This window comes from Janibacter anophelis NBRC 107843 (assembly GCF_001570945.1).
GTDB lineage: Bacteria > Actinomycetota > Actinomycetes > Actinomycetales > Dermatophilaceae > Janibacter > Janibacter anophelis.
Genome location: NZ_BCSQ01000009.1, coordinates 1 through 56,477, shown reverse-complemented (window position 1 = coordinate 56,477; position 56,477 = coordinate 1). Strand labels below are relative to the sequence as shown.

General features: G+C 71.6%; 55 protein-coding genes (1 of these 55 running past the window's edge). 16 read left to right on the top strand and 39 right to left on the bottom strand.

Features of this window, described 5'->3' with window-relative positions; translation table 11 throughout:
* The 4 genes in view from JAN01S_RS03835 to JAN01S_RS03820 are tightly spaced (at most 49 nt apart) and all read right to left on the bottom strand, a layout consistent with a single transcriptional unit that may run on beyond the window.
* A protein-coding gene (locus JAN01S_RS03835; RefSeq protein WP_068313934.1) for an ATP-binding protein crosses the window boundary here: on the bottom strand, positions 1-1,005 show its 5' portion. It extends 150 nt beyond the left edge of the window; 1,005 of the gene's 1,155 nt are visible here — the first part of the coding sequence; its start codon is at positions 1,003-1,005; its stop codon lies off the left edge, out of view.
* Between the two features lie 49 nt (positions 1,006-1,054).
* On the bottom strand, positions 1,055-1,660 hold the full coding sequence (locus JAN01S_RS03830) for an NADH-quinone oxidoreductase subunit C (protein ID WP_240312462.1): 606 nt from the start codon (positions 1,658-1,660) through the stop codon (positions 1,055-1,057).
* Between the two features lies 1 nt (position 1,661).
* The gene (locus tag JAN01S_RS03825; RefSeq protein ID WP_068313931.1) at positions 1,662-2,243 is read right to left on the bottom strand and encodes an NADH-quinone oxidoreductase subunit NuoB; all 582 of its coding nucleotides are present in this window, start codon (positions 2,241-2,243) and stop codon (positions 1,662-1,664) included.
* Between the two features lie 9 nt (positions 2,244-2,252).
* Positions 2,253-2,609, bottom strand: a complete 357-nt coding sequence (locus JAN01S_RS03820) for an NADH-quinone oxidoreductase subunit A (protein ID WP_068313928.1) — start codon at positions 2,607-2,609, stop codon at positions 2,253-2,255.
* Positions 2,610-2,739: 130 nt separating this feature from the next.
* Between JAN01S_RS03820 and JAN01S_RS03815 the strand changes: the two genes are divergently transcribed.
* The 5 genes from JAN01S_RS03815 (at position 2,740) to JAN01S_RS03795 (ending at position 8,430) form a co-directional block, all read left to right on the top strand.
* Positions 2,740-4,245 (top strand): M20/M25/M40 family metallo-hydrolase, encoded by a 1,506-nt coding sequence (locus tag JAN01S_RS03815; RefSeq protein WP_068313925.1) that lies wholly within the window; start codon positions 2,740-2,742, stop codon positions 4,243-4,245.
* 153 nt (positions 4,246-4,398) lie between these two features.
* Entirely contained in the window at positions 4,399-4,854 is a 456-nt protein-coding gene (locus tag JAN01S_RS03810) for a DUF4870 domain-containing protein (protein ID WP_084360013.1), read from the top strand.
* Positions 4,855-4,867: 13 nt separating this feature from the next.
* Positions 4,868-5,329 carry a hypothetical protein gene (locus JAN01S_RS03805; RefSeq protein WP_068313924.1) on the top strand — a complete coding sequence of 154 codons (462 nt, stop codon included), beginning with the start codon at positions 4,868-4,870 and terminating at the stop codon, positions 5,327-5,329.
* A gap of 123 nt (positions 5,330-5,452) precedes the next feature.
* Complete coding sequence (locus tag JAN01S_RS03800) at positions 5,453-7,330, top strand: 2-oxoacid:acceptor oxidoreductase subunit alpha (RefSeq protein WP_068313922.1); 1,878 nt, start codon at positions 5,453-5,455, stop codon at positions 7,328-7,330.
* Complete coding sequence (locus tag JAN01S_RS03795; protein ID WP_068313919.1) at positions 7,327-8,430, top strand: 2-oxoacid:ferredoxin oxidoreductase subunit beta; 1,104 nt, start codon at positions 7,327-7,329, stop codon at positions 8,428-8,430. Before JAN01S_RS03800 ends, JAN01S_RS03795 begins: the two co-directional genes overlap by 4 nt.
* Before the next feature lie 83 nt (positions 8,431-8,513).
* Here JAN01S_RS03795 and JAN01S_RS03790 read toward each other — a convergent pair whose 3' ends face one another.
* Together JAN01S_RS03790 and JAN01S_RS03785 are read right to left on the bottom strand one after the other, a co-directional pair.
* On the bottom strand, positions 8,514-9,803 hold the full coding sequence (locus JAN01S_RS03790; protein WP_068313916.1) for a D-arabinono-1,4-lactone oxidase: 1,290 nt from the start codon (positions 9,801-9,803) through the stop codon (positions 8,514-8,516).
* Between the two features lie 34 nt (positions 9,804-9,837).
* Positions 9,838-10,845 (bottom strand): type III PLP-dependent enzyme domain-containing protein, encoded by a 1,008-nt coding sequence (locus JAN01S_RS03785; RefSeq protein WP_306305637.1) that lies wholly within the window; start codon positions 10,843-10,845, stop codon positions 9,838-9,840.
* Between the two features lie 299 nt (positions 10,846-11,144).
* Here JAN01S_RS03785 and JAN01S_RS03780 point away from each other — a divergent pair, with 299 nt between their 5' ends.
* The 3 genes from JAN01S_RS03780 to rarD all read left to right on the top strand — a co-directional run bounded on the left by JAN01S_RS03780 (position 11,145) and on the right by rarD (position 15,184).
* On the top strand, positions 11,145-13,202 hold the full coding sequence (locus JAN01S_RS03780) for a PhoX family protein (RefSeq protein WP_068313913.1): 2,058 nt from the start codon (positions 11,145-11,147) through the stop codon (positions 13,200-13,202).
* A 74-nt stretch (positions 13,203-13,276) separates the two neighbouring features.
* Entirely contained in the window at positions 13,277-14,038 is a 762-nt protein-coding gene (locus tag JAN01S_RS16810) for a class F sortase (protein ID WP_157075582.1), read from the top strand.
* Between the two features lie 210 nt (positions 14,039-14,248).
* On the top strand, positions 14,249-15,184 hold the full coding sequence (rarD, locus tag JAN01S_RS03770) for an EamA family transporter RarD (RefSeq protein WP_084360009.1): 936 nt from the start codon (positions 14,249-14,251) through the stop codon (positions 15,182-15,184).
* Positions 15,185-15,413: 229 nt separating this feature from the next.
* Here rarD and JAN01S_RS03765 read toward each other — a convergent pair whose 3' ends face one another.
* The 17 genes from JAN01S_RS03765 to JAN01S_RS03685 form a co-directional block, all read right to left on the bottom strand.
* Positions 15,414-16,418: a polyprenyl synthetase family protein gene (locus tag JAN01S_RS03765; RefSeq protein ID WP_068313907.1), complete on the bottom strand. Its 1,005-nt coding sequence runs from the start codon at positions 16,416-16,418 to the stop codon at positions 15,414-15,416.
* Positions 16,419-16,422: 4 nt separating this feature from the next.
* Positions 16,423-17,988 (bottom strand): NADH-quinone oxidoreductase subunit NuoN, encoded by a 1,566-nt coding sequence (gene nuoN, locus JAN01S_RS03760; RefSeq protein WP_068313904.1) that lies wholly within the window; start codon positions 17,986-17,988, stop codon positions 16,423-16,425.
* A complete protein-coding gene (locus JAN01S_RS03755) occupies positions 17,988-19,628 on the bottom strand; it encodes an NADH-quinone oxidoreductase subunit M (RefSeq protein WP_068313901.1) in 1,641 nt (546 codons plus the stop codon). Before JAN01S_RS03755 ends, nuoN begins: the two co-directional genes overlap by 1 nt.
* Positions 19,628-21,511 (bottom strand): NADH-quinone oxidoreductase subunit L, encoded by a 1,884-nt coding sequence (gene nuoL, locus JAN01S_RS03750; protein ID WP_068313898.1) that lies wholly within the window; start codon positions 21,509-21,511, stop codon positions 19,628-19,630. The genes JAN01S_RS03755 and nuoL overlap by 1 nt, the downstream gene beginning before the upstream one ends.
* Before the next feature lie 9 nt (positions 21,512-21,520).
* Positions 21,521-21,820, bottom strand: coding sequence for an NADH-quinone oxidoreductase subunit NuoK (gene nuoK, locus JAN01S_RS03745; protein ID WP_068313895.1), 300 nt, complete (start codon positions 21,818-21,820; stop codon positions 21,521-21,523).
* Positions 21,817-22,584 (bottom strand): NADH-quinone oxidoreductase subunit J, encoded by a 768-nt coding sequence (locus JAN01S_RS03740; protein ID WP_068313891.1) that lies wholly within the window; start codon positions 22,582-22,584, stop codon positions 21,817-21,819. The genes nuoK and JAN01S_RS03740 overlap by 4 nt, the downstream gene beginning before the upstream one ends.
* A complete protein-coding gene (gene nuoI, locus JAN01S_RS03735; RefSeq protein ID WP_068313888.1) occupies positions 22,581-23,201 on the bottom strand; it encodes an NADH-quinone oxidoreductase subunit NuoI in 621 nt (206 codons plus the stop codon). Before nuoI ends, JAN01S_RS03740 begins: the two co-directional genes overlap by 4 nt.
* A complete protein-coding gene (gene nuoH / locus JAN01S_RS03730; protein WP_068313885.1) occupies positions 23,194-24,561 on the bottom strand; it encodes an NADH-quinone oxidoreductase subunit NuoH in 1,368 nt (455 codons plus the stop codon). The genes nuoI and nuoH overlap by 8 nt, the downstream gene beginning before the upstream one ends.
* Positions 24,558-26,939 carry an NADH-quinone oxidoreductase subunit G gene (locus JAN01S_RS03725; protein ID WP_068313883.1) on the bottom strand — a complete coding sequence of 794 codons (2,382 nt, stop codon included), beginning with the start codon at positions 26,937-26,939 and terminating at the stop codon, positions 24,558-24,560. The genes nuoH and JAN01S_RS03725 overlap by 4 nt, the downstream gene beginning before the upstream one ends.
* Positions 26,936-28,258 carry an NADH-quinone oxidoreductase subunit NuoF gene (gene nuoF, locus JAN01S_RS03720; RefSeq protein ID WP_068313881.1) on the bottom strand — a complete coding sequence of 441 codons (1,323 nt, stop codon included), beginning with the start codon at positions 28,256-28,258 and terminating at the stop codon, positions 26,936-26,938. The genes JAN01S_RS03725 and nuoF overlap by 4 nt, the downstream gene beginning before the upstream one ends.
* Complete coding sequence (nuoE, locus tag JAN01S_RS03715; protein ID WP_068313876.1) at positions 28,255-29,175, bottom strand: NADH-quinone oxidoreductase subunit NuoE; 921 nt, start codon at positions 29,173-29,175, stop codon at positions 28,255-28,257. The genes nuoF and nuoE overlap by 4 nt, the downstream gene beginning before the upstream one ends.
* The gene (locus JAN01S_RS03710; RefSeq protein WP_068313874.1) at positions 29,175-30,530 is read right to left on the bottom strand and encodes an NADH-quinone oxidoreductase subunit D; all 1,356 of its coding nucleotides are present in this window, start codon (positions 30,528-30,530) and stop codon (positions 29,175-29,177) included. Before JAN01S_RS03710 ends, nuoE begins: the two co-directional genes overlap by 1 nt.
* Positions 30,530-31,375 (bottom strand): NADH-quinone oxidoreductase subunit C, encoded by an 846-nt coding sequence (locus JAN01S_RS03705; RefSeq protein ID WP_084360008.1) that lies wholly within the window; start codon positions 31,373-31,375, stop codon positions 30,530-30,532. Before JAN01S_RS03705 ends, JAN01S_RS03710 begins: the two co-directional genes overlap by 1 nt.
* Positions 31,372-31,959 carry a NuoB/complex I 20 kDa subunit family protein gene (locus tag JAN01S_RS03700; RefSeq protein ID WP_068313870.1) on the bottom strand — a complete coding sequence of 196 codons (588 nt, stop codon included), beginning with the start codon at positions 31,957-31,959 and terminating at the stop codon, positions 31,372-31,374. The genes JAN01S_RS03705 and JAN01S_RS03700 overlap by 4 nt, the downstream gene beginning before the upstream one ends.
* Before the next feature lie 16 nt (positions 31,960-31,975).
* A complete protein-coding gene (locus JAN01S_RS03695) occupies positions 31,976-32,338 on the bottom strand; it encodes an NADH-quinone oxidoreductase subunit A (RefSeq protein ID WP_068313867.1) in 363 nt (120 codons plus the stop codon).
* A 78-nt stretch (positions 32,339-32,416) separates the two neighbouring features.
* The gene (locus JAN01S_RS03690; protein ID WP_068313864.1) at positions 32,417-33,727 is read right to left on the bottom strand and encodes a geranylgeranyl reductase family protein; all 1,311 of its coding nucleotides are present in this window, start codon (positions 33,725-33,727) and stop codon (positions 32,417-32,419) included.
* Between the two features lie 106 nt (positions 33,728-33,833).
* Positions 33,834-34,526 (bottom strand): demethylmenaquinone methyltransferase, encoded by a 693-nt coding sequence (locus tag JAN01S_RS03685; RefSeq protein ID WP_068313861.1) that lies wholly within the window; start codon positions 34,524-34,526, stop codon positions 33,834-33,836.
* Positions 34,527-34,567: 41 nt separating this feature from the next.
* Here JAN01S_RS03685 and JAN01S_RS03680 point away from each other — a divergent pair, with 41 nt between their 5' ends.
* Entirely contained in the window at positions 34,568-35,869 is a 1,302-nt protein-coding gene (locus JAN01S_RS03680) for an isochorismate synthase (RefSeq protein WP_068313859.1), read from the top strand.
* A gap of 203 nt (positions 35,870-36,072) precedes the next feature.
* Here JAN01S_RS03680 and menD read toward each other — a convergent pair whose 3' ends face one another.
* The 8 genes from menD to JAN01S_RS03640 all read right to left on the bottom strand — a co-directional run bounded on the left by menD (position 36,073) and on the right by JAN01S_RS03640 (position 44,036).
* Entirely contained in the window at positions 36,073-37,818 is a 1,746-nt protein-coding gene (menD, locus tag JAN01S_RS03675) for a 2-succinyl-5-enolpyruvyl-6-hydroxy-3-cyclohexene-1-carboxylic-acid synthase (RefSeq protein ID WP_068313856.1), read from the bottom strand.
* 41 nt (positions 37,819-37,859) lie between these two features.
* Entirely contained in the window at positions 37,860-39,308 is a 1,449-nt protein-coding gene (locus tag JAN01S_RS03670; RefSeq protein ID WP_068313853.1) for a hypothetical protein, read from the bottom strand.
* Complete coding sequence (locus tag JAN01S_RS03665; RefSeq protein ID WP_068313850.1) at positions 39,305-39,658, bottom strand: hypothetical protein; 354 nt, start codon at positions 39,656-39,658, stop codon at positions 39,305-39,307. Before JAN01S_RS03665 ends, JAN01S_RS03670 begins: the two co-directional genes overlap by 4 nt.
* A gap of 91 nt (positions 39,659-39,749) precedes the next feature.
* Positions 39,750-40,757 (bottom strand): o-succinylbenzoate synthase, encoded by a 1,008-nt coding sequence (locus tag JAN01S_RS03660; RefSeq protein ID WP_068313847.1) that lies wholly within the window; start codon positions 40,755-40,757, stop codon positions 39,750-39,752.
* Positions 40,758-40,764: 7 nt separating this feature from the next.
* On the bottom strand, positions 40,765-41,169 hold the full coding sequence (locus JAN01S_RS03655; RefSeq protein ID WP_068313844.1) for a VOC family protein: 405 nt from the start codon (positions 41,167-41,169) through the stop codon (positions 40,765-40,767).
* A gap of 9 nt (positions 41,170-41,178) precedes the next feature.
* Positions 41,179-42,171 (bottom strand): GTP pyrophosphokinase, encoded by a 993-nt coding sequence (locus JAN01S_RS03650; protein ID WP_068313842.1) that lies wholly within the window; start codon positions 42,169-42,171, stop codon positions 41,179-41,181.
* A 39-nt stretch (positions 42,172-42,210) separates the two neighbouring features.
* Positions 42,211-43,041, bottom strand: a complete 831-nt coding sequence (locus tag JAN01S_RS03645) for a hypothetical protein (protein WP_157075581.1) — start codon at positions 43,039-43,041, stop codon at positions 42,211-42,213.
* A 161-nt stretch (positions 43,042-43,202) separates the two neighbouring features.
* The gene (locus JAN01S_RS03640) at positions 43,203-44,036 is read right to left on the bottom strand and encodes an oxidoreductase (RefSeq protein ID WP_068313836.1); all 834 of its coding nucleotides are present in this window, start codon (positions 44,034-44,036) and stop codon (positions 43,203-43,205) included.
* A 92-nt stretch (positions 44,037-44,128) separates the two neighbouring features.
* On the opposite strand from JAN01S_RS03640, the gene JAN01S_RS03635 reads away from it, so the two are divergent.
* Entirely contained in the window at positions 44,129-45,553 is a 1,425-nt protein-coding gene (locus JAN01S_RS03635) for a GntP family permease (RefSeq protein ID WP_068313833.1), read from the top strand.
* Between the two features lie 58 nt (positions 45,554-45,611).
* Here JAN01S_RS03635 and JAN01S_RS03630 read toward each other — a convergent pair whose 3' ends face one another.
* Positions 45,612-46,037 (bottom strand): DoxX family protein, encoded by a 426-nt coding sequence (locus tag JAN01S_RS03630; protein WP_280513171.1) that lies wholly within the window; start codon positions 46,035-46,037, stop codon positions 45,612-45,614.
* 51 nt (positions 46,038-46,088) lie between these two features.
* Here JAN01S_RS03630 and JAN01S_RS03625 point away from each other — a divergent pair, with 51 nt between their 5' ends.
* From JAN01S_RS03625 to JAN01S_RS03605, 5 genes are all read left to right on the top strand, one after another.
* Positions 46,089-47,045 carry a 1,4-dihydroxy-2-naphthoyl-CoA synthase gene (locus tag JAN01S_RS03625; protein ID WP_068313972.1) on the top strand — a complete coding sequence of 319 codons (957 nt, stop codon included), beginning with the start codon at positions 46,089-46,091 and terminating at the stop codon, positions 47,043-47,045.
* Positions 47,046-47,117: 72 nt separating this feature from the next.
* A complete protein-coding gene (locus tag JAN01S_RS17490) occupies positions 47,118-47,360 on the top strand; it encodes an addiction module protein (RefSeq protein WP_068313830.1) in 243 nt (80 codons plus the stop codon).
* Positions 47,266-47,676, top strand: coding sequence for a type II toxin-antitoxin system RelE/ParE family toxin (locus JAN01S_RS17745; RefSeq protein WP_370670774.1), 411 nt, complete (start codon positions 47,266-47,268; stop codon positions 47,674-47,676). The genes JAN01S_RS17490 and JAN01S_RS17745 overlap by 95 nt, the downstream gene beginning before the upstream one ends.
* A gap of 5 nt (positions 47,677-47,681) precedes the next feature.
* Positions 47,682-48,830: an o-succinylbenzoate--CoA ligase gene (gene menE / locus JAN01S_RS03610; protein ID WP_068313824.1), complete on the top strand. Its 1,149-nt coding sequence runs from the start codon at positions 47,682-47,684 to the stop codon at positions 48,828-48,830.
* A gap of 22 nt (positions 48,831-48,852) precedes the next feature.
* Positions 48,853-49,743, top strand: a complete 891-nt coding sequence (locus JAN01S_RS03605) for a 1,4-dihydroxy-2-naphthoate polyprenyltransferase (protein WP_068313821.1) — start codon at positions 48,853-48,855, stop codon at positions 49,741-49,743.
* Between the two features lie 25 nt (positions 49,744-49,768).
* On the opposite strand, the gene JAN01S_RS03600 is transcribed toward JAN01S_RS03605, so the two are convergent.
* The 7 genes from JAN01S_RS03600 to rsmI are packed head-to-tail and all read right to left on the bottom strand — an operon-like array spanning position 49,769 to position 55,620.
* Complete coding sequence (locus tag JAN01S_RS03600; protein ID WP_068313818.1) at positions 49,769-50,074, bottom strand: DUF4229 domain-containing protein; 306 nt, start codon at positions 50,072-50,074, stop codon at positions 49,769-49,771.
* 10 nt (positions 50,075-50,084) lie between these two features.
* Entirely contained in the window at positions 50,085-51,044 is a 960-nt protein-coding gene (gene ccsB, locus JAN01S_RS03595; protein ID WP_068313815.1) for a c-type cytochrome biogenesis protein CcsB, read from the bottom strand.
* Positions 51,041-52,609, bottom strand: a complete 1,569-nt coding sequence (resB, locus tag JAN01S_RS03590; protein WP_068313812.1) for a cytochrome c biogenesis protein ResB — start codon at positions 52,607-52,609, stop codon at positions 51,041-51,043. The genes ccsB and resB overlap by 4 nt, the downstream gene beginning before the upstream one ends.
* On the bottom strand, positions 52,609-53,385 hold the full coding sequence (locus JAN01S_RS03585) for a cytochrome c biogenesis CcdA family protein (RefSeq protein WP_084360005.1): 777 nt from the start codon (positions 53,383-53,385) through the stop codon (positions 52,609-52,611). The genes resB and JAN01S_RS03585 overlap by 1 nt, the downstream gene beginning before the upstream one ends.
* A complete protein-coding gene (locus tag JAN01S_RS03580) occupies positions 53,385-53,978 on the bottom strand; it encodes a TlpA family protein disulfide reductase (protein WP_068313811.1) in 594 nt (197 codons plus the stop codon). Before JAN01S_RS03580 ends, JAN01S_RS03585 begins: the two co-directional genes overlap by 1 nt.
* A gap of 10 nt (positions 53,979-53,988) precedes the next feature.
* Positions 53,989-54,765: a histidine phosphatase family protein gene (locus tag JAN01S_RS03575; protein WP_084360003.1), complete on the bottom strand. Its 777-nt coding sequence runs from the start codon at positions 54,763-54,765 to the stop codon at positions 53,989-53,991.
* A gap of 18 nt (positions 54,766-54,783) precedes the next feature.
* Positions 54,784-55,620 (bottom strand): 16S rRNA (cytidine(1402)-2'-O)-methyltransferase, encoded by an 837-nt coding sequence (gene rsmI, locus JAN01S_RS03570; RefSeq protein WP_068313809.1) that lies wholly within the window; start codon positions 55,618-55,620, stop codon positions 54,784-54,786.
* Positions 55,621-55,679: 59 nt separating this feature from the next.
* Here rsmI and JAN01S_RS03565 point away from each other — a divergent pair.
* On the top strand, positions 55,680-56,477 hold a 798-nt coding region (locus JAN01S_RS03565), incomplete at its 3' end, for a dolichyl-phosphate-mannose--protein mannosyltransferase (protein WP_157075580.1).

The following is a 56,477-nucleotide window of genomic DNA, read 5'->3' as shown; positions in this document are numbered from 1 at the left end:
GAGCGCGTCGGCGATGTCGCCGCGCCGCACGGCCTCGTCGGCGCTGGCCGACATGGCGGCGAGGAAGCGCTGCTCCGACGGTGAGGCCTTGGCCCAGCGGCTGCGGTAGAGCGCCTCGAGGTCCTCGGCGACGCCCTCGCGGGCAGCGTCGACGTGGGCCCGGGTCAGGGTGCTGCCCGGGTCGGGGCGGTCGGCGGCACGCCAGACGCCGTCGCCGTGGACCTGGACGAAGTAGGGGTAGCCCTGGGTACGTCGCACGACCTCGGTGAGGGCCGCCGTCTCCCAGGTGACCCCGAGCGCGGTGGCGGGCGCCGAGAGCGCCTCGCGCGTCGCGGCCTCCTCGAGCGAGCCGACCTGCCGGTAGGCGAAGCGCTCGGCGAAGCTCGCCGCGTCGGTGACGACGTCCTCGGTGTGGCCCAGACCGGCACAGACGAGGGCGAGCGGCACACCGTCGGGGTCGGCCTGCAGGTGCTGCCAGACATAGGCCAGGGCCCGCAGCCCGTCGCGGTCGGCGGACTGCAGCTCGTCGACGAAGAGGACGGTGCCGGCCGCATCCTGCTCGGCGACTTCGCGGGCGGTCGTGCGCAGCAGGTCCTCGAGCCGGCGCACGACGGTCGGGTCGTCGCCGCCGCCGAAGGTCGCCTCGACCCGCGCGCCCGGCACCCCGACGCTGATCCCGAGCTCGCGCAGCCGTGCCCCGACGGACTGCGGCTGCCAGCGCAGCGGCCCCAGGCCGATGGCCTCGACGAGGGTGGTGACGAGGTCGCCGTGCCCGGCGGTGACGAAGACGGTCTGGTGGCCGGCGGCCTCGGCCTGCCGTTGGGCCTCGCGCAGCAGCGAGGTCTTGCCGACGCCCCGTGGGCCGACGAAGACGTGCACCCGGCCGGCCAGCCGTTGGCGGGCGGACATCGCGGCGAGCAGGTCGGCGACCCGGTCGAGGTGGTCAGCGCGTCCGGGCACCTCGTGGGCGATCTCGCCCGGGGTGTAGGGACTGGGCTGGCTCATGGCGGTGACTCTTACAGGTCTTTACAGTTGCGGCAACTGTAAAGGCCTGTCAGCTTCCTGTCCGGTCGGTCGGGTCGGGCCCCTCGACCCGGTCGGGCCCGCCGAGCCCGTCGGCGAGGTCGAGCTCCGGGTCGCGGGGACCCCACTCGGTCCCGGGCACGCCGGGCGCGGCGACCCGTCGCCGGCTGGGCGACTTGCTCGAGTGGCCCTCGCCGGGCTCCTTGCCCCCGGGCCAGGGCCGGGTGGCCCGCGCGGCCAGGACGAAGGACTTGCGCAGGGGCGTGCCCTCGAAGCCGTCGGGCAGCAGCAGCGGGCGCAGCCCGAGCCCGGTCCCGTCGACGAAGCCCTCGAAGTCCTGACCGAACATCTCGTGCGTCTCGCGCTCGTGCCAGGCCGCCCCGGCGAAGATCCCGGTGATGCTGTGCAGCCGCTCCCCGAGGGGCACGCGGGTGCGCAGCAGGAGGGTGCGCTGGTCGCGCTCGGGCGTCGGCCGGGGGTCGATGAGGTGGCAGAGCACGTCGAGGCCCGGGTCCTCGTCGCGGTCGGACTCGTCGACCGCGCTCAGCCAGTCGAAGAAGGTGTGGCCCCGGTCGCGGGCGTCGCGCACCGCTCGAAGCCATTCCGGCGGGGAGACGGTGAGGTCCTCCTGGGGCACGTCACGCCCCCTTCGTCGGACGTCGCAGCAGGCCGCGGCGCACCTCGCCGGCGCCCGCGCTGCGGTGGCCGGCGTACCGGGCCCGCAGGGTCGGGGTGGAGAGCGACTCGGCCGCGATGTGGTCCTGCAGGGTGAGGATGCCGTGGAGCAGCGCCTCGGGGCGCGGCGGGCAACCGGGGACGTAGACGTCGACGGGGACGAGCTGGTCGACCCCCTTGGTCACCGAGTAGCTGTCCCAGTAGGGCCCGCCGGAGTTGGAGCAGGCACCGAAGGAGATGACGTACTTCGGCTCGGGCATCTGGTCGTACAGGCGGCGGATCGCCGGCGCCATCTTGTCGGTCACGGTGCCGGAGACGACCATGAGGTCGGCCTGGCGCGGGCCGGGGGCGAAGGGGATGACGCCGAGCCGGATGAAGTCGTGCCGGGCCATCGACGCGGCGATGAACTCGATGGCGCAGCAGGCGAGGCCGAAGTTGAAGACCCACAGCGAGTAGCGCCGGCCCCAGTTGAGCACGACCTTCATCGGTCGTGGCGCGTGCGCGCCCACGGCGCCCACGCGCGGCATCGGCAGGTCGGTCGTCATGTCCTCACCTCAGGTCCACCGCAGCAGGCCGCGGCGGATGGCGTGGACGAGACCGAGCAGGACGACACCGATGAAGATCGCGACCTCGAGGAGGCTGACGAACCCCAGGTCGGTGCGCAGCACGAGCGCCCACGGGAAGAGGTAGACGGCATCGACCGCGAAGACGACGTAGAGGAAGGCGTAGGCGAGGTAACGCACCTGCGTCTGGGCCCAGTCGCGCCCGACGGGGTCGACCCCGGACTCGTAGGTGGTGAGCTTGGCCCGGGTCGGCGCGGCCGGCGCGAGCAGCCGACGGGCGGTGTGGGCGGCCACGACGAGCAGCACGCCCACGACGAGCGTGCCGGCGACGACGAGATAACCATCCACGTCCGCACCCTATCCGCGACCCGGCTGGCATTGAGGGAGGCGCTATCGCCGCATCCGGGTCCGCAGGCCACTACTCTCTCGCTCACCGGACGGGCAATGGGGCCCGCCCGGCCACCATGGAGGAGACACCGTGCGATCACGTACCGCAGCCGCTACCGCGGCCGCCGCGACCGCGGCCCTGGCACTCACCACACTCGCCAGCGGACCGGCCCAGGCAAAGAACCCGAACAACTCCAAGAAGATGACGCAGGCCGTCACCGTGGAGAACGTCCACGAGCACCTCGAGGCCTTCCAGCAGATCGCGGACGACAACGACGGCAACCGCGGCGCCGGGACCTCCGGGTACGAGGCGAGCGCCCAGTACGTCGAGGCGACCCTGCGGGAGGCCGGGTACACGACCGAGCGCCAGTACTTCGACTTCGTCTACGAGGAGATCCACGCGGCCAGCCTGACGACCGTCACGCCCGGTGCGCCCACGGTCGACGGCATCCCGATGTCGTACAGCCAGCCCACCCCCGCGGGCGGCGTGACCGCCGAGCTGGCCGCCCCGACCACCGCGACCGGGTGCACGGCCGGCGACTACGCCGGTGCCGACGTGGCGGGCAAGATCGCCCTCGTCAGCCGGGGCAACTGCACCTTCGCGGCGAAGGCGATCGCCGCCGGGGAGGCCGGAGCGGACGCCGTCATCATCTACAACAACACGACGGGCGCCCTCAACGGCACGCTCGGCGGCCTCGAGCCGGGCAGCGCCCCGGCCATGGGCATCACCCAGGCCGAGGGCCAGTCGCTGCTCGCGGCGATGGCCAACGGGCCGGTGACGATGACGATGGTCCTCGACAAGACCCTCGAGGAGCGCCAGACCTTCAACGTGCTCGCCGAGACCGAGACCGGCCGTGACGACAACGTCGTCATGCTCGGCGCCCACCTCGACGGCGTCCACGACGGCGCCGGCATCAACGACAACGGCTCCGGCTCCGCGGGCGTCCTCGAGACCGCCGTCCAGCTGGGCAAGGTCAACAAGCTCAACAACAAGGTGCGCTTCGCCTGGTGGGGCGCCGAGGAGCTCGGCCTCATCGGGTCCGACCACTACGTCGCCGACCTGCAGGCCAATGACCCGGAGGCGCTCGACGACATCGCCACGTACCTCAACTTCGACATGATCGCCTCGCCCAACTACATCATCGGCGTCTACGACGCGGACGAGTCGACCTACGAGGCCCCCGTCGAGGTTCCGGCAGGCTCGGCCGAGACCGAGGACGTCTTCACCGACTTCTTCGACGGCACCGGCCAGCCGTGGGTCGACACGGAGTTCTCCGGTCGCAGCGACTACTCGGCCTTCATCGCCGCGGGCGTTCCGGCCTCCGGCCTGTTCACCGGCGCCGACGGGACCAAGACCCCCGAGGAGGCCGCGACCTTCGGTGGCGAGGCCGGGGTCATCTACGACCCGAACTACCACACCCCCGCCGACGACATCACCAACGTCAACATGGAGGCCCTCGACATCATGAGCGACGCGATCGCCCACGCGACGATCACGCTCGCCCAGTCGACCCAGGCCATCAACGGCAAGTCCAGCCACGGCAAGTCCGGCAAGCCGGCGCCGACCGTCCTGCCCGAGGGCGTCGACGCGGCCTGACCAGCACGAGCACGCAGGGGCGTCCCGATCGGGGCGCCCCTGCGTCGTGCCCGGACGAAGGGGGGACAGCCCCCGCCCGGATCCGGCGGCACCCCGCATTGGCCCGGTCGCCCGGACAGGGCAGAGTCGTGGACGAGACCCCAGGAGGTTCCCATGAGCGAGCACCCACAGCTCCCCCCGCACGAGCCGCAGCCGCACCAGGCCCCGCCGACGCAGCAGCCGACGTCCGCACCGCTGCCACCGCAGTACGCGCCGCAACCGCTCTCCCCGACCGAGGAGCGCAACCTCGGCATGGTCGCGCACCTCGTGCCCGCCGTCCTGCTGCCGCTGAGCGCCGGCACGCTCGGTTTCGTCGGCTCCCTCGTCATCTACCTGATGTACCGCGACCGGGGCCCCTTCGTGCGTGCCCACGCGGCCAACAGCCTCAACGTGCAGATCATCACCGCGATCCTGCTCATCGTCTCGAGCGTGCTGATGATCGTGCTCATCGGCTTCCTCGCCTACCCGCTCGTCATCGTCGTCGCGACCGTCATCCACGTCATCGGTGCGGTCAAGGCCAACAACGGCGAGTGGTGGACCCCGCCGCTCACGCCCACGATGGTGCGATGACGCACCAGACCAGATGACGCACCAGGCCACAGGAGTGGTCGTCGCCGGCCACGGCGTCGCGTCCGGCCGAGCAGCCGACTCCCCCTTCGCCGCCGGGACGATCGAGCTCCAGGCGCCGCACTTCGCGGCCCTGGGGCTCGACCTGTCCCCCTTCGTCATGGCGACGGTCAACCTCGACCTCGCCCCGTTGCGGCTCGTCCTCGGACGGCCGCGGTGGACCTTCACCGACGTGGAGTGGACGCAGGTCCACCCGCCGGAGACCTTCTCCTTCGTCGAGTGCACCGTCGCCCGCGACGACGAGGAGGTCGCCGGGCTCGTCTACCTCCCGCACCCGGAGACCAAGCCGATGCACCACCAGCCCTCCACTGTCGTCGAGCTGCTGCTGCCGCGGCTGGTGGGGCTGGCGCCCGGCGACGTCCTGTCGCTGACCCTCGCCGACGACCAGGCGCGGGTCGCCCCCCTTCGTCATTCATAACGCGACGTTATCCATCTCATAACGTGACCAACTAAAAAGTCCGCGGAGGTCAGCCTTACCATGGAAGGACGTCCCGGGAGCTCCCGCGACACGACCGACTGGCAAGGGGCACGACCACCCACCATGAGCAGCACTGCGACGACCCAGGCCAAGGACCGCGTCATCATCCGGTTCGCCGGTGACTCCGGCGACGGCATGCAGCTGACGGGAGACCGGTTCACCGCCGACAGCGCGGCCCTGGGCAATGACCTCTCGACGCTGCCGAACTTCCCGGCCGAGATCCGCGCTCCCCAGGGCACGATCCCGGGTGTCAGCTCCTTCCAGCTGCACTTCGCCAGCTGGGACATCCTCACCCCGGGCGACGCGCCCGATGTCCTGGTCGCGATGAACCCCGCGGCCCTGAAGGCCAACCTCGCCGACGTGCCCCGCGGCGCGACGATCATCGTCAACACCGACGAGTTCTCCACCCGCAACCTCAAGAAGGTCGGCTGGGCCACCAGCCCGCTCGAGGACGACACCCTCGAGTCGTGGCACGTGCACGCCCTGCCGCTGACCTCGATCACCGTCGAGGCGCTCGCCGAGTTCGACTCCCTGACCCGCAAGGAGAAGGAGCGGGCGAAGAACATGTTCGCCCTCGGCCTGCTGTCGTGGATGTACTCGCGCCCGACGACCTCGACCGAGGAGTTCCTGGCGTCGAAGTTCGGCGCCAAGCCGGACATCCTCGCCGCCAACCTCGCCGCGCTGCGCGCGGGCTGGAACTACGGCGAGACCACCGAGGACTTCGCCGTCCCCTTCACCGTCGCCGCTGCCCCGACTCCCCCGGGCACCTACCGCAACATCACCGGCAACGCCGCGCTGGCCCTGGGGCTGGTCGCCGGAGCCCACCGCGCCGGCCGGCCGCTGGTGCTCGGCTCGTACCCGATCACCCCGGCCAGCGACATCCTGCACGCGCTGTCCAACTACAAGCGCCACGGCGTGACGACGGTGCAGGCCGAGGACGAGATCGCCGGGATCGGCGTCGCGCTCGGCGCGAGCTTCGGTGGTGCGGTCGGCGTGACGACGACCTCCGGCCCCGGTGTGGCGCTGAAGTCCGAGACGATCGGCCTGGCCGTGAGCCTCGAGCTGCCCCTGGTCATCGTCGACGTCCAGCGCGGCGGCCCGAGCACGGGTCTGCCGACCAAGACCGAGCAGTCCGACCTGCTGCAGGCGATGTTCGGCCGCAACGGCGAGTCGCCGGTGCCGATCGTCGCGCCGCAGACCTCCGCCGACTGCTTCGACGCGGCGCTGGAGGCCGTGCGCATCGCCACGGTGCACCGCACCCCGGTCTTCCTGCTCTCCGACGGCTACCTGGCCAACGGCTCCGAGCCGTGGCAGGTGCCCTCGGTCGAGGACCTGCCGAGCTTCCCCGCGCAGCTGGCCACCGAGCCCAATGCCACCGACGCCAAGGGCAACCCGACCTTCCACCCCTACGTGCGCGACGAGGAGACCCTCGCCCGCCCGTGGGCCGTGCCCGGCACGCCCGGCCTCGAGCACCGCATCGGCGGCATCGAGAAGGACTCGGTCACCGGCAACATCTCCTACGACCCCGACAACCACGACCTGATGGTGCGCACCCGCCAGGCCAAGGTCGACAAGGTCGCCGACGCCATCGGTGACCTGCAGGTCGACGACCCGAGCGGCGACGCCAAGGTCCTCGTCCTGGGGTGGGGCTCGACCTACGGCCCCAACCTCGCGGCCGTGCGCCGCCTGCGCGCCGCCGGCAAGTCCGTCGCGCACGCGCACCTGCGCCACCTCAACCCCTTCCCCGCCAACACCGGCGAGGTCCTGCGCGGCTACGACCGCGTCATCGTCCCCGAGATGAACCTCGGCCAGCTCGCCATGCTGCTGCGCGCGAAGTACCTCGTCGACGTCCGCTCCCACACCTCGGTCCGCGGCCTGCCCTTCAAGGTGGCCGACCTCGCCGAGGTCATCGACGCTGCCCTCCAGGAGGTCCAGGCATGAGCATCGATCTCGGCATCCCCACCGTCGCCTCCGGCACCGCCGGCGTCCCGACGCTGCCCGACGGCGACAAGCAGACCCGCAAGGACTTCGCCTCCGACCAGGAGGTGCGCTGGTGCCCCGGCTGCGGTGACTACGCCATCCTCGCCGCCGTGCAGGGCTTCCTGCCCGAGCTCGGCCTGCGCAAGGAGAACATCACCTTCATCTCCGGGATCGGCTGCTCCTCACGCTTCCCGTACTACCTCGACACCTACGGGATGCACTCGATCCACGGGCGCGCCCCGGCGATCGCGACCGGCCTGGCCACGAGCCGACCGGACCTGTCGGTGTGGGTCGTCACCGGCGACGGCGACGCCCTGTCCATCGGCGGCAACCACCTCATCCACGCGATGCGCCGCAACGTCAACATGACGATCCTGCTCTTCAACAACCGCATCTACGGCCTGACCAAGGGCCAGTACAGCCCGACCTCCCAGCCCGGACTGGTCACCAAGTCCTCCCCGATGGGCAGCGTCGACGCCCCCTTCAACCCGATCTCGCTGGCCCTGGGCGCCGAGGGCACCTTCGTCGCGCGCACCATGGACTCCGACCGCAAGCACCTGACCTCGGTGCTCAAGGCCGCCGCCGCCCACCGCGGCACCTCCGTGGTCGAGATCTACCAGAACTGCCCGATCTTCAACGACGGCGCCTTCGAGCTCATCAAGGACGTCGAGCAGCAGAAGGCACGCCTGGTCCACCTCGTCGACGGCGAGCCCGTGGCCATCGGCGAGGACGGCGAGCGCGAGCTCCTCGTCCGCGGCGAAGGGGGCTCGGTCCGCTTCGTGCCCGAGGGCGAGGTCTCCGCGCAGGGCCTGGCCGACCACGTCGTCGTCCACGACGTCACCCTGACCGACCCCAGCCAGGCCTTCTCCATCAGCCGCCTGGACTCCGAGTCGATGACGCACGTGCCCATGGGCATCTTCCGCGCCGTCGACCGGCCGACCTACGACGACCAGACCCGCGCGCAGGTCGAGTCCGCCGTCGAGCTCGCCGGAGGCCCGGCCACCGACGACGACCTCCAGACCCTGCTCTATGGCAAGGACACCTGGACCGTCGAGGGCTGATCCCCCCTTCGCCCTCCGTCCACCGAGTCGAGGTACCCGCGGACCGTCCGCTGGCACCTCGACCCATGTCCGGGTCCTGCGGGTCAGGCCCCCAGCACCCGGTCGAGGTAGGCATTGGTGAGGACCCGGTCGGGGTCCAGCCGGTCGCGCAGGGCGACGAAGTCACCGTGCCGCGGGTAGAGCACGGACAGCTCCGCCGCACCGAGCGCGTGCATCTTGCCCCAGTGCGGGCGGCCGGCGTGCGCGGCGACGATCTCCTCGAAGGCCGCGAAGTACGCCCGGTGGTCACCCCGGGTGAACTGGTGCACCGCGACGTAGGCATTGGCGCGCCCGTACCCCGTGGACAGCCACATGTCGTCCGGGGCGGCCACGCGAACCTCCACGGGGAAGGAGATCGGCTCGCGGCGGCGCTCGACCCACGCGGCCAGGTCGGTCAGCACGTCCGCGACCGCCTCGCGCGGTACCGCGTACTCCGACTCGACGAAGCGCACGCTCCGGGGCGTCACGAAGACCTCGTGGGAGGGCGCGGTGTACGTCCGTGCACTCAGCGCCCGTGCGGCCACCTCGTTGAAGGGCAGCACCGTGCGCGGCACCCGCGTGATCACCCGCTGGGCCGCACCGAAGAAGGTGTTGGAGAGGAACTCGTCGTCCAACCGCCGGCGCCACTCGGCGAGCGGCTCCTGCACGTCGTCGGCGACGAGGTCGTTGGCCTTGGTCTGCACCCGCCGCGTCCCGGGGAACCAGTACATCTCGAAGTGCCGGTGTGCGTCGAAGTGCTCCTGGATGCGCGGCAGCACGGCGTCGAGGGCGTCGGGGCGCTCGACCGCGCGGAGCCGGTAGGCCGGCAGGCAGGCGAGCTCGATCTCGGTGATGATGCCCAACGCCCCGAGACCGACCCGGGCGGCGGCGAAGAGGTCGGGCTCGCTCGCGTCGACCCACCGGGCGCTGCCGTCGGGGGTGACCAGGCGCAGCCCGGCGATGGCCCCCGCGAGCCCCGGCAGGGTCGCGCCCGTGCCGTGCGTCCCGGTCGAGGTCGCGCCGGCGATCGTCTGGGCGTCGATGTCGCCGAGGTTGGGCATGGCCAGCCCGAGCAGGTCGAGCGCCTGGTTGAGGACGCGAAGGGGGGTCCCCGCCAGCACCCGGACGCGCCCCGTCGCGCGGTCGGCCGAGACGATCCCGCTCAGGTGTCGCAGGTCCAGGCGCAGGTCGTCCGCCTGCGCGATCGGCGTGAACGAGTGGCCACTGCCGACGGGGCGGACGCGCCGCCCTTCGTCCGCCGCGGAGCGCACCTCCTCGGCGACCTCCTGCGGGGTGCGGGGACAGCGCAGCGTCGCCCGGTCGGCGACATTGCCCGCCCAGTTGGACCAAGCCATGTGTGCTCCTCGATGGTGATGGGACCGCGGTGGGTCAGCCGAAGTTCTTGCCCTCGCCGCGGTAGGTCGGCACGACGTCGACGACCTCTCCCCCACGGATCACGACGTACTCGTCGAAGCGCTCGGCGAGCTCGCCCGCCTTGGCATGGCGGAACCACACCCGGTCACCGATGTCGAGGTCGCGAGCAGCCTTGCCGCGCAACGGTGTCTGCACCTCACCCGCGCCCTCGGTGCCGATGAGGTCGAGCCCCTCCGGGTGGTGCACGGAGGGCACCCGCGAGTCACCGGCCGGCCCGGAGGCGATGTACCCCCCGGAGAAGCACGTGACGACGTCCTTGGCCGGGCGCCGCACGACCGGCAGCGCGAAGGCCACGGCCGGGCGCGGCGAGAAGTCGTCGTAGCCGTCGAAGAGGGTCGGTCCGATGAGCCCGGACCCGGCGGCCAGCTCGGTGAGGGCGGGGTCCTCGCGGGTGACGTGCAGCGAGCCGGTACCGCCGCCGTTGACGATCTCCAGCCGCCCGACGACGTCCTCGACGGCCGAGCGCACGGCCCCGCGGCGGCGGCGCAGCGAGGCATCGCTGCGGGCTTTGACGAGGTGGACGGCGGGCGAGCTGTCGGGCAGGCCGGCGATCTGGGCGTCGTAGAACATCAGGCCGACGACCGCCAGGCCGGCGGACTGCGCGGCGCGCGCGACCTTCGCCGCGGCACGCGGCGAGCGGGTCGGGCTGCGGCGCACCCCGAGGTGGACGGGGCCGAGGCGCAGGGAGGCGTCGACGTCGACGACGACCCGCACCGGCGCTCCCTTCGGCAGCCAGCGCTGCAACGCCTCGACGTGCTCGACCGAGTCGACCGCGATGGCCACCTCCCGCAGCGCACGCTCGTCCCCGGCGAGCGCTGCGAGCGCCTCGCGGTCGGTCGTCGGGTAGGCGACGAAGACGTCCCCCATCCCCTCCCCGACCAACCACAGCGCCTCACGCAGCGAGTAGGACATCACGCCCGTGAAGCCGTCGGTCGCCAGCGCGCGCTCGAGCAGGTGACGCACCCGGATCGACTTGCTCGCAACCCGGATCGGCCGCCCGCCGCACGAGGTCGGCGGCGTTGGCGTCGTACTCGTCGAGGTCGACGACGGCGAAGGGGGCGTCCCGTCCCGCCGTCGCCCGGTCCCACATCTGCGCTTGCGCCATGCATCCAATGTTACTCAGAGGTCACTACATGGGAGATTTGGTTGTGCGTCACCTCCTCGACATCTGAATGCCGCCCTGTGTGACCCTCGCCTCCCTAGGTTCGGCCTGTCCCTTGCAGCATCCGCCTGCCGTCAGGCACCTCGGAGGAAGAAGCACCATGACGCCACCCCGCAACGACCGCACCCTGCTGCCCTTGGCGGCCGGCCACCGTGACGGCGGCCGCTCCGCCGCCACCTGCATCTGGAAGTGCGGCGACGCCTGCAGCCAGCCGATCCCCAACACGACCGACAACGAGTACTTCGGTGACGTCGTGGCCGCGTCGCGCCGCTCGGTCCTCAAGGCCGGTGGCGCCGCTGCCGCCCTGGCCGGCGTGACGACGGTCGCCGGTGCCGCGCTCGCCGAGCCGGCCGCCGCTGCCGCCTCGGGCAAGAAGGCCCCCTTCGGCTTCACCCCGATCGCCCCGGTCGCCGCCGGCACCGACGAGTTCGTCGTGCCCGAGGGCTTCCAGTGGACGCCGATCATCGCCTGGGGCGACCCGGTCCTCGCCGGCGCTCCCGCTTTCGACTTCGACAACCAGACCGCCGCCGCCCAGGCCGGCCAGATGGGCTACAACTGCGACTACGTCGGCGTCCTGCGCAACGGCAGCGCCAACGCGGCCGTGCTCGTCGTCAACAACGAGTACACCAACAACGAGCTGATGTTCCACGGGTACACGGACGCCGCCTCGCTGACCGACGACCAGGTCGGCATCACCCTCAACGCCCACGGCATGACGGTCGTCGAGATGACCCGCAAGAACCCCAACAGCAAGTGGACCTACACCAAGGCCGCCCCGCTCAACCGCCGCATCACCGCGGAGACCCCCTTCGAGTTCGTCGGCCCGGTGCGCGGCCACGACCTCGTCAAGACCTCCGCCGACCCGGCCGGCACGACGCCCCTGGGCACCTTCGGCAACTGCGCCGGTGGCAGCACCCCATGGGGCACGGTCCTCTCGGGCGAGGAGAACTTCAACTTCTACTTCACCCAGCCGGCCGCCCCGACCGAGGACCGCGCCGGTGAGGCCGCCGCCCGCTACGGCCTCGCGAGCGGCAACCAGGCCCAGCACAACTGGGACCGTCTCGACACGCGCTTCGACCTGACCCAGGAGCCCAACGAGGCGAACCGGCACGGCTGGATCGTGGAGGTCGACCCCTTCGACCCGCAGGGTGCCCCCCGCAAGCTGACGGCGCTCGGTCGCTTCAAGCACGAGGGTGCCAACGTCACGATCAACGCCGACGGCCGGGTCGTCGTCTACATGGGGGACGACGAGCGCTTCGACTACATGTACAAGTTCGTCTCCAAGGGGACCTGGTCCAGCAGCGACGCGGCGCACAACCACACCCTCCTCGAGGAGGGTGACCTCTACGTCGCCAAGTTCAATGGCAACGGCTCCGCCGACGGCCTCCACGACGGTGACGGCCAGTGGCGGCCGCTCGTCGTCGACGGCCGCTCCGAGGTCCCCGGGTTCACCGTCGAGGAGGTCCTCGTCTACACGCGCCTGGCGGCCGACGCGGTCTCCCCGACCAAGATGGACCGCCCCGAGGACGTCGAGGTCAACCCGGTCAACGGCCGTGTCTACGCCGCGCTGACCAACAACTCCAAGCGGACCCCCGCCCAGGTGGACGAGGCCAACCCGCGCGCCAACAACAAGCACGGTCAGGTCCTCGAGCTCACCCCGCGCGGTGGCGACCACACGGCCGCCGACTTCGACTGGAAGCTCGTGCTCATCTGCGGCGACCCGTCCGACCCGGAGACCTACTTCAACGGGTACGACAAGTCGCAGGTCAGCCCGATCTCCTGCCCCGACAACGTCGCCTTCGACGGTGACGGCAACCTGTGGGTCGCCACGGACGGCAACGCCCTGGGCCACTGCGACGGCATGTACCTCATGCCGCTCGAGGGTGAGCACAAGGGTCACCTGCAGCAGTTCCTCTCGGTCCCGGCCTTCGCCGAGTGCTGCGGCCCGCTCATCGAGTGGGACGACCGCGTGGTCTTCGCGGCCGTCCAGCACCCGGGTGAGGACGACGGTGCGAGCACCACCAACGTCAAGAGCACCTTCCCGTACCAGGGCAACACCCAGCCCCGCCCCGCGGTCGTCATGGTCTGGCCCGAGGGCAAGGGCAAGGGCGCTGACAAGGGCAAGGGCGCCGCGAAGAGCAAGGCCGCCCGCGGCTGACCTCGGCACCTCCCCGGAGCGGGCCGTCTGCGATCTCGCGGGCGGCCCGCTCCTGACATGACAGGGTGAACCCCATGCAGCGCTCCCACCGCGTCCGCCCCGGCCTCCTCGCCGCTTCCGTCGCGCTCGCCCTCGCGCTCGCCGGCTGCAGTGGCGACGGCGCGGACACCGGCACGAGCACCTCTGCTGCGTCGGACGGCTCCACGACCACGTCGGACGCTGCGTCCACGACGTCCTCGTCCTCGAGCACCTCCACGCCCTCCGACACCTCGACCGTGTCGGGTGATCCGGACCAGTCACCGGACCCGCAGGTCACGGTCACGCCCGCCGGTGACGAACCTCAGTCCTCGGCCCAGGCGAAGGCGGGCATGGCCGCGGCCGATGCCACGGCTCCCGCCACGCGGATGCGCATCCCCGCGGTCGGCCTGACGACCCAGATCGAGCCCCAGGGGCTGCGCGGTGGCAAGGTCAACCCCGCCGCAGGCCAGGTCATCTGGTTCACCGGGTACGACCGGGCGCGACCGGGTGCCGTCGGCACGACCGTCGTCGCCGGCCACGTCATCGCCAACGGCCGGGCCGACGCCTTCGCCGCCCTCGAGCAGCTGTCGAAGGGGGACGGAGTCGTCCTCGACTACCCCGGCGGAGAGAAGCTGCGCTTCGAGGTGACGAGCACGCGCATCGTCGACAAGGACGAGCTGACGACCAGCAAGGAGGTCTGGGGCGACAACGACGACACCCGCCGGGTCGTCCTGATCACCTGTGACGACGAGCTGGGGTTCCGCACCGACGGCCACCGCAAGGCCAACTTCGTCGCGGTCGCCGAACTCCCCGGCTGACCCCCCTTCGTCGTCCGCCTCTGCCTTCCTCGCGCGGACTCTGCGCTCCTCGCCCGGACTCTGCATTGCCCTATGGAAGTGCAGACTCCCTACATCAAGACGGCGCATCTGCCCGGGCGCCTGCGCGCCCCCACGCGCATCTCCCCGGGCGCCTGCGCGCCGTCCGCCCCTGCCGCGGGGCGCTGACCGGCCCGGAGTAGCCTCGTCCTCGTGATTCGCGATCGCGACGTTCGCGGTGTCATCGCCGCGTGGCTCGCCTACGGCATCTGGGGACTGTTCCCCCTCTACTTCCACGCGCTGCGGCCGGCCGGCGCCGAGGAGATCCTCGCCCACCGGATCATCTGGACCTTCCTGCTGTGCGTCATCGTCCTCCTCGTGCGCTCCGAGCTGGTCCTGCTCGCCAAGCAGCTGCGCGGACGGTTGGCGCTGGGCGTCGGCATCGCCGCCTACCTCATCGCGATCAACTGGTTCGTCTACGTCTACGCCGTCGGCACCGCGCGAACCAACGAGGCCGCGCTCGGGTACTTCCTCAACCCGATCGTCACCGTGGCGCTCGGCGTCCTGGTGCTCGGGGAACGCCTGCGGCGGCTGCAATGGATCGCGGTGGGCATCGGCGCGGTCGCTGCGCTCTACCTGACCGTCGCCGGCGGTGGACTGCCGTGGATCTCCCTCGTGCTCGCGGGCTCCTTCGGCGGGTACGGCCTGACCAAGAAGCGGCTCGGCGCCAGTCTCCCCGCGCTGCACTCACTCTCGGCGGAGACCGTCTTCATCCTGCCCCCGGCCGTGGGTCTCGTGTGGTGGCTGACCGCGCAGGGCGACTCGACCTTCACCACCGACGCCCCGTGGCACCCGCTCCTGCTCGTCTCGGCCGGCGTCGTCACCGCCGTCCCTCTGATCCTCTTCGCCGAGGCCGCCCGACGCATCCCGCTCGTGACGATCGGGCTGATCCAGTTCATCACCCCGGTGCTCCAGCTCATCGTCAGCGTGACCCTCCTCGACGAGCACCTCGAGCCGGCGAGATGGGTCGGCTTCGGCATCGTCTGGGTGGCGTTGGCCTGCCTGACGGTCGACTCGGTGCGGGCCGCCCGCCGCCGCCGACCGGCACCCGACGAGTGCGAGTCACTGGAGCCCGTCGAGCCCGTCTGACGCCCTGGCCACCGCGCCCTGGCCGCATCACGTGACTCGCGGGCACGACGACACGTTGGGGACTTCGTGCCGTGGACTCCGCCGAGATCTTGGGGAGCAGGGCCATCGACGCGGGTGTGCATGTCGTCGTACCCGTGAGTCACCACGGGATCGTGGGGCGTCGGGTCCGACTCGGGGCAGTCCCGGGCAGCAGGGAGCAGGGGGCCCAGCGAGGAGCGAAGGGAGCGGGTCAACCCACCCGGTGGACGACACCCTCCATGAGGGCGACGAGCGCCGTCTTGGCGTCGCTGTCGGGCAGCGAGGAGAGAGCCTCGACCGCCTCGCGGCCGACGGCGAGGGTCTCCTCACGGGCAGCCGCCATGGCGGAGTGGGGCCGCAGCAGCTCCAGTGCCCGCTCGACCCGCTCCGGCTCCTTGAGCTCCGAGCGCAGCAGCTCCTGCAGCTCGGCGTCCGCCGGGTCGGTGGAAGCGAGCGCGTTGAGCACGGGCAGGGTGCGCTTGCCCTCGCGCAGGTCGGTGCCGGGCGTCTTGCCCGTCTCACCCGACTCGCTCGAGATGTCGATGAGGTCGTCGGCGAGCTGGAAGGCGACACCGAGGCGCTCGCCGTACTCCGTGGCCATCTGCACGACCTCGGGGCTGCAGCCGCCGTACATCGCGCCGTAGCGGGCTGCCGTGGCGACGAGCACGCCGGTCTTGTCGGCGAGCACCCCGCGGTAGTACTCCCTGGGGTCCTGGCCCTCGGGGCACGGCCGGTCGTCGCGGATCTGACCCGAGCAGAGCCGGATGAAGGTCTGCGCCTGGATCTTCACGGCGTCGGCACCCAGGTCGGCGATGATGTCCGACGCGGTACCGAAGAGCAGGTCGCCGACGAGGATCGCCGTCGAGTTGCCGTACAGCGCGTTGGCGCTCGGAGCACCGCGGCGCAGGTCCGCCTCGTCCATGACGTCGTCGTGGTACAGGCTCGCGAGGTGGGTCAGCTCGACCCCGGCGGCGGCCGCGACCACGTCGTCGTTGATGCCCTCGCCGAGCTCGGCCACGAGCATGGTGAGCATCGGCCGGAACCGCTTGCCCCCCGCCTTGGCCAGGTGGAGGTTGGCCTCGGTGATGAAACCGTCCTCGTTGCGGGTGCGCTCGACGATGAGCTCCTCCACCTGCTGCAGGCCGGCGGTCAGGCGCGCGGTCAGGTCGGTGCTCGCCTCGGGCAGGGCGAGCACCGGCGGGGTGGAGCTGGTCACGTGGTCACCTCGTGATGAAGATGCTGGACTGCTCGGCGAGCTCGAGCAGCGGGCCCGGGAAGACACCGAGGGCGATCGTAACGATGACGCCGACGACGATGACGGCCAGGGACAGCGTGGCGGGCGAGGCGGCGGTCACGTCACCGCTCGGCTCGGTGAAGAACATCAGCACGATGAGGCGGATGTAGACGAAGGCGGTGATCGCCGACATGAGCACACCGATGACGACGAGGACGACGCCGGAGAGCCCACCGTGCTCGATCGCGGGCATGAAGGCCGCGACCTTGGCGGTGAAGCCGGAGGTCAGCGGGATGCCCGCGAAGGCGAGCATGAGCAGCGCGAAGGCCGTGGAGATCCACGGGTGCCTACGCCCCAGACCGGCCCACTGCGACAGGTGCGTCGCCTCCGCGTCGCGCTCGCGCACGAGGTTGACGATGGCGAAGGCGGCGATCGTCGAGATGCCGTAGGCGACGACGTAGAAGAGGACGCCCTCGACGGCACTGCGGTCGAAGCTGACGAGCGCGACGATGATGAACCCGGCGTGCGCGATCGAGCTGTAGGCGAGCAGGCGCTTGATGTCGGTCTGGGTCACCGAGAGCACGGAGCCGACGACCATGGTCAGCGCGGCGATGACGACGACGCCCATCCGCCACTCCCACCGCGTGGTCTCCAGACCGACGTACAGCAGGCGCAGCAGCGCACCGAAGGCGGCCGCCTTGGTGCACGCGGCCATGAAGCCGGTGACCGGGGTCGGCGCGCCCTGGTAGACGTCGGGGGTCCAGGAGTGGAAGGGCACGGCGCCGACCTTGAAGAGCAGGCCGACGATCACCATGACGACGCCGGGGAGCAGCAGCCCCTCGAACTCGCCCGTCGAGGTGCTCGCCGCAGCGGCGATCTCCGGCAGCCCGATCGAGCCGGCGTAGCCGTAGAGCAGCGCCGCGCCGAAGAGGAAGAAGCCGGATGAGAAGGCGCCGAGCAGGAAGTACTTGAGCGCGGCCTCCTGCGACAGCAGGCGACGACGGCGCGCCAGACCCGACATGAGGTAGAGCGGCAGCGACAGCAGCTCCAGCGCGACGAACATCGTCAACAGGTCGTTGGACGCCGGGAAGAGCAGCATGCCCGCGAGGGCGAAGAGCGCCAGCGGGAAGACCTCGGTCGTCGACCACCCCTTGCGCGCGGCCTGGGCCTCGAGGTCCGAGCCGGGTGCGGCCGCGCCCATCGGCGTGAACGCATCCGCCGTGTCGCCGCCGAGCCGGTCGGCCATGACGAGCAGACCGAGCAGACCGAGGACGAGCAGCGCGCCCTGCATGAAGCGCGTCGGCCCGTCGACGGCGACCGTGCCGCCGACGGTGACCCCGGCCTCGTCGCCGATCATGAAGAGCAGCGCGCCGAGGGCGAGGAGGATGGTGACGACGGAGACGCCGACCTGCGCGAGGTGCTTCGACCCGCGCGGGGCGAAGGCCTCGACGAGCACCCCGACGAAGGCCCCGACGAGGAGCACGATCATCGGCGAGAGCGCCCAGTAGCTGATCTCGACGGCCTCGAAGGCCGCGGGGACGGTGGGGGGCATCAGTGGTCACTCCCGGAGGTCGAGCCGGCGTCGGCAGGCACGGACGGGGTCGTGTCGGAGATCCCGACGATCTGCAGCGTGCGCTCGACGGCGGGGTTGAGCGTCTCCAGGACGGGCCCGGGGAAGAAGCCCAGCACGATGAGCACGGCGATGATCGGGGCCACGACGGCCTTTTCGCGCAGGCCGAGGTCGGGTACCGCGGCCGCGAGGCGAAGGGGGCGGCGCCCCTCGTCGATGTCGTTGCGGATGTAGGGCAGATCCGCGTCGGACGAAGCCGCGTCCTGCGCCTCGGCCGTCCCGATGACGGGCGGCGAACCGGTGAAGATCCGCTTGTACATCAGCAGGACGTAGATGGCCGCGAGGACGACGCCCCAGACGGCCAGCGCCGTGGCGACCGGGTAGCGCGACCACGTGCCGGCGATGACGAGGAACTCCGAGACGAAGGTCGACAGACCGGGCAGGGACAGCGCCGCCAGGCCGGCGACGAGGAAGCTGCCCGCGAGCACCGGGGTCGTCCGCTGCCAGCCGCCGTAGTCGTCGATGCGCTTGCTGCCGCGGCGGGCGACGAGCATGCCCGCGATGAGGAAGAGCGCGGCGGTCGCGAAGCCGTGGTTGACCATGTAGAGGTTGCTGCCGGCCTGCGAGACGGACGTGAAGGCGAAGATCCCCATGACGATGAAGCCGAAGTGGCTGATCGAGGTGAAGGCGATCAGGCGCATCATGTCGCGCTGACCGATCGCGAGGATCGCGCCGTAGAGGACCGAGATGACCGCGAGGGTGATGACCACCGGGGTCGCCCACTGGCTCGCCTCGGGGAAGAGCTGCAGGCAGAAGCGGATCATGCCGAAGGTGCCGACCTTGTCGAGCACGCCGACGAGCAGTGTCGCCACGGCCGGACGGGCCGCGGTCGCGGCATCGGGCAGCCACGTGTGCACCGGCCACATCGGGGCCTTGACCGCGAAGGCGATGAAGAAGGCCAGGAAGAGCCAGCGCTCGGTGGTGCCACCGATCTCGAGGCCGGTGAGGTTCTCGAGGAGGAATCCGTCGGAGCCGCCGGGGCCCTGCAGGTACAGGGCGATGACGCCCACGAGCATGATGAGCCCGCCCGCGAGGCTGAAGAGGAGGAACTTCACCGCGGCGGCCTGGCGGCGCTCACCGCCGTACATCCCGATGAGGAAGTACACCGGGATGAGCATGGCCTCGAAGAAGACGTAGAAGAGGAAGACGTCGGTCGCGGCGAACACGCCGACCATGAACGGCAGAAGCAGCAGCAGGAGGGCGAAGTAGCCCTTGTGCCGCGCGCCGCCCTCGGGGACGTCGTCCCACGCGGCCAGCAGACAGATCGGCATGAGCACGAGCGCCATGAGGATGAGCGCGAGCGCGATGCCGTCGACGCCGAGCGCGTAGCTGACGCCGAGCTGCGGGATCCACTCGTGCTGCTCGACCATCTGGAACTGCTCACTGCTGCCCCGGGTGAAGCTGGTCGCCGTGGCGACGACGCCGATGACGAGGGTGAGCAGGGCGACGCCGAGCGCGATCGGCCGGGCGAGCGCGGAGCTGCGCGAAGGGAGGGCCGCCACGGCGATCGAGCCGAGGAGCGGCACGACCATGAGCAGGGTGAGCCAGGGCATGTTGTCCATCAGTTGATCACCCACAGGGCAGCGAGGAAGACGACGACGCCGGAGAGCATCGTCAGGGCGTAGGTGCGAGCGAAGCCGTTCTGCGCACGCCGCAGCCAGGAGGAGCTCCACTCGATCGAGCGGGAGAGTCCGCCGACGCCGCCGCCGTCGATCCCCTCACCGTCGACGGAGACCAGGCCCCGGGTGAGGGCCATGCCGGGCCAGTGCAGCAGGGTCGAGTTGAGCTCGTCCTGGTAGAGGTCGCGCCGGGCGGCCTGCGTGAGGACGGAGCCCTCGGGCGCCACCTCGGGCACGTCGCCACGCCCGTAGACCAGCCAGGCCCAGACGGCACCGATGGCGACGACGACGAGGGTGCCGCCCATGAGCACGGGGATCGGCAGGACGGGCTCGTGGTGCTCGACGTGGCCGAGCACCGGCTCGAGCCAGGTGGTGATCGGGGCGACCGTGGCCAGCACGAGGCCGAGGACGGCGGAGCCGACGGCCAGCACCATCATCGGGACGGTCATCGTCAGGGGCGACTCGTGCGGGTGCACGTCGTCGGTCCACCGGCGCTTGCCGTGGAAGGTCATGAAGAACAGGCGCGACATGTAGAACGCGGTGATGCCGGCGCCGATGAGCGCGGCGAGTCCGAAGACCCACGGACGCCAGCCCTCGCCGACGAAGGCGGCCTCGATGATCTTGTCCTTGCTCCAGAAGCCGGAGAAGGGGGGAACGCCGAGGATCGCGAGCCAGCCCAGGCCGAAGGTCACCCAGGTGATCTTCATGAGGGTCGAGAGCCCACCGAAGCGGCGCATGTCGACCTGGTCGTTCATCCCGTGCATCACCGAGCCGGCTCCGAGGAACATGCCGGCCTTGAAGAAGCCGTGGGTGATCAGGTGGAAGATCGCGAAGGCGTAGCCGACCGGCCCGAGGCCGGCGGCGAGCATCATGTAGCCGATCTGGCTCATCGTCGAGGCGGCCAGCGCCTTCTTCATGTCGTCCTTGGCGCATCCGACGATCGCCCCGTAGACGAGGGTGATCGCACCGACGATGACGACCGCGAGCTGCGCGTTGGGCGCCGCGTCGAAGATCGTGTGGCTCCGCACGACGAGGTAGACGCCGGCGGTGACCATCGTCGCGGCGTGGATGAGCGCCGAGACCGGGGTCGGGCCGGCCATGGCGTCACCGAGCCAGGACTGCAGCGGGAACTGCGCCGACTTGCCGCAGGCGGCGAGGAGCAGCAGCAGGCCGATGGCCGTCAGCGTGCCCTCTCCAGCACCACCCACCGCACCGTCGACGGCCGCGAAGTCCAGCGTGCCGAAGGTGGCGAGCATGACCGACATCGCGAGGAGCAGGCCGACGTCACCGACCCGGTTGACGATGAAGGCCTTGTTGGCCGCCGTGGCGTAGGCCGGGTTGTGGTTCCAGAAGCCGATGAGCAGCCAGGACGCGAGGCCGACGCCCTCCCACCCGACGAAGAGCAGCAGGTAGGAGTCGGCGAGCACGAGGACGAGCATCGACGCGACGAAGAGGTTGAGGTAGGCGAAGAAGCGCCGCTTGTCGGGGTCGTGCTCCATGTACCCGAGCGAGTACACGTGGATGAGCGACCCGACGAAGGTGATGAGCAGGACGAAGGCCAGCGACAGGGGGTCGACGAGCAGGCCGGCCGTCACGTCGATGCTGCCGGCGGGCACCCAGTCCCACAGCTCGACCCGACCGGAGCGCTCGGAAGCGTCCGTGCCGAGCATCGCGACGAAGATCGCCGCGCCGACGAGGAAGGAGCCCCAGGACAGGGCCGTGGCGAGCAGCGGGCCGAAGGAGTCGGTGAGGCGGCCACCGAGCAGCAGCAGCGCCGCGCCGAGGAGCGGCAGGGCGACGAGCAGCCAAGCGAGATCCGTGAGCAAGGTGGCTCCTTACAGCTTGAGCAGGTTGGCGTCGTCGACCGAGGCCGACCGGCGGGCACGGAAGACGGCCATGATGATGGCCAGTCCGACGACGACCTCGGCGGCGGCGACGACCATGACGAACATGGCGATCACCTGGCCCTCGATCGTCCCGTGCATACGGGCGAAGGTGACGAAGGCGAGCGAGGCGGCGTTGAGCATCAGCTCCACACCCATGAAGACGACGATCGCGTTGCGTCGCAGCAGGACGGTCGCGCTGCCGATGGTGAAGAGGATGACCGCGAGGTAGATGTAGTTCATCGGGTTCATCGCTCCTGCCCCCCTTCGGTCGTGGTCTCGGCATCCTCGAGCTGCGTGTACCGGGTCGGGGTGGTGACCTGGTCACGGGCGACGAGCACCCGGTTGAGCGAGAGCTCGGAGATGCTGCCGTCGGGCAGCAAGGCCGGGGTGTCGACCGCGTTGTGGCGGGCGTAGACACCGGGGACCGGCAGACCGGCGAGGTGCTTGCCCTCGCGGAAGCGCTTCTCCATCCATTCCTTCTGCGTCGGCTTGGCGATGATCCGCTCACGGTGGGCGAAGACCATCGCGCCGAGGGCGGCGACCGTCAGCAGGCCGGCCGTGACCTCGAAGAGCCACACGTACTTGCCGAAGATCAGGTAGGCGATCGCCTCCACGTTGCCGGGGTCGGCGTTGACCTCGGCCAGCGACGGGTCGCCGGAGTAGCTGACCCGACCGATGGCGCCGAAGAGCAGGGCGACACCCGCGACGGAGAGCAGCAGGGTGAGCAGCCGCTGCCCCTTGAGCGTCTCGACGAGCGAGTCGGAGTGGTCGACGCCGACGAGCATGACGACGAAGAGGAAGAGCATCATCACGGCGCCGGTGTAGACGAAGATGTGCACGACCCCGAGGAAGTCCGCCTCCTGCAGGAGGTAGAAGACGCCGAGGACGATCATCGTCGTCACCATGCCGATGGCCGCGTGGACCGCCTTGCGGGCGAAGAGCAGGGCCAGGGCGCCGGGGACGGCGACGGCACTGAGGACCCAGAAGACGACGGCCTCACCGGTGCCGGTCATCGGACCTCCTCCGTGGTCTCGGCGCTCTCGTCGGCCGGGGCGGCGTGCTGCTCGAACCACCGACGCTGCTCGTCGGTGGCCGCCGTGACCTTGCCCTGGTAGTAGTCGCGCTCCTCCATGCCGTCGACCATCGGGTGGGGCGCGGGCAGCATCCCCTCCTGCATCGGGGCGAGCAGCTGCTCCTTCGTGAAGATCAGGTCGGCGCGGTTGTTGTCCGCCAGCTCGTACTCGTTGGTCATCGTCAGGGCCCGCGTCGGGCAGGCCTCGATGCACAGGCCGCAGAAGATGCAGCGCAGATAGTTGATCTGGTAGATGTGCCCGTACCGCTCGCCGGGGCTGAAGCGCAGCCCCCGCTCGTCGTCGTTGTCGCCGCCCTGGACGAAGATCGCGTCCGCGGGGCAGGCCCACGCGCACAGCTCGCAGCCCACGCACTTCTCGAGCCCGTCGGGGTGCCGGTTGAGCTGGTGGCGCCCGTGGAACCGCGGCTGGGTGGGCCACTTGACCTCGGGGTACTCCTGGGTGGCGACCTTGCGGAACATCGTCGCGAAGGTCACGCCGAACCCGGCCACGGGGGCGAAGAGCTCGGAGAAGAACCCTCCCTGGGAATCGTCAGCCACGCTGCTCCTCCTCGGTCGCTGGCTTGGTGTCGATCGCGGTCGCGCCGCGCCCCTCGACGAGGCGCTGCCCGGGCAACGGTGGGACGGGATAGCCCTCGGCCCAGGGGTCGACCTCGGCCGGCGTCTGCGCGGCCTCCTCGGCCGCCTTGGCGCGCTGCTCGACCTTGGTCTCCCAGATCCACGTCGCGCCGAGGACGATGGCGCCGAGGACGACGACGATGATCAGGGACGAGACGGGCAGCTCCAGGCCACCCAGGGCCACGGTGCCGTCACCGAAGAATCCGGCGTCGGCGCCGCGGATGAAGGCCACGGCGATGACCCACGCGACGGTGACGGGGATGAGGAACTTCCAGCCGAAGCGCATGAACTGGTCGTACCGGGTGCGGGGCAGGGTGCCGCGCAGCCAGACGAAGAAGTACATGAACATCCACAGCTTGATGGTGAACCACAGCAGGCCCCACCAGCCGGTGTTGAACATGCCGTCGCCGATCGCGGCGATGCCGGGAGGCGCCTGCCAGCCGCCGAGGAAGAGCGTCGTGGCGAGCGCCGAGACGGTGAACATGTTGATGTACTCGCCGAGGAAGAACATCGCGAAGCGCATGCCCGAGTACTCGGTGAAGTAGCCACCGACGATCTCGCCCTCACCCTCGGCGAGGTCGAAGGGCAGGCGGTTGGTCTCGCCGACCATCGTGATGACGTAGATGACGAAGGAGACGCACGCCGGGACGATGTACCACAGGTCGGCCTGGGCGGCGACGATCTCGCTCGTGCTCATCGAGCCGGCGTACATGAAGACGGCGACGAGGGCCAGGCCCATCGCGATCTCGTAGGAGATCAGCTGGGCGGTCGCGCGCAGGCCACCGAGGAGCGGGTAGGTCGACCCGGCCGACCAGCCGCCGAGGACGATGCCGTAGGCGGCGACACCCGCGACCGCGAGGACGAGAAGGGCGGCGACCGGCAGGTCCGTCAGCTGCAGTGGCGTGTGGTGACCGAACATCCAGACCATGCCGCCGAGCGGCATGATCGAGAAGGCGACGAAGGCCATCGACGCGAAGATCACCGGGGCGATCGTGAAGATGAAGGCGTCGGCGCCCTTGGGCCGCACGTCCTCCTTGAGCATCGACTTCATGCCGTCGGCGAGGGTCTGCAGCAGGCCGAAGGGGCCGTTGCGGTTGGGGCCGGGACGCTGCTGCATCCGGCCGATGACCCGTCGCTCGAACCAGATGACGAGCAGCACCGACACCAGCAGGTAGACGAAGAGCAGCAGCGCCTTGACCAGCGTGAGCCACAGCGGCGTGTCGCTGAAGTCGGCTGCCACCGGCTTGTCCGCAGCAGCGACGAGGAGCGAGAGCCCGGTCATGCCGCACCACCCTTCGTCACGGAGACGATCGCTCCGGCTGCTCCGGCGAGGCTGCGCAGGTCACAGCTCTCGGAGTTGGTCGGCAACCACACGACGTGGTCGACCATGTCGTGGATGAGCACGGGCACGGTGACCCGCACGTCGTCGGCGCTGACGGTGACCAGGTCGCCGGCGGCGACCCCGATCTCCTGGGCCGTGACCGGCGAGAGCAGGGCGCGCGGCGCCTTGGCCGTGCCGGCGAGGAAGGGCTCGCCGTCCTGCATCGAACCCTTGTCGAGCAGGTGGCGCCAGGTCGCGAGCACGAGCTCGCCGGCACCCGGCTGCGGGACGGCGGCGCGGCGGATCCGCAGCGGGTAGCCCGAGGCGGTCGGGGCCGGCGTGGCCTCGAGCGAGCGGCGGGCCTCGGCGACGGTGCGCGTGCCGAGGAACTCGCCCATCTCGTCGGCCAGCATGTGCAGCACGCGGTGGTCCGCCAGGGCCGTCGTCGCCAGCGACCGCTCGAAGGGCCGCACGCGACCCTCCCAGTTGACGAAGGCACCCTCGCGCTCGGCGTGCGGGGCGACGGGCAGGACGACGTCGGCGTGCTCGGTGACGCTGCTCGGCCGGATCTCGAGGGAGACGACGAAGGCGCGCTCGACGGCCTCACGTGCCCCGGGCAGGCCGAGGTCGTCGACGTCGACGCCGCCGACGACGAGGGCACCGAGGCGGCCCGAGGCGGCGCCGGCGATGATGCCGGCGGTGTCGAGACCGTCCTCACCGGGCAGGCAGCCGGCCTCGATCGCGCCGCGCTCCCCCGCCCGACGCGGGACCCAGGCCAGCCGCGCGCCCGTCTCGCGGGCGAGCTCGGCGGCGGCCGCGAGGGCGCCGGGGACGGTGGCGAGGCGCTCGCCCACGAGGATGATCGGTCGCTCGCCCCGCAGCGCGGCGTGCGCGGCGGTCAGCGGGTCGGTGCGCTCGCCCGGGCCGATCTCGCCGGTGAGGGCGGAGATGACCTCGGTCTCGGTACCGGGGGCGGACGGGATGAGGGTGCCGCCGAGCTTGTCGAGACCGCGGGTGGCCAGCGGCGCGACGGAGTACACGGCGGTCTTGGCCTTGCGGTAGCCCTTGCGCAGGCGCAGGAAGAGGATCGGGCTCTCCTCCTCCGGCTCCAGGCCGAGGAGGAGCACCGAGCCGGCGCGCTCGATCTCCTCGTGGGTCACGCCGCCCGTCTCGGGCGTGGTGCCCGCGACATGGCGCAGGAGGAAGTCGCGCTCGTCCGCCGAGTGCGGACGCGCGCGGTGGTCGATGTTGTCGGTGCGCAGCACCGAGCGGGCGAAGGTCGCGTAGGCGTGGGCGTCCTCGACGCCCACTCGACCGCCGACGAGCACACCGTGCTCCTGCGCGGCGCGCAGGCCGGTCGCGGCGGCGTGCAGGGCCTCCTGCCACGAGACGACCCGCAGGTCGCCCCCTTCGTCACGCACCATCGGGAACTCGAAGCGGTCACCCAGGCTGGCGTGGGTGAAGGCCCAGCGGCCCTTGTCACAGTTCCACTCCTCGTTGACCTGCGGGTCATTGCCCGCCATGCGCCGCAGGACGGTGCCGCGGCGGTGGTCGGTGCGGATGGAGCACCCGTCGGCGCAGTGCTCGCACACGTCCGGGGTCGAGACGAGGTCGAAGGGGCGCGAGCGGAACCGGTACGCCGCGCCCGTCAGGGCACCCACCGGGCAGATCTGCACGGTGTTGCCGGAGAAGTAGGACTCGAAGGGCTGCTCCTCGTAGATACCGACCTGCTGCAGGGCACCCCGCTCGACGAGCGCGATGAAGGGGTCGCCGGCGACCTGGTCGGAGAAGCGGGTGCAGCGCGCGCAGAGCACGCACCGCTCGCGGTCGAGGAGGACCTGCGAGGAGATGTTGATCGGCTTGGGGTAGGTGCGCTTGACGTCCTCGAAGCGCGAGGTGGCCCGGCCGTTGGTCATCGACTGGTTCTGCAGGGGGCACTCGCCGCCCTTGTCGCAGACGGGGCAGTCGAGCGGGTGGTTGATGAGGAGCAGCTCCATGACGCCCTGCTGCGCCTTGTCGGCGACGGCCGAGGTGTGCTGGGTGCGCACCTGCATGCCGGGGCTGACCGTCATGGTGCAGCTGGCCTGCGGCTTGGGCATCGGCTTGACGTTGCCCTCGCGGTCGGGCGTGGCCACCTCGACGAGGCACTGGCGGCAGGCGCCGACCGGCTCGAGCAGCGGGTGGTCGCAGAAGCGCGGGATCTCGATCCCGGCCTGCTCCGCCGCGCGGATGACGAGGGTGTTCTTCGGGACGGAGACGGCGACCCCGTCGATGGTCACGTCGACCAGCTCCGGCGGTGTCTGCCCCTGGGTCTGCTCAGGCTTGTCCGTGACGCTCATGCGGTCACCATCGTGTTCTGCTCCTTGGCGAAGAGCGTCGAGGCGGCGGGCGGGAAGAGCTCCGCGGCCGGCGTGTGGCAGCCGGCCTCGAACTCCTCGCGGAAGTACTTCACCGCCGAGGTGATCGGGCTCGTCGCGCCGTCACCGAGGGCGCAGAAGGAGCGGCCCAGGATGTTGTCGCAGATGTCGACGAGCTTGTCGATGTCCTCGGGGGTGCCCCGGCCGTGCTCGATGCGCTCGAGGATCTGGGCGAGCCACCACGTGCCCTCGCGGCACGGGGTGCACTTGCCGCAGGACTCGTGCTTGTAGAAGTCGGTCCACCGGCTCACCGCGCGCACGACCGAGACGGTGTCGTCGAAGATCTGCAGCGCGCGGGTGCCGAGCATCGAGCCGTTGGCCGCGACGGACTCGAAGTCGAGCGGCACGTCGAGGTGCTGGTCGGTGAAGATCGGCGTGGACGAGCCACCGGGAGTCCAGAACTTCAGCGGGTGGTTGGGGTCGCGCATGCCGCCGGCCATGTCGATCAGCTCGCGCAGCGTGATGCCCAGGGGCGCCTCGTACTGGCCGGGGTTCTTCACGTGCCCCGAGAGGGAGAAGATGCCGAAGCCCTGCGACTTCTCGGTGCCCATGTCGGAGAACCACTCGGCGCCCTTGCGCACGATGACGGGCACGGAGGCGATGGACTCGACGTTGTTGACGACCGTCGGTCGGGCGTACAGACCGGCGACCGCGGGGAAGGGGGGCTTGAGACGGGGTTGTCCGCGTCGCCCCTCGAGGGAGTCGAGCAGCGCGGTCTCCTCGCCGCAGATGTAGGCGCCGGCGCCGGCGTGGACGGTGACGTCCAGGTCGAAGCCGGTGCCCATGATGTCCTTGCCGAGGTAGCCGGCCGCGTAGGCCTCCTCGACCGCGCGCAGCAGGCGGCGGTAGACGTGCACGACCTCGCCGCGCAGGTAGATGAAGGCGTGGTTGCAGCCGATGGCGAAGCTCGTGATGGCCACGCCCTCGACGAGGAAGTGCGGGGCCGCCATGAGCAGCGGGATGTCCTTGCACGTGCCCGGCTCGGACTCGTCGGCGTTGACGACGAGGTAGCGGGGGCCGCCGTCCGGCGGGGGCAGGAAGCCCCACTTCATGCCGGTCGGGAAGCCGGCGCCGCCGCGGCCGCGCAGGCCGGAGTCCTTGGTCGCCTGGACGAGGTCCGCCGGGTCGCCCTTGAGGGCGTCACGCAGCGCGGCGTAGCCGTCGTTGTCCTCGTAGGTCGCCAGGGTCCACGACTGCGGGTGGTCCCAGAACTTCGTGAGGATCGGGGTCAGCGTGGTCACGTGCGGTCCTCCCCTTCGAGGCTCGTCCCTCGCACCCCAGGACGGCGCTCCGCCTGCTCCTGGGCGTCCTGCCCACCGGGCCGCTCGTCGGGCTCGTTGGCCGGGGTGTCGATCGAGTCGTGCTGGCCTGCGGCCAGGCCGTCGACGGACTGGCCGGCGGCGTCGGGTGCGGTGTCGGTCGCGGTGTCGGCCGCGCCCTCCTCACCGGGAGCGGTCCACCCTTCGCGTCGCGCCAGCTCCACCCCGCGAAGGGAGGCGGCTCCGGCCCCGACGCCCTCGTCGGCGAGTCCGTCGGAGAACCCGGCGAGGACGCGGGAGACCTGCTTGAAGGTGCAGACCCGGCTCGGACCGCGCGTCGGGGCGACCGGTGCGCCCGAGCGCAGGTCGTCGACGAGCCGGAGGGTCGAGTCCGGGGTCTGGTTGTCGAAGAACTCCCAGTTGGTCATGACGACCGGGGCGTAGTCACAGGCGGCATTGCACTCGATGCGCTCGAGGGTGATCTTGCCGTCCTCGGTCGTCTCGTCGTGACCGATGCCCAGGTGCTCGCTGACGGTCTCCCAGATCTCGTCGCCGCCCATGACCGCGCACAGCGTGTTGGTGCAGACGCCGACGGTGTAGTCGCCGTTGGGGTGGCGCTTGTACTGGGTGTAGAAGGTGGCCACGCCCGAGACCTCGGCCGTCGTCAGGTCGAGGGTGCGGGCGCAGAAGTCGATGCCACGGCCGGTGATGTACCCGTCGACGCTCTGCACGAGGTGCAGCAGCGGCAGCAGGGCCGAGCGCTTCTGCGGGTAGCGGGCGATGACGGCCTCGGCGTCGACCGACAGCTGCTCGAGCACGTCCGTGGGGTATGGCTCCTTGCTCTCCGAGGGCACGTGCAGGTGCCCGGAGGCGGTCTGCTCACCAAAGTTGGAGGACATCAGCGGTCCACTCCTCCCATCACCGGGTCGATGGAGGCGACGGCGACGATGACGTCGGCGAGGTTGCCCCCTTCGCACATGGCCGCGACGGCCTGCAGGTTGTTGAAGCTCGGGTCCCGGAAGTGGGCCCGGTAGGGGCGGGTGCCGCCGTCGGCGACGACGTGGCAGCCCAGCTCCCCCTTCGGCGACTCGATCCCGACGTAGGCCTGGCCGGGCGGCACCCGGAAGCCCTCGGTGACGAGCTTGAAGTGGTGGATGAGCGACTCCATCGAGGTGCCCATGATCTCGCGGATGTGGTCGAGGCTGTTGCCCTGGCCGTCGCCGCCGACCGCGAGCTTCGCCGGCCAGGCGATGCGCTTGTCGGCGACCATCGTCTCGCCGGGGTTGCGCTGCAGCTCGTCGGTGACCTGCTCGATGATCTTCAGGCTCTCGCGCATCTCGTCGAGGCGGATGCACAGCCGGTCGTAGGCATCGGCGCCGGTACGGGTGATGACCTCGAAGTCGTACTTCTCGTAGCCGCAGTAGGGCGTGAGCTTGCGCAGGTCGTGCGGCAGGCCGGTCGAGCGCAGCACCGGGCCGGTGATGCCCAGAGCCGTGCAGCCGGTGAGCGACAGGACGCCGACGTCCTTGGTGCGGCCCTTGAGGATCGGGTTCTCCAGCAGGAGCTTCTCGAGCTCGCCGATGCCCTTGCGCACCTGCGGGACCATCTCGCGGATCTTGTCGATCGCGCCGTGGGGCAGGTCCTGGGCGACACCGCCGGGACGGATGTAGGCGTTGTTCATCCGCAGGCCGGTGATGTTCTCGATGACCGACAGGATCCGCTCACGCTCGCGGAAGCCGATCGTCATGATCGTCGTCGCGCCCATCTCCATGCCGCCGGTGCCGAGGCAGATCAGGTGGCTGGAGATGCGGGTGAGCTCCATCATGAGCACGCGGATCGCGCTGGCCCGCTCGGGGATGTCGTCGGTGATGCCCAGGACCTTTTCGATCGCGAGGCAGTAGGCCGCCTCCTGGAACATCGGGGTGAGGTAGTCCATCCGGGTGCAGAAGGTGACCCCCTGCGTCCAGGTGCGGAACTCCATGTTCTTTTCGATGCCGGTGTGGAGGTAGCCGATGCCCGCGCGGGCCTCGGTCACCGTCTCGCCGTCAAGCTCGAGGATGAGCCGGAGCACGCCGTGGGTCGAGGGGTGCTGCGGACCCATGTTGAGGATGATGCGCTCCTCGGGGTTCATCCCGAGCTCGCCCATCTCCTGATCCCAGTCACCGCCCTGGACGTTGACGACGTGGCCCTCGGCGAGGTCGTCGGCGCCGGGCGTGGCGTGCACTCCGGCCGGGTGCGTCTGCGTGCGAGCCATCAGTTGTACGACCTCCGCTCGTCGGGCGGCGGTACGGTGCCGCCCTTGTACTCCACGGGGATGCCACCCAGCGGGTAGTCCTTGCGCTGCGGGTGCCCGGCCCAGTCGTCGGGCATGAGGATGCGGGTGAGCGCCGGGTGTCCGTCGAAGACGACGCCGAACATGTCCCAGGTCTCGCGCTCGTGCCAGTCGGCGGCCGGGTAGGTGCCGACGACGCTCGGGATGTGCGGGTCGCTGTCGGGGGCCGTGACCTCGACCCGCAGGCGGCGCCCGCCGTGGGTGATCGACAGCAGGTGGTAGGCGACGTGCAGCTCGGCGCCTACGTCCTGCGGGAAGTGCACGCCCGAGACCGACATGCACATCTCGAAGCGCAGGTCGGGGCGGTCGCGCAGGGCGCGCATGACGACCGGCAGGTCCTCACGGCGCACGTGCAGGGTCAGCTCGTCGGCGTGGACGACGACGCGCTCGAGCAGGTCACCGCCGGTCGCGTCGGCGAGCCGGTCGACGACCTCGTCGTACCAGCCGCCGTAGGGGCGCTCGGCCGCACCGGGGAAGGCGATGGTCCGCTGCAGGCCGCCGTAGCCGGAGGTGTCCTGGCCCGCGGTGGAGCCGAACATGCCGCGTCGCTGGTCGCGCACCACGGGGGCGTGCTCGGGGTCGACCTCGCCGTCGGCGGGCTCGCCCTCGACGTTGGAGTACTCGACCGGGCGGTTGCCGCCGGTGAGGCCCTCGGTGGAGGGGAAGCCCTTGTTGGCCGTGCCGCCGAGGCCCGGACCCTGGGGGTGGACACCCTCGGGCCGGGGCTGGTCGACCTGGCCCTCTGCGGGCTTGTCGGCGTCGCTCATGCCAGCAGGTTCCTTCCGAGCAGGCCCTCGTGGTCGTGCGTCGGGGGCTGCAGCTCCGTCGGGGTGGCGCCGAGCGCCGCCTTCTCCGCCGCGCGGGCGGCGGCGACGCGGTTGACGCCGAGCGGGGTGCTCTGGATCTGCTCATGCAGGGTGATGATCGCGTTGAGCAGCATCTCCGGCCGCGGCGGGCAGCCGGGCAGGTAGATGTCGACCGGGATGATGTGGTCGACGCCCTGGACGATCGCGTAGTTGTTGAACATGCCGCCGGAGCTGGCGCACACGCCCATCGAGATGACCCACTTGGGGTTGGCCATCTGGTCGTAGACCTGGCGCACGACGGGGGCCATCTTGTTGCTCACCCGGCCGGCGACGATCATCAGGTCGGCCTGCCGCGGCGTCGCGGCGAAGCGCTCCATGCCGAAGCGGGCCAGGTCGTAGTGCGGTGTCCCGACGGCCATCATCTCGATGGCGCAGCAGGCCAGGCCGAAGGTGGCCGGCCAGATGGAGGCCTTGCGCATGTAGCCCGCAAGGTTCTCCACGGTCGTCAGGGCGATGCCCGCAGGCAGCTTCTCCTCGATACCCATGTCAGATCCGTCCTCGTCAGTCCCACTCGAACCCACCGCGACGCCACACGTAGGCATCGGCGATGAAGAACGCGTTGAACAGGAAAAGCACCACGGCACCGAGGGTGAAGGCCCCGAGCTCGTCGAAGGCGACGGCGAAGGGGTAGAGGAAGAGCGCCTCGATGTCGAAGATGATGAACAGCATCGCGGTCAGGTAGTACTTGACCGGGAAGCGGCCGCCCTCGGCGGCCTGTGGCGTGGGCTGGATGCCGCACTCGTAGGCCTGTGCCTTGGCTGCGTTGTACCGGGCCGGGCCGGCCACCAGGCTCGTGCCGACGGACACGAGCGCGAAGCCGAGGCCGAGCGCGAAGAGGATGAGCAGCGGGATGTACGGGTTCATCGCTGCGCCTCGCTTTCTGAAGTGTGATGCACGCCATCCCCGATCCTAGAGGTGATCCGGGCCACGTCGACAGTGGGCTCAGGCATTGGGAGCCACCTTGGTCATGAGCTGGACGAGCCGGTCGTCGAGACCGCCGCCCTTCTCCTCCGGCAGGTTGGCCATGAGCTTGAGCATGAACTTCATGAGGGTCTGCCGCGGCAGGCCGTACTTCGTCGCCAGGCGCATGATCTCCGGCCGACCGATGAGCTTGGCGAACTGCGCACCGAGGGTGAAGTAGCCGCCGTGCATGGCCTTCATCCGGTCGACGTACGACAGGAGCACCCGCTCGCGGTCGGCCGCCGTCGGGCGGGCCAGTGCCTGGACGATCGTCTCGGCCGCCGCGTGGCCGGCCTCGAGGGCGTAGTCGATGCCCTCGCCGTTGAAGGGGTTGACCATGCCGCCGGCGTCGCCGACGAGCATCAGGCCGTCGGCGTACAGCGGCTGGCGGTTGAAGGCCATCGGCAACGCGGCCGCGGTGATCTCGCCGGTGATCGTGCCCTCGTTGATGCCCCACTCGGCCGGCATCGTCTCGACCCACCGCCGCATGACGTCCTTGTAGTCGGTGCGACCGAAGGCCTCGGAGGTGTTGAGCACGCCGAGCCCGATGTTGGAGCGCCCGTCCCCCAGCCCGAAGAGCCAGCCGTAGCCCGGCATGAGGATGCGCCCCCCTTCGGGCGTCGTGGACCACAGCTCGAGGTGGCTCTCGAGGTACTCGTCCTCGTGGCGCGGCGTCTCGTAGTAGGCGCGCACGGCGACGGCCATCGGCCGGTCCTCGCGCTTCTCGCGGCCCATCTTCACCGACAGCCGGGAGGAGACGCCGTCCGCCGCGACGACGACGGGCGCCCGGTAGGTCTCGCGCTCCCCCGTCGCGCGACCGCGCTCGTCGACGACCTTCGCGACGACGCCGACGATCCGGCCCCCTTCGTCACGGATCGGCTCGGACACGTTGCGGCCCTCGAGCAGCTCCGCGCCACTCGCCGCCGCGTGGCGGGCGAGGACCTCGTCGAGGTCCGCACGGGCCCGGACCATGCCGTACCCGGGGAAGGAGGTGACGTCGGGCCAGTCCAGCTGCAGCCGCATGCCGCCGCCGATGATCCGCAGGCCCTTGTTGTGCGCCCAGCCGTCGGTCTCCGACAAAGGGATGCCGAGGTTGATCAGCTGACGCACCGCGCGGGGCGTCAGGCCGTCGCCACAGATCTTGTCGCGCGGGAAGCGCGACTTCTCCAGCAGGACGACGTCCTTGCCGGCCTTGGCCAGCCACGCGGCGGTGGCGCTACCGCCGGGTCCGGCACCGACGACGATGACGTCGACGTCACGGTCTCCGTCGGCCGCGGGCAGTGCAGTGGTCACGAGTGTTTCCTCAGCTGCTTGTGAAGGATTTCACGATCGCCCGGCAGCGTACTTCCCAGTAGGAGAGGCGCGTCACCAAGGGTGACCTAACCTGAGCGAAGGGGGTCTACGCCTTGGTCGCTCGGTGCAAAGCCACGACTCCACCCGTCAGGTTGCTCCACTCCACCTCGCCCCAGCCCGCGGCCGCGATGCGCTCGGCGAGCGGCTGCTGGGCAGGCCAGCTCTGGATGGACTCGGCGAGGTAGACGTAGGACTCGGGGTTGGAGCTCAGCCGGCGCGCCACGGGCGGGAAGGCCGCCATGAGGTACTCGGAGTAGACCGTGCGGAAGACGCGGTTGGTCGGCTGGCTGAACTCGCAGATGAGCAGCCGCCCACCCGGGCGCGTCACCCGCAGGAACTCGCGCAGGGCGACGTCGGGCTCGACGACGTTGCGGAAGCCGAAGGACATCGTCACCACGTCGAAGGACGCGTCGGCGAAGGGCAGTCGGGTCGCGTCGGCGGCGGTGAAGTGCAGGTGCGGGCTCTGCTTGAGGCCCTGGCGCAGCATCCCCAAGGAGAAGTCGGCCGAGGCGACCTGCGCACCCGCCTGACGCAGCGGGATCGACGACGAGCCGGGACCGGCGGCGATGTCGAGGATGCGCTCCCCCGGCTGCGGGTCGATGGCGCGCACGACCGCCCGGCGCCACAGCCGCGTCTGACCCAGCGACATCACGTCGTTCATCAGGTCGTACTTCGCGGCGGTCTCGTCGAACATCGCGGCGACGTCCTTGGGGTCCTTCTGGAGGGTGGCGCGGCTCATGTGCTCATCTTCGCACCCGCGGTCGTAGGCTGTTGCCCGACATGAGCTCACCATCGCCCGCCGCCGAACCCGCGCCCGTCGGCACCCCGCACCCCGCGTTGGTCGTCCGTACCGTCGCCGTCCCCCTCCCCCGCGTGAGCGACCTGCTCGCCCTGCTCCCGGAGCCGCAGGACGCCGGTGACGTCGTCTCCTGGGTGCGCAAGGGCGAGGGCTTCGTCGGCTGGGGCCGGGTCGCGACCTTCCGCGCCACCGGCGCCGACCGCTTCGAGCGGGCCCAGCAGTGGTGGCGCGAGGTCACCGCCGAGGCGATCGTCCGCGACGACGTCGACGAGCCGGGCACGGGACCGATCGCCTTCGGCTCGATGGCCTACTCCCGACGCTCGACCACCGAGTCGGTCCTCGTCGTGCCCGAGGTCGTCGTCGGACGCCGGGGCAACCTCGCCTGGGTCACGACGATCACCACCGACGCGACGGTGCCGCCCGCGGACGAGCCACTCACCCGCCAACCCGCCCCGGCCGACCCGGGCGAGGTGGTCTTCGCCGACCGCGACCTGACCGCCGACCAGTGGGCCGGAGCCGTCGAGGAGGCCGTCGCGCGGATCAACGCCGGCCGGCTCGACAAGGTCGTCCTCGCTCGCGCCGTGCAGGCCAGCGCCGGGCGACGGATCGACCCCCGCTGGCTGCTGCGCCGGCTCACCCAGGACTACGACACGACGTGGGTCTTCGCCGTCGACGGCCTCGTCGGCGCCACCCCCGAGATGCTCGTGCGACTGGAGCGCGGCCTGGTGACCTCGCGCGTGCTCGCCGGCACGATCCGCCGCACCGGTGACGACAGCCACGACCTGGCCCTGGCCGGGTCCCTCGCGCGCAGCAGCAAGGATCTCGAGGAGCACGAGTACGCGGTGCGCTCGGTCGCCGACGCCCTCGCCGAGCACACCTCGTCGATCAACGTGCCGGAGTCCCCCTTCGTCCTCCACCTCAACAACGTCATGCACCTGGCGACGGACGTCGCCGGTGTCGTCGATGACCGGTCGACCTCGCTCGCGCTGGCCGCGTCGCTCCACCCCTCGGCCGCGGTGTGCGGCACCCCGACCCACGACGCCGACGACGTCATCGCCGAGCTCGAGCAGATGGACCGCGGTCGCTACGCGGGACCGGTCGGCTGGATGGACGCCTCGGGCGACGGCGAGTGGGGCATCGCGCTGCGGTGTGGCTGGTACGAGAGCGCGCAGTCGCTGCGCCTCTACGCCGGCTGCGGCATCGTCGCCGGCTCCGTGGCGGCCGACGAGGTCGCCGAGTCGGTGGCCAAGCTGCTGCCGATGCGCACCGCGCTCGGCGGCTGAGCTCGCGCGGCCCGCTCTGGCTGCGTCGGGCGCAACCCGGCAGTGGCCGGGAAAGCGTGGCCGGGCCGGGAAAGCCGGGCGGGGCCTGGATCCCCGGGATGGGCCGGCTCGTGTCCCGGCCCATGCGCGGTAGCCCGGCCCACCGGGGGCAACCCGGCCCACCCGGGCGAGCGGGACCGTCAATCCCAACGGGACGGACCGGTTCAGCCCTCCCCTGCCAGGGCATCCCTGACCACCGCGCGCACCCGGGCCGCGTCGCCACGTCGAGCAGCGCCGTCGACGACGACCCGGACCACCCGGATGCCGGTGCTCGGGCGCCGCACGAGGTCGGCCAGCTCGTCGACGGAGGTCGCGGTCGTCGCGGGCACCCCGTGCGCGGCGCACAGCACCTCGATGTCGGTGCCCGTGGGTGTGGTGAACAGGCGTCGCATCGGCCCCGCGAGCTCGTCGGCGCCGTACTCGAGCGTGCCGAAGATGCTGCCCCCGTCGTCGTCGACCACGATGATCGTGAGGTCCGGGCGCGGCTCGTCCGGCCCGATGAGCAGGCCGTTGGCGTCGTGGAGGAAGGTCAGGTCGCCCATCACTGCCACCGTCGGCGCGGTCCGCGACAGGGCGAGCCCCACGGCGGTCGAGACGCACCCGTCGATCCCCGCCAGGCCGCGGTTCGTCACGACCTCGACGTCCTCGCGCACCCGCGGCAGCTGGCCGACGTCACGGGCGACGCTGCTGCTGCCCAGGAAGAGCGCGGCCCCCTGCGGCAGTGCATCGTGGACCGCCCGGGCCACACCCGGACCGTCGAGGGCGTCGGACTCGGCCGCGTGTGCGGCGAGGGCAGCGGCGACCCGCGCGCCGGCGTCGAGCCAGGTGCGGGCGAAGGGGGTGACCTCCCGCCCTTCGCCCTCCACCGCCAGCGCCGCGAAGGGATGGACCGCCGCCGCGGTGTGGGTGGCATCGGCCCAGCCGGATGCTCCCGGCTCGCCCGTCGTCACGACCTCGACGCGCAGATCCGCCCGGCGGGTGAGCGCAGGGACCGAGCGACCGAGCGTGGGGCGCCCCACGAGGACCACCCGCGCGGGCAGGTGCGCGTCGACCCAGTCGGTCGCGGTGAGCAGGAGGTCCCCGTGCGGCAGGACGAGCGGGCTCGTGCCCGGGCCCGGCTCGGCGACGACCGGGGCACCGTGGTGGGCGGCCCACGCGAGCGCGGCGGCGCGATGCTCTGCGGTGGGCAGCTCGCCGAGCACGACGAGGGTGCCGCTGTCCTGGGCCAGCGGGACGGCGTGGCCGGCCGTGACGGGGAGGGGCTGCGGGAGCGTCGCCCACGGCACGCCGTCGGGTCGTCCCGCGAGCGCTGGGGATGCAGCGCCGGCCGCGGGGGTGGCGGGGCTCGACGTGCTCGGCGCGAGCGGATCGCGGTAGGGCAGGTCGAGGTGGACGGGCCCGGCGCACCCGGGACCACCGAGCGCGCCCGTGGCGGCGGCGACGGCACGGGCGGCGGAGGTGCGCCAGGCGGCGGCCTGCCGCTCGGGGTCGCTGGGCGTCTCCAGCTCGAGGGCCAGCCGGACGTGCTCGCCGTACATGCCGGGCTGGTCGGTCGCCTGGTTGGCGCCGACCCCGCGCAGCTCGGGTGGGCGGTCGGCGGTGAGCAGCAGCAACGGCACCGCGCCGTGGTGCGCCTCGAGCACGGCCGGGTGCAGGTTGGCCACGGCCGTCCCGCTCGTGGTGATCACTGCGGCTGCGGTGCGGGAGGTCTTGGCCAGGCCCAACGCGACGAAGGCGGCGCTGCGCTCGTCCACCCGCACGTGCAGCCGCAGGCGCCCGGCGGCCTCGAGCTCGTGGGCGGCGTAGGCCAGCGGTGCCGAGCGCGACCCGGGGCACAGGACGACCTCGCGCAGCCCGAGGCGCACCAGCTCGTCGAGGAGCACGCGGGCGCCGGCGGTCGAGGGGTTCACTCGGCCGATCCTGCCACTGCGGCGTCACGGGCCCATGGACCTCACCTCCGCTCGATGTCGTAATCGGTCGTCACCGTGGGCACCTCCCGCCCGACGAAGGGGGCGGCCCCCGCCCGCCACGCAGCGATCGAGGGGTCCTCGCTCGCGTCGACGAGACGCGCGGTCTCGGCGTAGCGGTCGTCGTCGTGGGCCTGGGACGCCCGACCGTCCGGGCCGAGGTCGTCGGCGAGGGAGCGCTCGATCGTCACCCAGGTCTCACGGTCCGGGTTGTCGGCGCCCTCTAGCCCGGGCACGAGGTCCTCGGTGTGCTCCAGGCTCAGCACTGATACCTCGTCGGGGACGGCGAGCGAGGCCACGGGCGCACCGCTCGTCACCACGTGGGTGACGCCGAGCCGCCGGCGGAAGGCCGGGTCCGCCGCAAGCGCCGCCGCGGTGAGCCCGCCCTGGCTGTGCCCGGCGAGCAGGACACGCGGCGGGCCCGTGTCGCCCGCCCGGCGCCGGGCATCGTCGACCGCGTCGACCACCGCCTGCATGATCTGCACCCGCCGGCCGGCGAGGTGCAGCACATTGCTCGTCATGTCGAAGGGGTTGGTCCCGGCCTCCGGGCTGAAGGTCTGCGTCCCCGGCACGTCGACGACCCACGCCCAGGACCCGTCGGGCTGCGGGATGCCGGTGACCCGCACCCGCGAGGCGCCTGAGGTCGGACCGTCACCGGCGACGAGGTCGGCGACGCCGCGTGGAGCCCGACCCGTCGCGCTCGGGTGCGGCGTCAGCCGGGCTCCTCGGCCCGACTCGTCGAGGACGACGCCCCGCGTGGCGGCGAGGACGACGCCGAGTGCCTCCTGCTGGGTGCGCGGTGGGTAGGGCACGCCCACCCGGCCGCTGCGCCACGCGAGCCATGCCCCGAGGGCGGGCACTCCCTCGCCGAGCCCGAGGAGCAACCCGTCGAGACCGTCCGCGGCCGCGGGCACGAGCCACGGGTGGTCGTGGAGGATCTCGTCGACCTCGCGGCCGAGTCCGAGACCGACCGCCAGCGCGGCGTCCCGGCCTCCCGGGACGGAGAGGACGACGGCCGCGGCGGGCGCCAGCACCAGCCCCCCGGCGAGGAGCGGGGGACCCAGGGTGCGCCCCACCCACCGGCCGGCACCCGTCGCGATGCTGTCCGCCAAGGCTTCGACGGCGGTCTCACCGGCGCGGTAGGTGCGCACGGCGGCGGTCGTCGCGAGTGCCGTCGCCACGACATCCGTCGCGGCTGCGGCCACCCCGGTCGGACCGGAGCACCCCAGCAGGGCCAGCTCCACCTCGACGAGCTCCAGAGGCGCGAGCAGGCCCGCGAGCACGAGCCGCGGATCGGGGGCCACGGCCCCGATCGAGACGGCGATCTCGCCCAGCTCGGTGCCCAGGACGCCCAGCCGGGCGGCCGAGTCCTCGAGCTCGGTGAGACCGACGGACAGGCCGGCGACCCCGCCGGTCACCTCGATGCCACTCACGGCCGCCGTCCCGCGTGGAGGAGCCCCGCGTGCAGGAGTCCCGTGTGCAGCACTCCCGGCCCCAGCCCGACCGTCAGGTCGACCGTGCCGATGACGTCGAGCCGCGCCTGCACCGTGACCGCCAGCTCCCGGACGAGGCCGGCGGCCCGCCGCACGGCCGCCGCGAGCGCGGCGATGTCGTCGGCGTGCTCCGCGACCCGGTCGCGGTGCAGGTCGGCGGCCACTCCCTGCCAGCTCGTCGCCGTCGCGACGCGGACCTGCGCGGCGCACGTGTCGAGCCTCCCGGCGCAGCGCTCCAGCCGGACGGCCAGGTCGGTCAGCTCGGCGGGGAGCAGGGTGTCGATGTCCATGCCTCCACCCCACCGCGTCGCGGCCCGGTGCGAGCGGGGCTCCTCGCCGCTGTGCACGGCGACGCGCTGGCGCCGGCGGGTGTGGACGAGCTCAGCGGCGAGCCGCCCAGGCGGCGCGGACCCGCTCTCGCCACCACTCCTGCCGCGGCGCCGGCGACGCGTGCCGGTCGAGCAACATCTCGTCGACGCGCACCTCTCGCACGGGCAGCGCTCCGCTGACCGGCACGAGGGGCTCCGTCGTGACATCGGCGGTGAGCAGCGCCCCGGTGCCCAGCCCGCACGCGTGGTCGAGGTCGGGCAGGGCCGCAGCGAGCGCGACCCCGGCCCGCAGGCCGACGGTGGAGTCGATGGCGGAGGAGACGACGGCCGGCAGCCCGCACTCGGCGACCACGTCCAGCGCGCAGGCGACCCCACCGAGCGGCGCGACCTTGACGACGATGACGTCGGCAGCGCGCAGCCGCGCGACCTCGAGCGGGTCCTCCGCCTTGCGGATCGACTCGTCGGCCGCGACCGGGACGTCGACACCCTGGTGCGCCAGGTCGATCCGCAGCCGGGCGAGGTCGCGCACGTCGGCGCACGGCTGCTCCGCGTACTCCAGGTCGAAGGGGGCCAGCGCCGCCAGGATGTCGGCCGCCTGCGTGAGCGACCACCCGCCGTTGGCGTCGACCCGGATGCGCGCGTGCGCTCCCATGACGTCGCGGACGGCGGCGACGCGGTCGATGTCGTCGCGCTCACCCTGACCGCGCTCAGCGACCTTGACCTTGGCCGTCGTGCACCCGTCGTAGCGCGCGAGGACGGCGGGCACGTCCGCCGCGGGGACGGCGGGCACGGTGGCGTTGACCGGGACCTCGCCGCGGACGGGCTCCGGCCACCCCTGCCAGGCGGCCTCGAGCGCGGCGTCCAGCCACCGGGCCGACTCCTGCGGTCCGTACTCGACGAAGGGAGCGAACTCCCCCCACCCGACCGGACCCCGCACGAGCGCCACCTCGCGCTCGGTGACGCCGCGGAACCGGATGCCCAGGGGCAGGGTCACCACCCGCAGCCCCTCGAGCACCTCCTCGACGGTCGCCGGCCCGGACGCCGGTCGCTGCCCGCTCACCGGCCGCTCACCGGTCGCGCGAGGACAGCACGCAGAACTCGTTGCCCTCCGGGTCGGCGAGCACGGTCCACGTGACGTCGTCGTCCTGGCCGACGTCGGCGAGGGTCGCCCCCTTCGCCAGGAGCGCCTCGATCTCGGCGTCACGGTCCTGGTCGATGTGCGGGGCGAGGTCGATGTGCAGGCGGTTCTTCACCGTCTTGCCCTCCGGGACGGGGGCGAAGACGAGGGAGGTGCGCAGCGTCTGCCAGGTCGCGGCGTCGTCGACCGGGTCCTCGGCGTGCTCGGGCGGCACGACATTGCACTCGTACTCGTCCTCGTACCCGATCCGCCAGCCGAGGACGTCGGCCCACCACCGGGCGAGCGCGGCGTGGTCGTGGGCATCGACCGACAGCTGGTACAGGTGCAGGGTCATGTCCCGACGTTAGCCCGTGAAGCGCGCCAGCCTCGCGCGCAGCAGCGGCACCCGGTGGGCATTGCCGTGCAGCCCGACGTAGCGCTCGCGGTAGACCGACAGGAGGGCGTCGTCGAGGCGCCGGACGGCGCCCGGTGGGTAGCGGTAGCCCATGTGGCGGTCGATCTGCGCGATGTCGACCTCACGCAGCACCTCCCGCAGCTCGGAGAGCGAGCCGATGCCCAGCTCGAGCAGCAGCCCGCTGATCCACGCGTAGTGGTCGGTGCGCGACCACCCGGCGTCGGCGAACTGCCCCGCGAGGAAGGCCGCGAGGTCGGTCGCGCTGATCCGCGGGTCGTCATCGGCACCCTCGGCCGGTGAGGTGAGCTCCTCGCGGTGACGGTCGCGGATCGCGGAGAACTGCTGGTCGGCCAGCTCGAGCAGCCCCGCCGCGAGCGTGAACCGTCGGTCGAAGTCGGGAGCGTGCTCGGCCGGCACCGACCCCTTGTAGCGCACGTCGTGCTCGAACTCGGCCCACGCGTGCTGGAGCACGGTGCGGATCTGCACCGACGCCGGACGGTCGGCCGGGATGCCGGCCTCGTCGCGGTCCTCGCCGAGGGCCACGAGCAGGTGCCGGCTCGAGTACCCGAACCTCCCCTCCTGTGCGGTCTCCCGACCCATGTCCCGGTCCTCGCGGACCTCGAGCTGGGAGGAGAGCAGCTGGGCCACCGCGTCGACGTCGGCCAGCACATAGGTCACGACGCGGACGCCGACCTGGTCGGTGATGTCGGTGAGCGGCTTGGGGTGCGCCAACCGGCCGCCCTGGAGCCGTCGGGCGGCCTTGGCGGCGAACGACTCCACCGACTTCGTCCGACCCGTCACCGTGAGGTAGTTGATGCCCGCGTCGTCGAGCAGCCGGGTCACCAGGGCCACGTAGGCGTCGGTGACCTCCTCGAGGCGCTCCCGCTCCTTGGCATAGCGCTGCACGGCCCTGCGTACCCGGGTCGACTGCGTGCTGGCCATGGGGACAGCCTGCCGCAGTCCAACCCCCGAGCGGGGACGTCACCCCTGCTCGTGCCGCCGGGCGAGGTCCCGGTAGTGCATCAGCTCCGTGCGGAACCGACTGACGAGCATGCGCGGGTCCCCGAGGACGTAGACCTCCGGCACCTCCGTCGGCGCCTTGCCGTGGGGCCACTGGGCGCCGCCGATCGTCTCGGCCAGGGTGCGCGACCGGGTCGCCGGCGCGGCCGTCGTGCCGAGGTCGCGCAGCCAGTGGGCGACGGTGAAGGCGGCGCCCTGCCCGACGAGCCCGTTGGCCTTGGCGATGCAGTGCACGATGATCGCCGCCACCTTCTCCGGCTCGAGATCCCGCCAGATGCGCAGCATGCCGGCCTCCTCGGCCGCGACGAGCAGCCGGCGGCAGGCCGTGAGCACCTCGTGGGTGACGACCCACCCGGCGGACGCCCGCTCCAGCTCGTGGTCGACGGCCTCCATGAGCTCCCGCTCGGGGTCGGCCGCCGCCGAGGGGTCGACAGGCGTCGACTCCGGCAACGGCTGCCCGTCCAGGCTCGCAAGTGCCTCCCGGCTGCCCACGACCCGCTCGAGCCAGTGGTCCATCGCCTCGTGCGGGGGGACGCGGACCTCGACCGTCCTCGTGACCGGAGCGGCCGGCAGCCCCCTCCGGTGGTTGAGCTCGAGCGCCGCGCACTCGTACTGGCTGCCGCTGATGGGGTGGCGCGCAGAGTCCACCACCTGCCCGTCGATGAGGACGACCTGGGTGTACTCGCCGAGGTCCCGCGCCGGCCGGCCGTGCTCGTATCCGTACCCGTACCCGTACCCCTCGGGATCCGGCTCGTCGAACCCTTCGGCCCCAGGGTCGTCCTCATGCAGCAAGCCCTCCACCGACCGCAACCATCCGCCTGCCATGTCGTCCTCCCGTCCGGGCCGATCCGGGTGACCGGCCGTGCACCCACCCCATCGGTTGCGGGAGGCCGGCGGGACCCCCTTCGCCCGGCTGTGGACGACGGGGAGCGCGCCGCGGCGGATGTGGACGGTCAGCGGCGGTTGGTGCCGAACATCCGGCCCATCGCCGCGTCCATGACGGGACTCGGCACCACCTTGGTCGCCGCGACCATCGCGCGGGCGGAGGCGGGCACCTGGTAGCGGCTGCGCGGCCGCCGGGAGGTCGCCGCGTGGACGATCGCGTCGACGACGACCCCCACGTCCGCGGCGTCGATGCCGAACATCCGCTCGTGCGCCTTCGCCATCCGGCGCGCCTGTGCCGCATAGGCGCCCGAGCCCGAGTACTCGGCGAGCGAGTCCGCGGCGATGTCGCCGAACTCGGTCCGGATCGCTCCCGGCTCGATGATCGAGACGCGCACGCCGTGCGGCGCCAGCTCCATGCGCATCGCGTCGCTGAGCGCCTCGACCGCGTACTTGCTCGCGTGGTACCAGCCGCCGAGCGGCTCGCTGACGTGTCCGGCGACCGAGGCGATGTTGACGATCCGCCCGGACCCCGCCTCGCGCATGTGCGGCAGCACGAGCTGGCTCATCCGGGCCAGGCCGAGGACATTGACCTCCAGCTGGCGGCGGGCGACGTCGATCGGCACGTCCTCGACGGCCCCGAAGACCGAGTACCCCGCGTTGTTGACGAGCACGTCGATCCGGCCGTGCTCGGCCACGACGTCCTCGATGAGGGCGACCATCGACGCGTCGTCGGCGACGTCGACGACGTGGGGGGTCACCCCCTTCGCCCGGAGGGTCTCGAGGCGGTCGAGCCGACGCGCGGCACCGACGACGGTCCACCCCTCCCGCGCGAGCGCGACGGCGGCGGCCTCGCCGATGCCGGAGGAGGCACCGGTGACCAGGGCGACGTGGTGGTCGGTCATGCGTCCATCACACGCGAAGGGGGCCGCCACCGCCACACCGCGACCGCACCCCGCACTGTGACGACGGTCACCGCGGCGTAGGGTCGGGTGTCGTGGACATCGCCCTGACCCTCATCGCGATCGCCGTCGCGATCCTGCTCATCATCCGCTTCAAGGTCGACCCGGTGATCTCGCTGATCATCTCCTCGATCTTCCTCGGCCTCTCCACGGGGGTGGGCCTGGAGGAGACGGTCAAGCAGATCACCACGGGCTTCGGCGAGATCATGGGCGAGGTCGGCCTGCTCATCGGCTTCGGCGTGCTCATCGGCTCGCTGCTGCAGGCGACCGGCACCTTCCGCGCGCTCGTCGAGATCATCGCCCGCCGGGTCGGCGGCAAGCTGCCGTACGCGATGACCGCTGCGCTGTCGACGATCTTCCCGTCGATCTACGTCGACGTGCAGGTCGTGCTCGCCTCCCCCATGGCCCGCCAGGCGGCGCCGGTCGTCGACCGCAAGCGTGGCCTGCCGCTGCTCGCCGGCGCGATCGGCATCGGCATCTTCGCCGGCTACGTCTTCGTCGTGCCGGGCCTGGCCGCCGTCGCGGTCGCCGGCCTGCTCGAGGTCTCGCTCGGCCGGTACCTCGTCTTCGGTGTCCCGATCGGCCTGGCGACCGCGCTGCTCACGACCCTCGCCTTCCGCGGGCTGCTGCGCGCCGGGCTGTGGGACGCGGACACCGACATCGACCCCGACGAGGAGGAGCACCCGGAGCACCCCGGCCACGCCGCCTACCTCGCCCGCGCGGACGCCGAGGCGGGCATGGTCCCGGCCGGCACGGCCGACGCCGACCTCGACGACCCCGACGAGGTGCCGGAGCGCGCCCTTCGCCTCCCGCTCCTGCTGCGCCTGGCGCCCATCCTCGTGCCGCTCGTGCTCATCGCCTTCGGCGCCTTCATGGACCTCTTCGAGCGGAGCAACTCCGTCATCGCCTTCATCGGTGACGCCAACATCGCGCTCTTCGTCGGCCTGCTCATCGCCTTCGTCATCGGCCGCGCGACCCTCGGCACCGAGGGCACGGAGGGCGCGCTGTCGAGCGGGTTCCGCACCACCGGCGAGATCCTGCTCATCACCGGCATCGGTGGCTCGCTCGGCGCGGTCATCACCGCGACCGGCCTCGGCGACACGCTCAAGGGCCTGTTCTCCGCGGACGCCGGCGCGCCCGTCCTCGTCAGCGTCCTGCTCGCGTGGTTCATCGCGGCGCTGCTGCACTTCGCCATCGGGTCGGTGTCGGTCGGCGCCATCACGGCCGCCGGCATCATCGGGCCGGTCGTCGCGTCCACCGGTGTCGACCCGGTCGTCATCGGCCTGGCGATCGCCTCCGGCGCGATGTTCGCGCTGCACGTCAACAGCAACTTCTTCTGGATGTTCAAGAGCCTGCTCGGGCTGTCGACCAAGGGCGCGCTCAAGACCCTGACCCTGGCGACCTCGCTCGGGGCGGTCGTGTCGCTACCCATGGTGCTGGTCCTCGGGCTGGTCGCCTGACGCGAGGAGCCCCCTTCGTCACGATGACGAAGGGGGCTCCCGACCGGGTGCGCGAGGATCAGACGGCGACGCGCTCGCGCTCCGGGGCGTCGACCGGCGCGGCCGACGTGGCCGCACGGCGGCCGGCGACGAGCGCATCGAGCGACCAGGCGCCGGGACCGGCGATGGCCAGCGCCGCGGTCACCCCGGCGAGCAGCAGCACGAGCTCGTAGCCGCCCTCGGCGACGAAGAAGCCCGCCGACAGGTGGACGATGACGAGCGCGCCGAGCATGACGAGCCCGTAGACCGCGCCGACGATGCGGGTGCCGAGGCCGAGGAGGAGCAGGGCGCCACCCACGAGCTCGACGACGAGGGTGAGGGGGCCGGCGATGCCCGCGAGCGGCACGCCCATACCGGCGAACATCTCACCGACCCCGCCGAAGCCGGCGGCCGTGAGCTTCTGCCAGCCGTGGAGGAACATGGTCAGGCCCGTGACGATCCGCAGGATCAGCAGGGCGGCCTCGTGGCCAACTCGACGGTCAGTAGGCTCGCCACCGTGAGCGCACTGGACAACGTCAGCGAGACCTTCGACCCGCAGGCCTGGGAGGTGGTGCCGGGCTTCGAGGACCTGACCGACCTCACCTACCACCGGGCCAAGGACGTCGGCTGCGTGCGCATCGCCTTCGACCGGCCCGAGATCCTCAACGCCTTCCGGCCGCACACGGTCGACGAGCTCCACCGCACGCTGGACCACGCCCGCCGCACCCCGGACGTCGGCGTCGTCCTGCTCACCGGCAACGGTCCGACGCCCCGTGAGGGCAGCAGCGCGACGACCGAGGGGTGGGCCTTCTGCACCGGCGGCGACCAGCGCATCCGCGGCCGCTCCGGCTACCAGTACGCGGCCGACCCCACCGGCGACGACTCCGCGGAGGGCATCGACGAGCGTCGGGTCAAGGCCGAAGGGGGGCGCCTGCACATCCTCGAGGTCCAGCGCCTCATCCGCACGATGCCCAAGGTCGTCATCGCCCTCGTGGGAGGGTGGGCCGCCGGTGGCGGGCACTCGCTGCACGTCGTGTGCGACATGACGCTCGCCAGCCAGCACGCGCGGTTCAAGCAGACCGATGCCGACGTGGGCTCCTTCGACGGCGGGTACGGCAGCGCCTACCTGGCCAAGATGGTCGGGCAGAAGCGCGCCCGCGAGATCTTCTTCCTCGGTCGCGCCTACACGGGCCAGGAGATGTACGAGATGGGTGCGGTCAACGCGGTCGTCGACCACGCCGAGCTGGAGGTCGAGGCGCTGCGAATGGCCCGCGAGATCATGGCCAAGTCCCCCACGGCGATCCGGATGCTCAAGTTCGCCTTCAATCTCAGCGACGACGGGCTGATGGGCCAGCAGGTCTTCGCCGGTGAGGCCACGCGCCTGGCCTACATGACCGATGAGGCCGTCGAGGGGCGCGACCAGTTCCTCGAGAAGCGGGACCCGGACTGGTCGCCCTTCCCCTGGTACTTCTGAGCCGAGGGCGCCGCCCGGAGCCTGTGGACAGGACCCAGCGGACCGGGGAGACCGCGGCGTAAACTCACAGACATGGCCCTGAGCGAGTCGGAGTTCTACAAGGCCGGGATGTCGCTGCCTCCTGGTGTGCGCCGAGACGTCGCTCTCAGACTCCTCGAGTCCCTCGACCTCGAAGATGGCGACGCCGCAGCCGAAACCTGGTTGGAGACCGAGGTGGTGGCTGCATACGACGCACTCGAGGCGGACCCCACCCGCGCGATCCCAGCCGACGCGGTACGCGCCCACTTCACCCGTAGGTGGGCTGCCCGTTCATGACGGGCAAGATCGCCTTTCTCCCGAAGCTCTCCGGCAGCTCGACGATCTGGGCACGTGGATCGGCGACGCCGTCGGTTCGAGGGATGCCGAGAGGTTCATCCACAACTTGCTGGATCACATCGATCGCATCCTGATGTTCCCGCGTGCCGGCAGGCCGCGCCCCGACCTTCGCCCCGGGCTCAGGACCACCACGCACCAGAAGGGGACACTCATCGCCTACGTCGTCGACGATTCCCGAACCGACACGCTCGTGACTGTCCTGGGTGTGTTCCATGGTGGTCAGGACTGGGAGACCGCCCTTCGAGAGGAAGACTGACCACCGTGCCGATCACCCCGCTCCCCCTCCCTGCAGGTCCCGAGGTCCTGGAGTCCCTCCCTTCGCTCGAGCGTGCCCTGACCGGCACCGCGCCGATCCATCCGCACGCCCCGGACACCACCCCACAGCTCCGCGACGGTGACCTCCCCGCCGACCTCGCCGTCGCCATCGCGACCTCCGGCTCGACCGGCACGCCCAAGCTCTCCCTGCTGACCGCGGCCAACCTCATCGCGAGCGCCGACGCGACCGCCGAGCGGCTCGGCGGCCACGGGCAGTGGCTGCTCGCTCTGCCGCCGCACCACATCGCGGGGCTGCAGGTGCTGCTGCGCAGCATCGCCGCCGGCACGACGCCGGTGGTCCTCGATCCGGGCGGCATCACCGCCTTCGCGCTCGTCGAGGCCACCGCCGGCATGCACGCCGAGCGCCGCTACACCTCGCTCGTGCCGACCCTGCTCGCCCGGCTCGTCGACGACCCGCTCGGGTTGGAGGCGCTGCGGCGCTTCGACGCGATCCTCGTGGGCGGGGCTGCCACTCCCACAACGCTGCTCGACCGCGCCCGGTCCGAGGGCGTGCGCGTCGTCACGACCTATGGCATGTCCGAGACCGGCGGCGGCTGCGTCTACAACGGCAAGCCCCTCACGGGCGTCGCGGCGCGCACCGGCGCCGACGGCGTCCTCGAGCTCGGCGGCCCGGTCGTCGCGCACGGTTACCTCGGTCTGGCGAGCGATGCCTTCCGGACCGAAGGGGGACAGCGCTGGTTCCGCACCGGCGACCTCGGGTCGGTGGACGGTGACGGGCGCGTCCACGTCACCGGTCGCGCCGACGACGTCATCAACACCGGTGGGCTCAAGATCGCGCCCCGCATCGTCGAAGAGGCTGTCCTCGCGCACGTCCCGGCCGTGACAGAAGCCGTCGTCGTCGGGGTCCCCGACCCGCAGTGGGGGCAGACGGTCGCGCTCGCCGCGGTCACCTCCCCCGGCGGGCCGCCTCCAGGCCCCGTCCCCGACGCCGGCGTCGCCGAGATCCGCGACCTGCTGCGCCCCCACCTCGAGCCGGCCGCGCTGCCCCGCCGGGTCCACGTGCTCGCCGAGCTGCCGATGCGCGGACCGGGCAAACCGGACCGCACCGCCGTGGCGCGTCTGCTCGGCGGCTGATGGCCTCGTAAGATCGCCCATCGTGGCCACCATCAAGCAGTGGGTCGCCGGCGCGCGCCCACGGACCCTCCCCGCAGCGATCGCCCCCGTCATCGTCGGCACCGCAGCCGCCGCGGCCAACCGTGACCTCGAGGAGGGGACGAAGGGGGCCAACCTCGGCCTCGCCCTGCTCGCCCTCATCGTCGCGTGCGCCCTTCAGGTCGGCGTCAACTACGCCAATGACTACAGCGACGGCATCCGCGGCACCGACGAGGAGCGGGTCGGCCCGGTGCGGCTCGTCGGTCAGCGCCTGGCCAACCCCGGCAACGTCAAGATCGCGGCCTTCACCTTCTTCGGGATCGGGGCCTTCGCCGGATTCGCGCTCGTGGCCCTGAGCCAGGCGTGGATCCTGCTGCCGATCGGCGCCTTGGCGATCGTCGCCGCGTGGCGCTACACCGGCGGCGACAACCCCTACGGCTACCGGGGCCTCGGCGAGGTCTACGTCTTCATCTTCTTCGGCCTCGTCGCGACGCTCGGCACCCAGTACACGCAGATCGGCTCGATCACCGCGGTCGGCGTGCTCGGTGCCATCGCCGTCGGCGCCCTCGCGAGCGCGATCCTCGTCGCCAACAACCTGCGCGACATCCCGACCGACTCGGTCACCGGCAAGACGACCCTGGCGGTGCGGCTCGGTGACGCGCGCACCCGCCAGCTCTACGTGGGTCTCTTCGTCGTCGCGATCGTGTGCACCCTGCTCATGGCGATCTGGCGGCCCTGGGCCCCCATCGCGATCATCGGGCTGGTCATCGCCTGGCCCGGCATCCAAGCCGTGCGCGGCGGTGCCACCGGCAAGGCACTCATCCCGGCCCTGGCCCTCACCGGCTTCGCCGAGGTGATGTGGGCGGTCTGGCTCTTCGCGCCGCTCGCGCGCTGAGCGTCCTGGGCTGGGGGCAGGGACCTCAGCGGAAGGTCTCGGGCTCCTCGGGCTCCGACCGCTCGGCCCGGTCGCGCGCAGCGTCCTCGACGGCCTCGTCGGTGTCGGTGCGCTCGGAGCGGGCCGTGGCCTTGGCCGCCTGACGGTCCTGGATCTGCCGGACCATCTCGGCACGGAAGGGCTTGAGCACGATCGCCGAGATGATCATCGACAGCAGCGCGGCGCCGACGACGAGCCAGGGCAGCTCGGTGGGCTCGCGCAGGCCGATGAGCCACAGCAGCGCGAGGCAGCCGAAGAAGATGAGCATGCGGAGCAGGGTGTAGCGGACCAACGTCAGAGCCTCACTGCGCGTAGCTGTGCTGGCCGATGAAGTAGAAGTTCACGACCGTGTAGTTGATGACGATGCACGCGAAGCCGGCGATGGCGATCCAGTTCGCGGTGCGGCGCGAGGTGTTCTTCGTCGCGCGGGCGTGCAGGTAGGCGGCGTAGACGGTCCAGATGACGAAGGTCCACACCTCCTTGGGGTCCCAGTTCCAGTAGGCACCCCACGCCTCGCGGGCCCAGATGGCGCCGGCGATGAGCGTGAAGGTCCACAGGGGGAAGCCGATGATGTGCAGCGAGTAGGAGAACTTCTCCAGCGCCGACGCCTCGGGGAGCTTGCGCCAGAAGCGCTCGCTGCCGACGCCGCGGTCGCTCATGAGGTACAGCGCGCTGACGATGGCGCCGACGACGAAGATCCCGACGGACAGCGTCGCCACGGTGACGTGGATCGGCAGCCAGTAGGACTTCAGCGACGGGACGACCTCGTCGGCCTCGACGTACCAGGCGGTCGAGGCGACCATGAGCAGCAGCACGACGAAGGCGGTGACGAAGACCCCGAGCCACCGCACGTCACGCCGCAGCCCGGCGACCGAGTAGACCGCCATGGCGAAGAAGGCGCCCGCGACGCTGAACTCGAAGAGGTTGCCCAGCGGGAAGCGCTCGACCGCGAACCCGCGCAGGGCGAAGGAGGCGAGCAGCAGCGCGGCACCCAGCCACGACAGCGAGCCGGCGATCCCGGCGGCCTTGCGCGCCTTGAGCGGCGTCTCCGCGGCGACCACGGACGAAGGGGGGTCCTCCCCCTTCGCCTCGCCGGCACCGACGGTCGCGGGGACCTTGGCGTCGGCGCGCACCTCGGCGGCCTCGCGCACGGGCACGGCCTGCGCGAGGTAGAGGGCGTAGCAGAGCATCGCCACGGTGATCACCAGCGCGGCCGAGGCCAGCGCGTAGTTGGCGTACTGGGCCAGGATCTCGTTCGTCATGATGTCCTCGATTGTCCCACGAGCTCGTCGCGGATCTCCCGGACGATCTCGGGCAGGCGCTCGTCATCGTCCTTGCTCATGCCGCCGACGTCGACGCGCACGACGTCGCCGTCCTGCACGAGGCGCACGAAGACGCGGCGGCGCTTGATGGTCAGGGTGGCGATGAGCCCGGCGAGCGCGGCCAGCGCAGACCAGAGCGTCAGGCCCTTGCCGGGGTCGTGCCGCACGGAGAACCCGGCGAAACGCTCCACGCCGTCGAAGGAGATCGTCCCCTTGCCGTCGGGCAGCTCGGCGCTCTCCCCGGGGGTCAGCCACAGCCGCAGCTGGTCGGTGCCCTCGGCGTTGTTGACCGCCTCCATCGACGCGGTGTCGAGGGTGAAGACCGACTGCGGACGCCCGTCGGGGAAGAGCTCGCCGGTGTACATGCTCATCGCGAGCGCCGGGCTCTTGGTGTCGGGGAAGACCGAGACCGGGCCCAGCTCGGGGTCGATGTAGGCGGTGGGCAGGAAGAGTCCGACGAAGCCGAACTGCTCGGGCGAGGCGGCCCCGACCTTGACCGCGCCGGTGGAGCGGTAGTTGCCGTCCTGCGCGAGGAAGGGGGTGGCCCCCTGGTAGAGCACCTTGCCGTCGTCGTCCTTGACCGTGACGACGGGGGCATAGCCGTTGCCGAGGAGGAAGACGGTGGCCCCGTCCATCTCGAGCGGGTGGTTGACCTTGACGCTGTCGGTGAAGGTGCTGCCGTCCGCCTCGGTGACGTTGACGTGCGCCTCGAAGTCGCGCGGCTGGCCGAAGGTCTGGGCGGTGGGCTCGCGGTCGTTGAAGTCCGCGGTCATCTCCTCGACCTCGACGGCGAAGGGGGAGAGCGAGGACTCGTCGACGAAGGGCCCGGGGGCGAAGGTGTCGTAGCGGGTCACCGTCGAGACGAAGGAGTCGCCGGAGGGGACGACGACGTCGGCCTTCCACCCCCACAGGTGGCCGACGGCGACACCGATGATCAGCGTGACGAGAGCGGTGTGGAAGACGAGGTTGCCGGTCTCCTTGCCGTAGCCGCGCTCGGCGGAGACGGAGCCCTCGTCGTGGCTGGCGACCCGGAAGCGCCTCTTGCGCAGCACCGCCGTCGCGGCCTCGCGCACCTGCGCCAGGTCACCCTCGACCTCGCCGTCGGCGTGGGCCTCGAGCCGCGCGAGCCGCTTGGGCGCGCGAGGGGGCTTGCTGCGCAACGCCTTCCAGTGCACGGCGGTGCGCGGCAGGATGCAGCCGATGAGGGAGATGAAGAGCAGCAGGTAGATCGCCGAGAACCACGGCGAGGAGTAGACGTCGAAGGCCCCGAGCCGGTCGAGCCACGGCCCGGTCGTCTCGTGCCGCGCGAGCCAGGCGTCGGTCTGGGCCGGGTCGATGCTGCGCTGCGGGAAGACCGAGCCGGGGACGGCACCGATGGCCAGCAGCAGGAGGAGGAAGAGCGCGGTGCGCATGCTCGTCAGCTGCCGCCAGCCCCACCGCAGGTAGCCGACGACACCCAGCCTGGGCTGGGTGACCTCGCGCTCGGGTCGGGTCCGCGTGGCCATCAGATGAGCACCTCCGTGTCGCTGATCAGGTGGATCTGCAGCCACTGGGTCAGCGCGTCCCAGCCGCCGGTGAGCAGCAGCAGCCCGACGACGAGCAGCAGCACGGCCCCGACGACCTGGATGGCGCGCTGGCGGCGGCGCAGCCACGCCGAGACCGGCGCCCACCGCTCGTAGGCGGCGGCGATGAGCAGGAAGGGCAGCCCGAGCCCGAGGCAGTAGGCGACGGCGAGCACGACGGCCCGGGTCGTCGACGCGTCACCGGCGAGGTTGAGCGTGAGCACCGCAGCGAGCGTCGGGCCCATGCACGGCGCCCAGCCCAGACCGAAGACCGCCCCGAGCACCGGTGCGCCCGCGAGCCCGGTCGCCGGCTTGATCGGCAGGCGGATGGTGCGCTGCGACCCGGCGCCGAGGAAGACGAAGGCCATGAGGATGACGAGCACCCCACCGAGGCGCATGAGCAGCTCGCGGTGGTCGACGAGGGCCCGACCAGCGGTGGCGACGAACATCGACGCGAGGACGAAGACGGCGCTGAAACCGAGGATGAACAGCAGCGTCCCGAGGACCATCCGGCCGCGGCTGCGCTGCTCCAGCGCGACGTCGGACAGCCCCGTGACGTAGCCGAGATAGCCGGGCACGAGCGGCAGCACGCAGGGCGTGGCGAAGGAGACCAGGCCCGCCAGCGCGGCGACGAGCACCGCGAGCGGCAGGGCACCGTCGGTCACCTGGTCGCTCAGCGAAGTGGGCACCGCGGCGAGCGCGGGCAGGACAGCGGTCATCAGGCCGACTCGGCCAGGGTGTCCTCGACGACGCCGACGAGGGTGGAGGTGGTGACGGGACCGAGGACGACCGCGGCGATCCGACCCTCACGGTCGAGGACCGCGGTCGAGGGCTGGGTGGTCATCTTGCCCTGCATGTCGATCGCGCTCTGGCCGGACTTGTCGTAGACGGAGGGCCAGACGAAGCCCCACTCCTCCCCCTGCGCCCGCCCGGTCTCCTTGGAGGACTCGCGGTAGTTGATGCCGACGAAGGCGACGTCCGGCCCCTTCGTCTCCTCGTGGGCCTCGACGAGGTGCGGGGCCTCCTTGGCGCACGGGCCGCACCAGCTGGCCCAGAGGTTGACGACGACGACCTTGCCGCGCTCGTCGGCGCTGTCCCACGTCTTGCCCTGGATGGTCTCGCCGGCGAGCTCGACGGGCGCGCCGCGCTCGGCCGGCTCGAAGAGGGTCATCGACCCGTCGCCGTTGCGCGAGCCGACCTCCTTCGCGGCCTTCTCCGCGGCGGACTCACCGCAGGCGGCGAGGGTCCCGGCGAGGACGAGGGCGCTCGCCGAGGCGAGCAGGGTGCGGCGGGTGGGGCGGACGGTCTTCATCGAAGGGGGATCAGGCTCCGGGGATCGACGCGGCGTGCGCGTACAGGTGTGCAGCGGGCTCGCTGTAGGTGACATCGGTGACCTCGTCCCCGGTGAAGGTCACCGAGGTGAGGGAGGCCAGGTTGCACGCCCGCTTGCGCGGGTCGTGCCAGAGGGGACGCTCCTGCAGGACGCTGCGGATGGTCCAGATCGGCAGCTGGTGGCTGACGATGAGCGCCTCGTGGCCGCGCGCGTGGTCGCGGGCGTCCTCGATGGCGGCCATCATCCGCTTGCCGATGGCGCGGTAGGGCTCGCCCCAGGTGGGCTTCGTCGGGTCGCGCAGCCACCACCAGCGGCGGGGGTCGAGCAGCAGCCGCTTGCGGAACCGGCGCCCCTCGAACTTGTTGCCCGCCTCGATGACGCGCGGGTCGACGACGGCGGTCAGGCCGTGCCGCTCCAGGGTGGGCGCGGCGGTCTCGGCGGTGCGCTCGAGCGGGCTGTGCACGACGAGCGCCAGGTCGGCGTCGGCGAGGTGGCCGGCGACGACCTCGGCCATCTCGCGGCCGAGGTCGGACAGGTGGTAGTCGGGCAGGCGGCCGTAGAGGATCTTGTGGGGGTTGTCGACCTCGCCATGGCGCAACAGGTGGACGACGGTGCGCTCGGACCCGGGGCGGACGCCGTGCTCGGCGTGGGCCTCACGGGCACCGGCGGCGGCTTCGCCAGCAGCGCCGGCGGCCTCTGCGGCGGTCTCGCGGGTCTCGGTGTCGATGGGCAGGTCGGTGCCGGAGTCGGGCATCGGCTCGGTCATGGCCGGGATTGTCCCACCTCAGTCTGAGAGGGACCTGCGGTGGGCCACGACGGCGTCGTAGAGCGCCTTCTTGCCGTGGCCGGTGCTCAGGCCCACGGCCGCGCACACGTCCTTGAGCCGGGCGCCACGGTCCTTGCGGGCAAGCACCTCCGCGACGGCGTCCTCGAGCGAGACGCTACGCTCCTCGGCGCCCCCGACGACGATCGTGATCTCCCCCTTCACCCCCGCGGCCGCCCACTCGGCGAGCTCGGCGAGGCCACCGCGGCGCACCTCCTCCCAGGTCTTGGTCAGCTCGCGGCAGACCGCGGCCGGGCGGTCGGGGCCGAGGACCTGCGCCATGGCCTCCAGCGAGGCCGCGATGCGGTGGGGCGCCTCGAAGAAGACCATCGTGCGCCGCTCGGCGGCGACCTCCTCGAGGACGCTGCGCCGCTCCCCCGCCTTGCGCGGGAGGAACCCCTCGAAGCAGAAGCGGTCGACCGGCAGCCCCGAGACCGCGAGCGCCATGAGGACCGCACTCGGCCCGGGTACGCAGGTGACGGGCTGGTCGGCGTCGATGCACGCCCGCACGAAGCGGTAGCCCGGGTCCGAGACCGAGGGCATCCCCGCGTCGGTGACGAGGACGACCCGCTGGCCCTCGCGGACCGACTCGAGCAGGTCCGCGGTGCGCGAGGCCTCGTTGTGCTCGTGGTAGCTGACGACCCGCTCGGGCAGCTCGACCCCGAGCCGGCCGGCGAGCGCCCGCAGGCGTCGGGTGTCCTCCGCGGCGACGACGTCGGCCCCCGCGAGCTCCTCCCGCAGGCGCGGGCTGGCGTCCCGGGGGTCACCGATGGGTGTGGCGGCGAGGACGAGTGGCATGGCGCCATCATCCCAGCAGGACCCGTCACCTCCCCATCCCCTCGCCTACGATGGCGCGCATGGACCGGGGGACACAGCTGCGTGAGCGCCTGCTCGGCTTCCGACCCACCGACGCCCTGTGGGGCTGGCTCGGCCCGATCCTCTTCGCCGTCATCGGTGGTGGGCTGCGCTTCTGGTCCCTCGACCGCCCGCACCAGCTGGTCTTCGACGAGACCTACTACGTCAAGCAGGGCGTCTCGATGCTCGACCACGGCGTCGAGATGCGGTGGAACGGCGACGGCGAGGAGGTCGACCCGCTCTTCACCCAGGGCACGACCGCGGTCTTCAACACCACGGACGGCGACATGGTCGTCCACCCGCCGGTCGGCAAGTGGATCATCGCCTTCGGCGAGTGGGTCTTCGGGTCGACGTCGAGCTTCGGCTGGCGCTTCTCGGTCGCGCTGCTCGGCACGTTGTCGATCCTCATGGTCGGGCGGATCGCCCGGCGCCTCTTCGGGTCGAACTGGCTGGGCGCGATCGCCGCCTTCCTCATGGCCTTCGAGGGACACCACTTCGTCCACTCCCGCACCGGCCTGCTCGACATCATCCTGATGTTCTTCGCGATCGCGGCCTTCGGCGCGCTGCTCATCGACCGGGACTGGTCACGAGCACGCTTGGCGGACAAGGCCGCCGGCCTGCCGACGAGCTTCGCGACCGGGCCGATGATGTGGTGGCGTCCGTGGCGCCTGGTCGCCGCGCTCTCCCTCGGTCTGGCCTGCGGCACCAAGTGGTCCGGGCTGTACTTCTTCGCCGCCTTCGGCCTCATGACGGTCTTCTGGGACATCGGAGCGCGAAGGGCGGCGGGCGCCCGCCACTGG

Coding starts and splice junctions, on each gene's coding strand:
- JAN01S_RS03825 (WP_068313931.1), bottom strand. CDS start 2,243: ATGACGACCGACCTGCCGATGCCGCGCGTGGGCGCCGTGGGCGCGCAC.
- JAN01S_RS03810 (WP_084360013.1), top strand. CDS start 4,399: ATGAGCGAGCACCCACAGCTCCCCCCGCACGAGCCGCAGCCGCACCAG.
- JAN01S_RS03805 (WP_068313924.1), top strand. CDS start 4,868: ATGACGCACCAGGCCACAGGAGTGGTCGTCGCCGGCCACGGCGTCGCG.
- JAN01S_RS03800 (WP_068313922.1), top strand. CDS start 5,453: ATGAGCAGCACTGCGACGACCCAGGCCAAGGACCGCGTCATCATCCGG.
- JAN01S_RS03795 (WP_068313919.1), top strand. CDS start 7,327: ATGAGCATCGATCTCGGCATCCCCACCGTCGCCTCCGGCACCGCCGGC.
- JAN01S_RS03790 (WP_068313916.1), bottom strand. CDS start 9,803: ATGGCTTGGTCCAACTGGGCGGGCAATGTCGCCGACCGGGCGACGCTG.
- JAN01S_RS03780 (WP_068313913.1), top strand. CDS start 11,145: ATGACGCCACCCCGCAACGACCGCACCCTGCTGCCCTTGGCGGCCGGC.
- JAN01S_RS16810 (WP_157075582.1), top strand. CDS start 13,277: ATGCAGCGCTCCCACCGCGTCCGCCCCGGCCTCCTCGCCGCTTCCGTC.
- nuoN (WP_068313904.1), bottom strand. CDS start 17,988: ATGCCCCCCACCGTCCCCGCGGCCTTCGAGGCCGTCGAGATCAGCTAC.
- JAN01S_RS03755 (WP_068313901.1), bottom strand. CDS start 19,628: ATGGACAACATGCCCTGGCTCACCCTGCTCATGGTCGTGCCGCTCCTC.
- nuoK (WP_068313895.1), bottom strand. CDS start 21,820: ATGAACCCGATGAACTACATCTACCTCGCGGTCATCCTCTTCACCATC.
- JAN01S_RS03740 (WP_068313891.1), bottom strand. CDS start 22,584: ATGACCGGCACCGGTGAGGCCGTCGTCTTCTGGGTCCTCAGTGCCGTC.
- nuoH (WP_068313885.1), bottom strand. CDS start 24,561: ATGACCGGGCTCTCGCTCCTCGTCGCTGCTGCGGACAAGCCGGTGGCA.
- JAN01S_RS03725 (WP_068313883.1), bottom strand. CDS start 26,939: ATGAGCGTCACGGACAAGCCTGAGCAGACCCAGGGGCAGACACCGCCG.
- nuoE (WP_068313876.1), bottom strand. CDS start 29,175: ATGTCCTCCAACTTTGGTGAGCAGACCGCCTCCGGGCACCTGCACGTG.
- JAN01S_RS03710 (WP_068313874.1), bottom strand. CDS start 30,530: ATGGCTCGCACGCAGACGCACCCGGCCGGAGTGCACGCCACGCCCGGC.
- JAN01S_RS03705 (WP_084360008.1), bottom strand. CDS start 31,375: ATGAGCGACGCCGACAAGCCCGCAGAGGGCCAGGTCGACCAGCCCCGG.
- JAN01S_RS03700 (WP_068313870.1), bottom strand. CDS start 31,959: ATGGGTATCGAGGAGAAGCTGCCTGCGGGCATCGCCCTGACGACCGTG.
- JAN01S_RS03695 (WP_068313867.1), bottom strand. CDS start 32,338: ATGAACCCGTACATCCCGCTGCTCATCCTCTTCGCGCTCGGCCTCGGC.
- JAN01S_RS03685 (WP_068313861.1), bottom strand. CDS start 34,526: ATGAGCCGCGCCACCCTCCAGAAGGACCCCAAGGACGTCGCCGCGATG.
- JAN01S_RS03680 (WP_068313859.1), top strand. CDS start 34,568: ATGAGCTCACCATCGCCCGCCGCCGAACCCGCGCCCGTCGGCACCCCG.
- JAN01S_RS03665 (WP_068313850.1), bottom strand. CDS start 39,658: ATGGACATCGACACCCTGCTCCCCGCCGAGCTGACCGACCTGGCCGTC.
- JAN01S_RS03655 (WP_068313844.1), bottom strand. CDS start 41,169: ATGACCCTGCACCTGTACCAGCTGTCGGTCGATGCCCACGACCACGCC.
- JAN01S_RS03650 (WP_068313842.1), bottom strand. CDS start 42,171: ATGGCCAGCACGCAGTCGACCCGGGTACGCAGGGCCGTGCAGCGCTAT.
- JAN01S_RS03640 (WP_068313836.1), bottom strand. CDS start 44,036: ATGACCGACCACCACGTCGCCCTGGTCACCGGTGCCTCCTCCGGCATC.
- JAN01S_RS17490 (WP_068313830.1), top strand. CDS start 47,118: ATGGCCCTGAGCGAGTCGGAGTTCTACAAGGCCGGGATGTCGCTGCCT.
- ccsB (WP_068313815.1), bottom strand. CDS start 51,044: ATGACGAACGAGATCCTGGCCCAGTACGCCAACTACGCGCTGGCCTCG.
- resB (WP_068313812.1), bottom strand. CDS start 52,609: ATGGCCACGCGGACCCGACCCGAGCGCGAGGTCACCCAGCCCAGGCTG.
- JAN01S_RS03585 (WP_084360005.1), bottom strand. CDS start 53,385: ATGACCGCTGTCCTGCCCGCGCTCGCCGCGGTGCCCACTTCGCTGAGC.
- JAN01S_RS03580 (WP_068313811.1), bottom strand. CDS start 53,978: ATGAAGACCGTCCGCCCCACCCGCCGCACCCTGCTCGCCTCGGCGAGC.
- JAN01S_RS03575 (WP_084360003.1), bottom strand. CDS start 54,765: ATGACCGAGCCGATGCCCGACTCCGGCACCGACCTGCCCATCGACACC.
- rsmI (WP_068313809.1), bottom strand. CDS start 55,620: ATGCCACTCGTCCTCGCCGCCACACCCATCGGTGACCCCCGGGACGCC.